The organism is Methanocaldococcus sp. FS406-22 (assembly GCF_000025525.1).
Classification (GTDB): domain Archaea; phylum AGJL01; class Methanococci; order Methanococcales; family Methanocaldococcaceae; genus Methanocaldococcus.
Genome location: NC_013887.1, coordinates 1550933 through 1608338 on the forward strand (window position 1 = coordinate 1550933; position 57406 = coordinate 1608338).

Consider the following 57406-nt stretch of genomic DNA (forward strand, 5'->3'; position numbering starts at 1 on the left):
TAATTAACTTCAACCTGAAGAAGTTCCCCCTGCAACTTTTAGAAAAAGTTGCATCAAAAATTATTTATAAGTTTTTATTATACTGCTTCTCCCTCTGCTTCCCTCTTTTCGATTCTGGACTTAATCAATTTCAATCTGAAGAAGTTCTCTCTCTCCATCTCGTCCAATCTCATGGAGATGTATTTCTTGAGAGATTTTAATCTTGGAATGATAACATATTCTAAAGCGTTGACTCTTCTCTTTGTGGTTATAATCTCTTCAGCTAAGAGTTTGATTGATGTCTCTATTTCTGCCAATTCAGTTATTAATTCCAAAGCTTCTTCAAACTTCTTAGCCGCTTCATCTAACTTTGAGCTAACTCCGTAAGGAGAGTAACCTCTTTCACCAACCTTTCTTCTAACGTTGTATATCTCAAAAGTAGGAACAGTAACACCCATAATATTCTTAGTATCCATATCTACCTCTAATTTGTCATTCTTTGCAGCTAAGGAAGCTTCTTTAACAGCTAAAGTTCCCATAACTGTTTGAGCCATTATTAAATCTTTGTATGCCTCAGCTAACTTTGCCTCAACTTTCTCTCTTAAATCTGAAGCTTGCTCTATAATTTGGAAGAATTCCATAATTAAAGCATCTCTTTTCTGCTTAAGTAATTTATGCCCCTTTTCTGCCAATTTAATTTTATTTTTTAATTTTAATAATTCCATTCTTGTTGGATTCACTCTCTGCATGTAAATCCCTCTCTACTTTATAGCTAAAAATTATTAGCAACCTAATAACATAAAAATTTAATGGTTGTAATTATTTAAACATTTCCTTAACTCTATCATCTGATGCATAAACTTTTTTCTTCATCTTTTCTCTATATTCCACTAATTTTTTTGCAATATTTTCATCTTTTAAACCTAAAATTTCCAAAGCTAATATGGCTGCATTTTCTCCTCTATCAATCCCAACAGTAGCAACAGGGATTCCAGGTGGCATCTGGACAGAGCTTAATAGGGCATCTAAACCATCTAACTTTGCATCAACAGGAACAGCAATGACTGGCTTTGTTGTTAAACTTGCTATAACTCCCGGTAGATGAGCGGCTAACCCGGCAATGGCTATAAATACATCTGCCTTTGAATTTTTAACAATTTCTTCAACCAATTCTGGAGTTCTGTGGGCTGATGCCACTCTAACCTCAAACTCTACACCAAACTCTTTTAAAACATTAACTGCCTTTTCAGCTATTTTTATATCACTTTCGCTACCCATTATTATACATATCATTTTTTCACCAAAAATGAGTTTCTGAATTTTGAGATATTTGTAGCCATATTTAATAAAAAAAGCGATGATTATAAATAAATTTTGGTTTAATTTTTTGTATTTTTATTAATTTAAATTTATAGATTTATATATAGGTTATCAATTACAATAATACTATATAAAAACCAGAATAAAAACCAGAAAAATAAAAAAACTATAAAAATAGTAAAAATTATTTATTCTTGAGCTTCAGCAGTTTCTTCAGCTTCTTTTACAAATCCTTCAGTTTCTTCTTTCTTAGCCAATGATAAAACTTCTGATTTGTAGATAATGACATTCTTAATTGGGAATATCTTTTTACATTCATTCTTTATCTTCTCAGCCATCTCTCCAAACAACATTGCCTGAACATACTGTGGGAATGTCTTCTCTTTAGCCATTGCTTTTATAATCTCTTCCATCTTCTTTCTAATGTCTGATTTTTGTTTTGTGTTTGCTCTATAAGCTGTTAAAACCATTGCTTTTGTTCTTATTTTATAGCCGTCTTGAGTTGTAACATCAAGGATAGCGTCAATTCTACTTCTTCTTCTTCTGATTTGTGATTTCATGAATTCTCTTGTTGTATCGTGCCCGTAGTATTGAGCTATTGCCTTATTTCCAGTAACTCCAAAGATTTTGAAGTAAACTCTGTGCATGTGTTTTGTTGGGTCTCCTGTTAAGTCTCTTAAGCTTGTCTCAGCAACTCTTCCTAAAACTAAGCTTGGGTCATTTGCTGGAGTGTAGCCAATAAATACTCCTCCAAATTCTGGTGTGGCATAGATTTCATACCATACTTTCTCTTTCCATTTATCTCTCACTTTTCTTACTTTTCTTCTTGATCTTGCAGTCCTTGCAGTAGCCATCTTTTCACCTTAAAAAATTTAGTTGTAGTTTTGGGAATTATTCACCTTTATAGAACTTAGATAGGTCGATATAGTTTCTTACAGGTTTTGTAACCTCTCCATACAATCTTTTTATATCTTTGGCTTTTGCTTTTTTAGCAGTTCCTTTTTCAGTTTTTATCTTTTTCAATCTAAAGAATCCATCATTTATCCTATAAACTCTATCTACTTCAAACTCAAAGTCATTTGGAATGTAGATGTATATTCCATAGGTTCTGCTTTTATCATTTATTGATATTCCTAATTTTTTTGGGATAGATAAGGATTTCCCCCAAATAACTTTAATATCTTTACCCAAAGCGGATTTAACTGGTTCAGGTGTTTCAATTTTTGTTATCTCAATTTTCTCTCCATCAACTTCAATTGTATCTCCAACTTTGTAGGTTTCATCTTCAGGGATATTGATTACCTTAGATTCTGAGATATCGTATCTGCTTATGATTAGCTTTGCCTGGCTTAACTTAACCTTCTCAACAATTTCTCTTACAGCTCCACAGTTTGGACATCTAACTAAGTAATATGCAGATTTGTTATAAATTTTTTTCTTTAATACTTCCTGCTCTTCAAACCCACAATTCTCGCATTCCATATAGATTTTTTCACTCATCTTTAAAAACCTCTAAGTATTTTGTTTATTTATTTTATTTTCTTCTTCTCCTTCTTCTTCTCTTGTCTTTTGGTTGAATGATTATTCTGTATTTTGGATTTGCCGCCTTTTCTAAAAACTCTTCGTATGTGAATGGTAAGTTTGTATCATCAGTTATAACTCCTCTGTTTTTGAGATACTCTCTTGTTAATAAGTAGTAGATTAAAGCAACTGCCTTCTTACCTTTGTTGTTTGTTGGTATAACTAAGTCGATGAATGATGTCAAGTGCTCTGTATCACATAAACTAATGATAGGGACTCCAATTTCTGTTGCCTCTTTCAATGCCTGTCTATCAACTCTTGGGTCACTTATGAATACAACTTCTGGCTCCATAAAGCCCTTATATGCAGGGTTTGTTAATGTTCCAGGGACAAATCTTCCTGGGATTGTTCTAATTCCTGTATATTTTCCAAACTCTTCTAATGGTCCCATTGTGTAGATTCTTCTTGAAACAGCTAATATATCTTCTGGTTCATATCTTGCTAAGAATTTGGCAGCAATTCTTAATCTCTCATCTGTTTTTCTGACATCTAAAACATACAATCCATCACTTCTTACTCTGTAGATGAACTTCTCCATGTCTTTTGTTTTCTGCTGAGTCCCTATGTGGATACCTGAAGCTAAGTATGTATCTAATGGCACTAACAGCTCTTTCTCACTCATATTTTCCACCTTTAAAAATAGTTGTTGTTTTTTCAAATATTGTCGGGGGTTTAAAAATTAGTGGTTGTTTCCCCTAAGAAGATAGAAATAATGTAAAGATATATATAAATTTTTCTTAACTTCCAATTTACTTACCTCTTCTTCCATGAGCTCTTATACTTGGTCTAACTTTCTCAGCTCCAATACCCTTGTTTCTTAATCCTCTACCTTTCTTACCAGCTGATGTTAAACCTCTAAATGCTCTTCCTCTGTGTTTTCCAGTGCATAACCAGTTGAGTTGTGGATCTGCTTTAATAGCTGGATGGTATGGGTCTACCAATATAACCTCATACCACTTGTGTTTTCCATCTTCTCCAACCCAGTAGCTGTTTAAAACTTCCATGTTTGGATATTTTCTTGCTGCTCTCTCTTCAGCAATTCTTTGAATTGATTTACCCATTGTAATTTTATTAACCCCAAGAGTAGCTGGTTTCTTTGAGTTCTTTGGTCTTGGTTTTCTTAAACCTCCTCTTCTAACCCTTACTCTAACGACAATAATCCCTTGTTTTGGTTTGTATCCTAAAGCTCTTGCTCTATCTAACCTTGTTGGTCTCTCAATTCTTACAACTGCTGGTTCTCTTCTCCACTGCTGTAATCTTTCCCATAATAGCTGTCTAACGTAACTTTCTTTTGGTCTTTTCCATGCTTCTCTTATATATTTGTAGATTCCCATTTTATCCCTCTTTTAAGGGTTCAGCCTTATAGCCACATCCCCTTTATGATAAAAGCTTTAGAGTAAATAACTATAGACAACTATTATATTAATTTAACGGTTAGTTGGATGTTATGAGGTATCAATAAAAAATCAAAAATAACTTTAAATTGCAAATTGTGAAGTTTAAAAATACCTAAATAAAAATTCTACTTATCTAATGAGGAAAAGCTTTTTATATTATAGATAGTTATTTTACTATCAGCAAGATAAAGCTTAACTTGAGGTGACTGTTATGGAATTACCTCCACAAATTCAAGCTCAATTGATGCAGTTACAACAATTACAGCAACAACTACAAATGATTTTAATGCAAAAGCAGAGTGTTGAGACAGAATTAAAAGAATGTAAAAAGGCTTTGGAAGAGTTAGAGAAATCTACAAGTGATGAAGTTTATAAATTAGTTGGAGGATTGTTTGTTAAAAGAAAAAAGGAAGATGTTAAAAAAGAACTTGAGGAGAAAGTAGAAACTTTAGAGTTGAGAGTAAAAACCTTGGAGAAGCAGGAAGAAAAATTACAGTCAAGATTAAAAGAATTGCAGGAAAAATTACAAAAAATGATACCTGCAGCACAATAAATTAATAACTAATTTTTTCTTTGTTTTCCTTTTATTTTTGTTTTTGGAATTTTAAGCTTTATTAAATTGTTATTTGCCAATTATTTTTATGGTGAGCAAAATGGAGTTATTGGAGTATTTAAAGAGAGATGAGATTCTTTTTTTATGTCATCACAATGCAGACCCAGATGCCGTTGGAAGTTGCGTAGCTTTAAAATATTTAGCATCTCAACTAAACCCGAAAGGAAAATTTAGAATTTCAGCTGATTCAGTTAGCAAACTCTCAAGGAACATTTTAAATGAGATAGGGGAGAGGGTTGATATAGAACTTTATCCCAAACTGCCAGATACAGTTTTTATAGTAGATACTGCTTCAATAAACCAATTAAAGGTTAATTTTGAGGAGTTAAAGGAGAAGGAGGTTATTTTAATAGACCATCATAAAAAGACTGATTTGGCAGATATATGTAAATACTATATAATTAAGGAGGATTACCCATCAACATCTGAGATTATAGCAGAGATTTTTAAAGAGCTAAATATCTTTCCACCAAAGAATGTTAGAATTGCCTTATTGTGTGGGATTGTCTATGATACAAAGCATTTAAAGTTGGCTAATCCAAAAACATTTGAGTTAATAAGCTATTTGATAAAGGATATAAGCTTTCAGAAGATTCTCTACCTTTTATCTCAAGAGAGTGATGTTAGCAAGAGAACTGCCCATTTAAAGGCATGTAGTAGAATGGAAATTAGAGAATTTGATAAGTTAAGAATAGCTTTATCTCATGTTAGTTCTCATGAGGCATCTTGTGCAAAGACCATTGTAAGTATTGGGGCTGATGTTGCCTTTGTGGTGGCAGTTAGAAAGAAAGAGGGGGAGATTAGGGTTAGTGCAAGATGTAGGAAGCATGTATCTAAGTATGTGCATCTTGGTAATTTAATGGAGAAGATTGGAAAAGAGCTTGGAGGAAGTGGAGGGGGGCATAGTGAGGCTGGTGGATTAAATGCGCCTTATGATAAGAGTAAAAGCAAGGAGAAAGTTATAAAAGAGGTTTTAAGCCTCTGTTATAAGATGTTTGTAGAGGAGTATAAAAAAGCAAAAACTCAAATTAATTAGAATGTAACAACATTATCACTCTCTTTAACAAAGGCAATTAAGTCATGCATTGTAGCCAACTTAGCCCCTTCAATTAAATCCTCCTCTTTTAAACCTCTTGCTTTACAGCAAGGGCCGCAAACTTTAACAACAGCCCCTAACTCAATGGCATTTTTCAATAACTCTAAGTAGTTTGGCACTTCTGAAGGATTCTGCTCCTTCTTAGCAACATAAACACCATTCTCAAGTAGGAAGATATTTACCTCAATCCCTTCCAATAAAGCTGTTAATGCAAATCTTAATGCTGAATAAGCCCTCTCCTTTCCATAGGGAGCTTCTGTAATGATTACAGTGAATTTCATCATTTCACCAGAAATTTATTTCTTTATGACTATTCTAAATCCATTATCTGTCTCTTCTGCTAAAACAACTGTATATCCGTTATTTTCAGCAAATCTTTTTATATTTTCCAAAGCTGGTTTGTAGTCACCAACAACCTCTAACTCTTCTCCTTCACTTAACTCCTCTAAAGCCTTTTTTGTCTTTAAAACTGGAACTGGGCAGATGTCTCCAGTAACATCAAGTTTTTTCATAACCTTCACCATGAAATTTTTAATAAAAGTAGGTTTAAAAAGTATAAAAAATTAATCTGAAAAAAGTTTAATTGCTTATAGGTTATTAGAGTTTTTAATATCTTTGAGAATATTTTTGTAATTATAAATCATGATAATTTTTTCTGTAAAAATAGTCCAAACTACTCTTTTTTTATTCTGTAAATTCTGCTAATTTAAAACAAAATAGGTGCAATTGCAGAGATTATAATTAATCCAGCTAATATGTATCCCATGATTTTTGTTAATTCACTGCCAGTGTATGACCTTGTTAAGTCCTTCTTTATGTTCTCTAATTCTTCAAACTCTTCATCATTCACGTGTAAGTGTTGTAGCTTTACCTCCATAGTCTCACCCCTCTGTCATTACTGTCTTCACTTATATCATTGAAAAAAGTCATATATATGCTTTTTTGCTCATGAACAATCATGATAAATGTTTTTCATGAAAAATAATGACAGATTGGTTTTAATCTATAATGATAAATCATGACAAATCTCAACTTATTATGGATAATAATTTAAAACTAAAATTTCAAATTTAAAGAAAGTATGAAGTAACAAACTTAGAAATCGTGGTTACCAAATTTGAGTTTGATAAGAATCTTAAATTAAATAGATTTTTGAGGATTTGGATTATATAAGACCAAGACCGAAAGTTATGTTTAGAAAACGTGAGAGAGGGGGTTAGATGAATCTAAAAGATTATTATCAAAATACTCCAGCATTGATAATAACCCACGATTACTTTGATACAAAAAATGCTAAAACCGCCCACGGTGTCATTCTGTACAGTGAGATTTTCGACGTTGTTGGAATTGTAGATGGAAAATTTGCTGGCAGTCGGGCTTGTGATGTAGTTCCGTTTATTAAGAAGGATATTCCAATATACTCCTCCGTAAAAGAAGCCCTAAACAACGTCAATGCCAAAGTTCTTATACTTGGTGTAGCACCTCCAGGTGGTAAATTACCAACAGACTGGCTCGACGAAATAAAAACTGCCATAAACGCAGGTCTTGATATAATTTCTGGTTTGCACGTGTTCTTAAGTGATATTCCTGAAATTGCAGAGCTTGCCAAAGCTAAAGGTGTTAAAATCATCGATTTGAGAAAACCACCTTCTGACCTCAACATAGGGCTTCAGAGGGTGCGTAAAACAGACGCTAAGGTAGTGCTCTGCATGGGTACTGATTGTGTAGTAGGTAAGAGGAGTGCCGCTACCCTTCTATGGAAGCTTGCAAGGCAGAAGGGTATTAACGCCGGATTTGTTGCTACCGGTCAGACTGGACTTATGATTGGTTGCGATGCTGGGGCGGTTATAGATAGGATTCCATCTGACTTCGTAGCTGGACAAGTTGAGAAGATGGTTCTTAAAGTGTTCAACAAGGGTAAGAACCCAATATTCGTTGAAGGGCAGGGTGCTCTATTACATCCAAGCTACTCAGGTGTAACCCTCTCCCTTCTGCACGGAGCAGACCCACAAGCTGTTATCCTTGTTCACGATCCACAGAGAAAGTATAGGGCAGGTTTTGATACTGAATTACCAATGCCAGACTGGAGGGATGAAAGAGAGTTAATAGAAAAACTCTCAAGAGCAAAAGTAGTAGCACTTTGCGTGTGGGGTAAGGAGAATAAAGCTTTAATTAAAGATTCGGACATTCCGGTGTTTGATTTAACTAACCAAAATGAAGCAGAAAAGCTCCTTGAATTGCTAATAAACTATTTGGAGGAGAAATAATGAAGATAAAGTCTGTAGAGGCAATCCCACTTAACATTCCACTAAAAGAGCCATTTGTAATTGCATTGGGAAAGTGTGATGTTGCAGAAAATGTCCTTATTAAAATTCATTTAGAGGATGGGACTGTTGGATATGGGGAGGTTTCATCCTCCGGAGTTATTACTGGAGACATTCAATCTACAATAATAGATGTTGTTAAATATCTGGCTCCAGCTTTGATTGGTGAAGATATTGAGAACTATAGATGTTTAATCAAAAAGCTTAGGAGCATAGTTAAATTCCATCCCGGTGTCTTTGCTGGGATAGAAAGTGCCTTACTTGACGCATACACCCAGTATATTGGCATTCCCCTTTACCAGTTTTTAGGTGGAGCACAGGATGAAATCGAATCTGATATAACGATTTCTATAACCTCACCTGAAAAAGCTGCCCAAACAGCACTGGAATATTCGAAAAAAGGATTTAAGGCATTTAAAATTAAGGTTGGTAAAAACTTTGAAGAAGATTTTGAGAGAGTTATAGCTGTAAGTGAGGCTGTAGATTGTGAGATAAGAATAGATGCAAATCAAGGATACAAGCCAAAGGAAGCAGTTAAATTTATAAACGCCGTGTGGGATGCGGGAGTTAATATTACACTTTTTGAACAGCCAGTGCATTGTCAGAACATTAAAGGTTTGAAGTATGTAACAGACAACTCCCCTGTTCCCGTGGCCGCTGACGAGACGGTTTTCACAGCTGGTGATGCATTTAACGTTGCAAGGGAGAGAGTTGTTGATGTCATAAACATCAAACTTGCCAAATGTGGTGGGGTGTTGGAGGCTTTAGATATAATAGCCGTAGCCAAAGCTTCAGGTTTAGACCTTATGATTGGGTGTATGCTGGAATCAAATGTCGGGTTAGCTCCAAGTGTTCATTTGGCATGTGGAACTGGAGAGTTTTCATACATTGACTTAGACTCATATATATTTTTAAATGAATTACCATTAAGTGGAGGATTTGAAGTTGACGGGCAAAAGCTTATTGTGAAGAACATTAAAAAAGGATTAGGAATCAAAGAAAGTGCCTAAGATTAGATATTTGTTCGAGTTTGAATTAGTTTCATCTACACTTCAATGGAAATTCTAACACTAAACTTTTTTGCTTACTTCAAGTTTCAAAAGTTAGTTAATATATTAAATAAAATTAAATCCTTCTATACTTATAAAATATCCTACAAGTCCCCTCATCCGAGACCATACAACTACCCACTGGATTTAGAGGAGTGCAAACCTTTCCAAATAATGGGCAATCTGTTGGTAACTTCTCTCCTCTCAAAATCTTATCACAGATGCAACCTTTAGGAATCTTTTCCTTAATCTCTGGAATGTCCTCATGCTCATAGATGTCAAATTTCTTATACTTTTCTCTCAAACCAAAACCACCATTTTTAACAACTGGGAAACCCCTCCAAGGAACATCTATACTTTCAAAAACTTCATTTATTATTTTTTGAGCTAAAACATTTCCTTCTGGTTTAACTGCCCTAATATATTCATTTTCAACCCTTGCCTCTCCATTGATAACTTGCCTTAAAATCATGATTATAGCCATTAAAACATCTATAGGTTCAAAGCCAGCAACAACCATTGGGGCATTGTATTTTTCACATAGGCTATAGTAAGGTTTTAATCCAGTAATTGTTGAAACATGTCCTGGACAGATAAAGGCGTCTAAATAAACCCCCTCATTTAACAAGAACTCCATAACTGGAGGAGTTTGCCTATGGCAATTTAAAATGAAAAAGTTATCTATATCCTTATCTTTTAAACTTATTAACTCAGCTCCAGTTGTTGGGGCTGTAGTTTCAAAACCTATTGCTACAAAGACAAATTTTTTATCTTTCTCTTTTTTAGCCATCTTTACTGCTTCACTTATACTATAAACAATTCTAACATCACAACCTTCAGACTGCTTCTCCATTAGAGATTTTTCGCTCCCTGGGACTCTGTACATGTCTCCAAGGGTTGTTATAACATAACCATTATCAGCTAAGTATATGGCTGTATCTATCTCTTTTTGTGTTGTTACACAAACAGGACATCCAGGGCCGGGAACAACGGTTATATTTTCTGGTAGAACATCCCTAATCCCATACTTGCAGATTGTATGCTCATGACTTCCACAAACATGCATAATCTTTAAGGTATCTATCCTCTCAGCGAGTTTATGTATTTTATCTATGGCTTTTTTTATTAAAGCTCTATCATTTACGTTAATCATGGCTATACATCTCCTTTAATTTTTTGATAACCTCTAAAATTCCTTCAATAGTATATACTTTAGGAATTAACGGTTTAAAACCAAATTTCTCAATAACTTTAGCTGTTATTGGGCCAATAGCAACTATGTAATTATCTTTTATAATATTGGAAAATTCATCATCCACATATTTAAAAAAGTTTTTGGCTGTTAATCCACTTGTAAATGTTAGAATAAATTTATCTTTTGCTATCAACTCTTTTAGTTTTTTAATATCTTTTTTTAAGTTTTCTGGCTCTACTGATTTATATACAAAGAGCAAATCGGCATTTAAATTATTCTTTAAAACATCTCTTGTTGATGGGGTTGTTGGGATTAAAAACCTATCTCCATTTTTAATAACTTTTTTAATCTCTTCTAAGAGGGATTCAGCTGTGTATTCTTTTGGTATTATATCAGGGTCTCTACCAAAATATTTTCTAAATGTTTCAGCAGTTTTTTCTCCAATAACAGCAATTTTTTTATTTTTTATTTCTTCTTTTTCATGTTCAGTTAGTATGTTGTGTAATCCAATAACCCCACTTGGTGAAGTAAAGGCTATCCAATTATAGTTATCTAAATCAACTTTTAAGTCTTTGTTATATACAATCTCCAATGTTGGAAATATTATTGGTTCAAATCCTTCTTTTTTTAATAAATTGGCAAAAATATCACTTCTTTCTTTAGGTCTCGTTATCACAACTTTCATGTTATCCCGTTATTTATTAAATTTAGATTTATCCTATTAAACTCCAAATAAACATAAACTTTATTTCCCATATCAATTACATTACAATCAACTGCGTTTGTTTTTTGTAGTAATTCATTTTTAAGTTTTTCAGTATCAATTTTCTGATTATCTGGTTTTCTGAATACATATACTAAATATGTTTTATTTGAATTTAAGTCATAATATATACCAATTATGTAGTTCTCTCTATATATAAAGACATCCTTATAATCCGGGGGGATTGTATTAATTAAATCGTTCATTTCAGCTTTCCCTAAATCATCTTCATTTAGATTTTTTATTAAAACTCCATTATAATACTTAAAATCGTCAATTGGAATGTATTTGATTAAAAATCCAAGTGGCACTTTGATACCAATACTTCCATGGTTTCCTATATAAATACCATTAATAAAAATTAGAGTTTCTTTATATATTGCTGGGAGATTTTGAAGATTAACATTATCTTTAAGCATCATAAGTGTCTTATGGTCGATATAAGTGAATTCTTTGAATGGCGAGTTTTCTATGACTTCTTTAACGTCTTCCGCTCCTCCCATATTCGTATATAAATATAAACCTAAGATAACTATGGGTAGTATATTTATTATCAACAGAAATATAGCTACCTTTTTCAATATAACCACCTCTATACTGTAATATAGGACTTCGCAGGAATATAGTTTTTTGCAGAATTATGCCTTTGCATCTGTAAGCTTTATTAAACATATAAACTGTGAAAAGTTCTATAAAATTAATATTATATTTTTGGTGAGAAAATGATTAACTTAGAAAAAATAGAAAAAATGTTAGAAGTTGGAGATTATGCAGATATTAGAATAAATTTTGGAGAGAGCAATACAATAACATTAAAAGATGGTAAAATAGAAGAGATTTCATCTGGCTTTGGGAATGGAGTTGCTGTTAGAGTTTTGTATAAAAATGGCTGGGGATTTGTTACATCAAACATAGTAAATGAAGAGGAAATTGAAAAGCTAATAAATAAAGCATATAAAATAGCTAAAATTTCCAATGAATATTCAGAAAAAGAGATTATATTAAAAGATTATAAAGCAATAATTGACAGTTATAAAATGATTGGAAAAATAAATCCAACTGACATTGATATTGAAGAAAAGAAAGAGATTATTATAGATACTTATAAAAATATGACAGATGAAAAGATTAAGAGCATTTCTGTTAGTTATTCAGATGTATTTGGGAAAAGAGTATTTATGAATAGCGAAGGCTCAAGAATTGAGGGAGAGATAACGAGATGCATAATGTATATGAACTGTGTTGCTAAGGAAAACGGAAATTTACAGTATGGAGCTGAAAGAACTGGTGGCTTTGGATTTGAGAAAATAAAAGATAATTATTTAAATTTAGCTTTGGAAGCAAAAAATAGAGCTTTAAGATTATTAAAAGCAAAGCCATGTCCAAAAGGTAAATTTAAAGTTATCTTAGACCCAGAGTTGGCTGGAGTGTTTATACATGAGGCAGTAGGGCATGCAGCAGAGGCAGATTTAGTTTTGCAGAATGATAGTGTATTTAAAGATAAGATAGGAGAGAGAGTTGGAAGCGAGTATGTTACAGTTATAGACGATGCTACAATTGATGGGGCTTTTGGTTCTTATAAATATGATGATGAGGGAGTTGAAGGTAAAAAAACCATTATAATTGAAAACGGGATTTTAAAAACCTATCTACATTCAAGAGAAACTTCTGGAAGGATGGATGCTGAGCTAACAGGAAATGGTAGAGCTGAGGGATTAAATAAGCCAATTGTAAGGATGAGTAACACCTTTATAAAACCTGGAGATTGGAGTTTTGAAGAGCTTTTAGAGGATACAAAAGAGGGAATATTTTTAAAGGGTTCGAGAGGAGGGCAGGTTGATACTGGTAAAGGATTATTCCAATTCAGTGCAGTTGAAGCTTATTTAATTGAAAATGGTGAGCTAACTCAAGTTTTAAAAGATGCTGGATTAAGTGGGGAGATTTTAGATATTTTATTTAAGGTCGATGCAGTTACAAAAGACTTTGAGCTGAGTGTTGGCTACTGTGGAAAGGACGGGCAGAGTGTTCCAGTTGGAGATGGTGGAGGGTGTGTTAGGACGATAGCAACTGTTTCCTAAGTTTTTAACTACTAATTTTTTATTTTTGAATTTTAATTAAATATTTAAATTTATAGATTTAAAGTAAAATAAAAAATAAAAATTTAAAAAGCTAAAAAGTTATTTATTCAGAGGAGGAGTTAAAATTCGTCACCTCCTCCCATGTCTCCTCCTTCTCCTCCCTTGTCTTCTTTAACTTTCTCAGCAGCTATGACGTCATCGATTCTTAAGAGCATGACTGATGCCTCTGTAGCTGAGTCAATTGCCTGTGTCTTGACTTTCAATGGTTCAACAACCCCTTTCTCCATCATATCAACTACTTCTCCTTCGAAGACGTCTAATCCGTAGACTTCTCCGCCTTCTTTCTCGTGAGCAGCTCTCAACTTAACGAGCATGTCAATTGGGTCTAATCCTGAGTTCTCAGCTAATGTTCTTGGTATTACTTCTAAAGCATCAGCGAATGCCTTAACTGCTAACTGCTCTCTTCCAGCAACTGTTTCAGCGAATTTTCTTAATCTCTTAGCTAATTCTATCTCAGTTGCTCCCCCACCAGCAACAATCTTACCTTCTTCTAATGCACACTTGACAACTCCAATTGCATCATCAATTGCTCTTGCAACTTCTTCAACAACGTGCTCTGTTGAACCTCTTGCTAAGATTGTTACAGCCTTTGGATGCTTGCACTCTTCAACGAATATCATTGCATCTCCAGCAACTTTTCTCTCTTCAACTAATCCAGCTTCTCCAAGGTCTTCTGGTGTTAAGTCATCAATTTTTGTTATTATTCTTGCTCCTGTAGCTTTAGCTAATTTCTCCATGTCTGACTTCTTAACTCTTCTTACTGCTAAGATTCCTTTCTTAGCTAAGTAGTGCTGAGCTAAGTCATCAATTCCTTTTTGACAGAAGACAACATTAGCTCCTGTAGCAGCTATTTTCTCAACCATGTCTTTAATCATCTTCTCTTCTTGCTCAATGAACTCCATTAACTTAGCTGGGTCAGTAATTCTTATCTCTGCATCAGTTTCTGTTTCTTTGACTTCAATTGGGCAGTTTAACAATGCAATCTTAGCGTTTTCAACTTTCTTTGGCATTTGTGGGTTGACTCTCTCTTTGTCAATAACAACTCCTCTAATTAAGGTTGTTTCTTCAATTGGAGCTCCTTCCTTCTTCTCAACTTTAATTAAGTCCTTATCAACTTTTCCAGTTTCTTCATCAACAACTGTTCTAACTGCCTCAACGACGATTTCAGCTAACTGCTCTCTTGCTTTCTCTGCTCCTTTACCAGTAATTGATGTCATTGCAATTTTCTTTAACATTTCAGTGTCATCTGGTTTAACTTCTTTAGCAACTGACTTTAACTCTTCAATTGCTTTATTTCTTGCCATCTCGTATCCATTGATGATGACTGATGGGTGGATGTTTTGGTCTAACAACTCTTCAGCTTTTCTTAACAACTCTCCAGCAATAACGACTGCTGTTGTTGTACCGTCTCCAACTTCTTTTTCTTGGGTTTTAGCAACTTCAATTAACATCTTAGCAGCTGGGTGCTCAACACTCATTTCTTTTAATATTGTAACCCCGTCGTTTGTAACAACTATATCTCCTAATTCATCAACTAACATTTTGTCCATTCCTTTTGGTCCTAATGTTGTTCTAACTGTCTCAGCGATAATTCTACCTGCTAAGATGTTCATTCTTTGAGCGTCTCTTCCAACATATCTTTTAACATTTTGTGGTAATACTACTATAGGTGCTCCTGCCATTGCCATTTTCATCACCTCAGGTTGTTACCTTGTTCGGTATATATATGTTGATGAGATTCTATATATACTTTTCGGTTGTGTTCATGGTTAGTTCACTATCAATCCTTATGAATATAAAAATATTTTTGCAAACCACGTTGTAAAACAAAGATTTTATAAATTGGCTTTGCTATTCTATTTTAACAAAAAACAAAAGTATTAAGGATGATAGGAATGTTCCAAAAACCAAGAGGAACAAGGGACTTTTTACCAGAAGAGATGAAAAAAAGAAGATTTATTGAAAACAAGTTGAGAGAAGTATTTGAGAGATATGGTTACAAAGAGATATTAACTCCAACCTTTGAAACTTTTGAGTTGATAGCAAAAAAAACAGGAGAAGAGATTAGAAAGCAGTTGTATGTGTTTAAAGACCATGGTGGAAGAGAAATGGCTTTAAGGCCAGAGATGACATCTCCAGTTGTTAGATTCTATTTAAATGAATTAAAGAATTTGCAAAAACCCTTAAGGCTTTATTACTTTGCCAATTGCTTTAGATATGAAAGACCACAGGCAGGGAGGTTTAGAGAGTTTTGGCAGATGGGTTGTGAGCTAATTGGATGTAAAGAGCCATTGGCAGATGCTGAAGTTTTAAATTTAGCAATGGATGGATTGATAAATATTGGTTTGGATTTTGATGTTCATATAGGACATCTGGGAGTTTTAAAAGGTGTGTTAGAGGAGTTTAATGTTAGTGAGGAAGAAGAGGTTAAAATAAGAAGGTTGATAGATAAGGAAGATTATGAAAATTTAGAAGTTTATTTAAATGAAATTTTGGGAGAGGAGAAGAAAGAGTTAATATTTGATATATTAAAATTTAAAGGAGGGAGAGAGATTTTAGATGAACTAAAAGAGATATTGAAAGATTTCCCAAAATCTATAGAGGCGATAAAAAACTTAGAAAAGATTTTAGAATTTGTTATTCATGATAAATACACAATAAACCTTGGAATTGCGAGGGGTTTAGATTACTACACTGGAATGGTATTTGAGATATATGGAAAGAAGGGAGCTAAGCAGATATGTGGTGGAGGGAGATATGATAATTTAATAGAGACGTTTGGAGGAGAACCAACACCAGCTGTTGGTTTTGCCTATGGATTTGATAGAATTATGATGAATATCGATGATTTAGATATTGAGGAAGAAGGCATCTTAATAATCCCAGTAAAAAAAGATAAGGAATTAATTAAAAAATCATTGATTATAGCTGATAAGTTAAGAAAGGCAGGAAAAATAGTGGAACTTGAAATTATGGGTAGAAAGTTGAGAAAGGCATTAGATTACGCAAATTCAAGAGGATTTAAGAAGGTAATTATTGTTGGAGAGAAAGAGCTTAATGAGGGGAAGGTAACTTTAAAGGACATGATTACAGGAGAGCAAAAATTAATTAGTATAGATGAATTGGTAAATATTTAATCTTAATTCTTAGTTTCTCTATAATTTTTATTTCTGGGATGTTTATGGTGAAGATAACAATTTTATCCCCAGAAGGAAAAAGTTGCAGTGTATGGAGCTTAAAAAATGAGATTGAAAAATTAGGGGCTGAGTGTGATATATTTTTATTATCACATCCTGAAACATTAATGAGTTATGATTTTAAATTAGAAACGGACTTAATTCATTCAAGATGCGGAATAGGAGATTATTTTGACCGGCTAACTTTGTATTCTTGGCAATTTATAAATGCATTGGAAGTTGAGGGCTGTAGATTTATAAATCCAATTAAAACTCTCTACCTTACATCAGATAAGTTTAAATGCATAAAGTTACTTGCAAAGAATAATATAAAGACACCAAAAACAGCATTAATTAGAGATTATGAGGATGCAGTTAAATTTATTGAGAAATATAATATTGAGTTTCCAGTAATTGTAAAAAATTCCTTCTCAAAGTGTGGTTTGAAAGTATTTATGGCAAAAAATTATAATGAGTTGAAGGAACTTACAAAGAATGCAATATGGGAAGGGAAGATTATACAGGAGTTTATTGATTTTAAGGAAAATGGCTTATATAAGGATATGAGAATATTAGTTGTTGATGGAGAAGTTGTTGGTGGCTATAGAAGAGTTAGCAGAGATTTTAGAACCAACCTATATTTAGGGAATATCGTCGAGAAACTAAATATTGATGAGGAACTTGAAGAATTGGCTTTAAAATGTGCCGAGTTATCTGAGGCTGTAATTTTAGGAGTAGATGTATTACCAACAAAAGACAGTTATTATGTTATTGAACTCAACTCTTCCCCAGGAACTAAGGGCTTTAGAGATATAGGAATAAATGCAGATAGAAAGATAGCTGAAGCTTTAATTAGGTATGCAAAATCTTAAAGAGACATTAAGGGGACGAAATCCCCTTTTAATGTATCCGTTTTGATAAAGCTTTTACTAAAAGGTGTATGTAGATAAAAAATAGCAGAGGCATTAGTTAGATACGCAAAGAGATAATTTGGTGTTTAAAAATGAATGTGGCAAAGTACATAATAAAGCATGGGTTGGAGTTGGCTTATGATATTAAGGCAGATGCGTTGATGATATTTACTGAAACTGGCAAATCTTATGAACTGCTAAAATCTCTTTTAAAAAGAGATGATTATCCAAAAATAAAGAAAGTACTCGATAAGATGACCCATAAAGATGTAAAAATAATTGTTGCCACACCAAATCAAGTAACTTATAAAAAAATTTCTTATGAAAATGAAAAGAATATTTATCCTATCTTTATTAAACATAGAGAGGATAATAGATGTATGATAATAAGTAGTGGGATAGTGCATGCCCTTAAAATGAAAATTTTAAAAGAAAATCACAAGATTGTTGCAGTTGTAGGGGAACCAAAAACTCCTGGGAAGTTGGATACAATAATGGTTGTTAATGTAAAAGAGCATGTAAAGACAATAACTTTGTATGAACTCTTTGAAACATTGGATGAAAAACAGAAAAAAACTTTAAAAGAGGTTATAAAATTAGCTATGGAAATTGGGAGAGAGGGGAGAGAAGGGGAGTATGTAGGAACGATTTTCGTTATTGGAGATACCTTAAACGTTATGAACATGTCAAAACCTTTAATATTAAATCCATTTGCTGGACACAATGCAAGTATATTTGATGAAAATGTAAAAGGGACTATAAAAGAGCTATCTTCTATTGATGGAGCATTTATAATTACTGATGAGGGTAAAGTAGTTTCAGCAGGTAGATTTTTAGAGACAAAAGGAGATGTTGATATACCAAAAGGTTTAGGAGCAAGACATGTAGCTGCTGCATGTATAACAAAAAATACAAATGCAATAGCTGTGACTGTCTCTCAGAGTGGAGGAGTGGTTAGAGTATTTAAAGATGGAAAGATTGTTTTTGAGACTGACCCAAGGGCAAATATAATATTCTTTGATTAGGTGGTAGTGTGGCATTGGTGGAGAAGATACTATCAAAAAAAGTTGGTTATGAGGTTTGTGCAGGAGATAGCATTGAAGTTGAAGTTGATTTGGCAATGACTCATGATGGGACTACACCTTTAGCTTACAAAGCTTTAAAAGAGATGAGTGATAGCGTTTGGAATCCAGATAAGATAGTTGTTGCATTCGACCACAACGTCCCAGCAAACACAGTTAAAGCTGCTGAGATGCAAAAATTGGCTTTAGAGTTTGTTAAAAGGTTTAATATTAAAAAGTTTCATAAGGGTGGAGAAGGGATATGCCATCAAATATTAGCTGAGAATTATGTTTTACCAAACATGTTCGTAGCTGGTGGAGACAGCCATACATGCACACATGGGGCTTTTGGAGCTTTTGCCACTGGGTTTGGAGCTACTGACATGGCTTACATCTATGCAACAGGAGAGACATGGATTAAAGTGCCTAAAACTATTAGGGTTGATATTGTTGGGAAAAATGAAAATATCTCTCCAAAAGATATTGTTTTAAGGGTTTGCAAAGAAATTGGAAGGAGAGGAGCGACATATATGGCTATTGAATATGGTGGAGAGGTTGTTAAAAACATGGATATGGATGGGAGGCTAACATTATGTAACATGGCAATAGAGATGGGAGGTAAGACTGGAGTTATAGAGGCTGATGATATAACCTATAATTATTTAAAGAAAGAAAGAAATCTGAGTGATGAGGAAATTGTAAAACTAAAAAAAGAAAGAATAACTGTAGATAGGGATGAAGCAAACTACTATAAAGAAATTGAGATTGATATAACAGATATGGAGGAGCAGATAGCAGTTCCTCATCATCCAGATAACGTAAAACCAGTTAGTGAGGTTGAAGGTACTGAAATAAATCAAGTTTTTATAGGTAGTTGTACAAATGGGAGATTGAGTGATTTAAGAGAGGCAGCTAAGTATTTAAAAGGCAGGGAGATTCATAAAGATGTTAAATTAATTGTCATTCCAGCATCAAAAAAGGTTTTTATGCAGGCTTTAAAAGAGGGGCTTATTGATATATTTGTCAAAGCTGGGGCTATGATTTGCACTCCTGGATGTGGCCCTTGCTTAGGAGCTCATCAAGGAGTTTTAGCTGAGGGAGAGGTTTGTTTATCAACGACAAATAGAAACTTCAGAGGGAGGATGGGGCATATAAACAGCTATATCTACTTGGCATCTCCAAAGATTGCCGCTATAAGTGCAGTTAAAGGGTATATAACCAATAGATTGGATTAATAGAATAGGTATTAAAATTTCTAAAGAGATAGAAATAAAAACATTAAGCCAAATAACATTATTTTATCATAAACATTTTCTTGTGATACTATGAAAGTTAGAGATTTGATGGATAAAAATTTTGCTAAGATATATGTGGATGAGACCGTTGAGGATGCAATAAACTTATTAAAAAAGAAGAAGAGATTCTCTGCACCTATTGTTGATAAGGAGGATAAATTAGTTGGTTGGGTAACTACATTAGAGTTGTTAGGCATATCAGAAAAAGATTTTAAAAAGCCAATAACAGAGTTTATGAGACCTGCTGAGGAGGTTATTACTGTATATGAAGATAATGAGGCAAGAGATGTGGTTTTAAAGTTCGTTAAGTATAAAGTTGTTAGCATCCCAGTTTTAACAAGGGATGGTAGAGTTGTAGGAATGGTTAGAAACTGTGATGTTGTTAAAACGTTAGCTAAGTTGTATGAAATCCCAGTGTATAAGATATTTAAGGAATTGCATAATCATATTGGAGATATAAGCTGGGAGGAGTTAATGGAAGCAGCAGCGGTTGTAACAAAGAGAATGACTGGAAAGGAAATAACCCCAAAAGAGTATGAAGAGAGAATTAAAAAAACAACATTTGGAAAGGCAATTTGGGCTTGTGGTGGTTTGGAAAAGTTCTTTGTTGGACTTATTGAGATAGGTATGGTTGCATTGGCAAGAAAATTGGCAAAAAGAAGGAAAGGGGGTTGAATGAGGATAGAGGATGAAATAAAAAACATGATTGAGAGGAAGGATTATGATTTCTGGGAGTTTTTAAAAAAGGCTTATGAGAATAATATAAAGTTAGATATTGGGCACTTCATCCTTTTAAATATTCTTATTGGAGTTGATGATTTATACCATAAACTATCAGAGAAGTTTGGAGAAGAAGAAGCAAGAAAAATATTGGAAAGGAATAAAATATTTGCAAAAAACTCTGATTTTATATCTGGAGAGTTTTTAAAAGATTATATTGATAGAAAGAGTAGAGTAGCAGTGCATAACAGAATAAAGGATTTAAAAACACTTGGCTTTAAAATAGAGAGTAAGTCGGGACCTTTTGGTGGATATAAAATAGTTGGTTATCCAGAATGGTTTAAGAAATAACGCTTTTTTATTATTTTTAGTAGTAAAGGTGAAGATTATGAAATTCTACAATAGAGAGAAAGAATTACATTATCTAAAAACCTACTGCCAATTAGAACCAAACTCTATTTTATTCGTTTATGGGCCTAAATCGTCAGGTAAAACAACTGTTATGTTAAGAGTTATTGAGGAGTTATCTAAGAGGGATGATTTGGTATTTTTCTATTATGATTTAAGAAGATATGCAACACCAACAAAAGAAGAGTTTTTAAAAATATTTTTTGAAAAATCGGATAAAAAGTATGTGTTAAATAGATTTGAGGTTAATCTAAAAATATGGAAGTTTGGAGTTGAAGAAAAGTTTAATTTTGATGAATCATCTCTAAATGATGTGTTTGATAAGATTTACGAAGGAATTGAAGCAGTTGTTAGAGATGGAAAAAAGCCAGTTTTAATTATAGATGAGCTGCAGAAATTAAAAAATATCTACTTTAATGGAAATGGTAAAGATAAATCTTTATTGAATGAGTTATTTAATCTCTTTGTGCATTTGACTAAAGTAAGACATCTATGCCATGTTATTTGTCTAACTTCTGATACCTTATTTATTGAAGAGATATATCAAAACTCTACTTTAGAAAATACTTCCGAATATTATCTAATTGATTGGTTAAGAAAAGGAACTATAAGAGAGATTTTAAAAGAAGAAGGTTTTAATGAGGAAGAGATTAATTATGCCTTAAATTATCTATCCTTACCTTATGAAATCTCCCAATTAATAAATAATAAAAAATTAGGTTTATCTGTTGAACAAACTATAAGACAGTGGATAAATATTGAGAGGGATAAAATCCTATATTTAATATCAACTCAAAAAGAATTTGAAATGGAAAGGTTATTTAATACTTTAAAATTATTTGAAAATAAAATAAAAGTTGATATTAGTGAAATTATAAAAAACAATCTCATAGATGAAATTAAATTTTTAATTAAAAATGAGATTCTATTTTATGATGTGATTAATGGTATTGTAAAACCAATTTCGATAAAGAAGTGGTATGCTATAAAGGAAGTAATTTTAGCAAATAAATAACTTTTTAATTAAATGTATGAATATATTGCAGAGTTATTTATTTAAACCTTAACTATTTTTATTAAATTAAAAACGCTCTAAAAGATTAATGGTGATTTACATGGAGATGCCAAAGGATTACAATATAGAGATTGAGAAACAAATACAAAAAAAGTGGGAAGAAAGTAAAATTTACAAATTTGATGAAGAGAGTAATAAGCCACCATATATTATTGACACTCCTCCACCATATCCAACTGGTAGATTACACTTAGGACATGCTTTAAACTGGACTTACATGGATATAATAGCAAGATACAAGAGAATGAAAGGATTTAATGTTTTATTCCCACAAGGTTGGGATTGCCATGGATTACCAACAGAGGTTAAGGTTGAAGAGATACACGGCATAACAAAGTCAGATATTGATAGACATAAATTTAGAGAGTTGTGTATTGAGCTAACAAAAGAAAACATTGAAAAAATGAGAAGACAGATAAAATCTTTAGGAATTTCTATTGATTGGGATAGGGAGTATATAACAATGACCCCGGAGTATATTAAAAAATCCCAAACTGCCTTTGTTAGGATGTATAAAGATGGATTAATTTACAGAGGAAAATTCCCAGTAAATTGGTGTCCAAGATGTCAAACAGCTATTGCATTTGCTGAAGTTGAGTATAAAGAGAGAGAAAGTAAGCTAAACTATATAAAATTCCCTGCTGCTGATGGAGATGGATATTTGTTGATAGCAACAACAAGACCTGAATTAATGGCTGCGTGTGTTGCTATCTTAGTTCATCCAGAAGATGAGAGATACAAGCATTTAATTGGAAAGGAGTTTATAGTTCCATTGTTTGGGCATAAGGTTAAGTTATTGGCTGATGAGGACGTAGAGAAGGAGTTTGGTACTGGAGCGGTTATGGTTTGTACATTTGGTGATAAGACAGACGTTTTATGGGTCAATAGGCATAAATTGGAAATTAAGAAGGCAATTGATGAGAAGGGAGAATTAACAGAAATAGCTGGAAAGTATAAAGGATTAAAGACAGAGGAAGCAAGAGAGAAGATTATTGAAGATTTAAAGAAAGAGGGTTATTTAGTTAAGCAAGAACCAATAAAACAGAATGTTGGTGTTTGTTGGAGATGTAAGACACCAATTGAAATTATCGTTACTGAACAGTGGTTTGTCAATGTTAGAAAGTTAATTCCAAAAATTAGAGAGGTTGCTGATGAGATTAAATGGGTTCCAGAGCACATGAAAATTAGACTGCTGAATTGGATTGAGGATATGGATTGGGACTGGGTTATAAGTAGGCAGAGGATTTTTGCTACACCAATACCCGTTTGGTATTGTCCAAAGTGTGGAAATGTAGTTGTTGCTAAAGAAGAAGATTTGCCAATAGACCCAACTAAAACAAGCTATGTTTGTGATAAGTGTGGAAACACTGATTTAATCCCAGAGACAGATGTTTTAGATACATGGATGGACTCTTCAATAACACCAATGGTTATAACAAAGTGGTTGGATGATGATGAATTCTTTGAGAAGCATTATCCTGTCCAACTAAGACCACAAGGACATGATATAATTAGGACGTGGGCTTTCTATACCATAGTTAAGTCAATAGCTTTAACTGGTAAGAAGCCATGGAATGAGATTGTTATAAATGGAATGGTGTTTGGAGAAGATGGGCATAAGATGAGTAAAAGTAGAGGAAATGTTGTAGAGCCAGATGAAATTATAACCAAGTATGGAGCTGATGCTTTAAGATTGTGGGCAAGTAACAGCGTTGTTGGAGACGATGTCCAATTCTTATGGAAAGAGGTTGATTACGGCTATAGATTCTTAAGGAAGTTCTGGAATGCCTGTAGATTTGCTAAAATGCACATAAGTGATGATATTATTGATGAATTAAAGAAACCAATGGAAATTAGCAACCCAATTGATTTATGGATTTTGAGTAAGTTGCAGAAGTTAATTGAAAGAGTTGATAGAGATTTAGAGAATTATAGGTTTAATACAATAGTAGAAATTTACAAATTCGTCTGGCATGAGTTCTGTGACAACTACATAGAGATGGTTAAATACAGACTGTATGGTGATGATGAAGAGGCAAAGAAAGAAGCAAGATGGACATTATACTATGTAATTGACAAATTAGTTAGATTACTTTGTCCATTCGCTCCACACTTCTCTGACTATATGGCAGAAATTTATAAAATAGATAATCTCCACTTCTCATTCCCAGAAATTGATGAGAGATTTATAAATGAAGAGGCAGAGAGATTTGGAGAGATAGCTAAAAATACAGTTATTTCAATTAGAAGATTTAAAGCAAATTCAGGGATGGCCTTAAATGCTCCATTAAAATACGTTGAGATTTATACAGAAGATGAAGAGACATACAATGCGTTAGTTAAAACAGCTGAGGACATTAAAGGAACATTAAAAATTGAAGAACTCAAAATAATTAAAGGCAAACCAGCCCTTGAATCAAAGATTGTTGAAATAATCCCTGATAAATCAAAGATAGGGCCTGAGTTTAAAAAGAATGCCAAGTATGTTATGGACTTAATTAAGAATGCAGATGAAGAGACACTTGAAAAGATAATTAACGAAGGAGGTTTAGAAACAGAATATGGAGTTATTAGGAAAGAACACATTAAAGATGTCAAGAGAGCTTTGTTCTGTGAAGGAGAGGAAGTAGATTCAGTTGATATTGAAGGAGTTTTAGCAATGGCAATAATTAGAAAATAAAAAATATATAATGAAATAAACTAAATTTTTTAACTTTTTTATTTTTTATTCATCATAAATTTTTATTCCCCATTTTGTTCTAATTTCTTTAAACTTTTCTTTTAATTTTTTGGTAATCTCTCCAACTTGTTTATTGTTTATAACTCTACCATCTATCTCAAAGACAGGCACTATCTCAGCAGCTGTTCCTGTGATAAAGAGTTCATCAGCAGTGTATAAATCATGTAAGGTTAATGGTTCTTCAACAACCTCAATGCCCTCTTCTTTAGCTAATTTTATAACGACATCTCTTGTAATTCCTTTTAAGATACTCTGATAAACTGGAGGGGTCTTTAAAATTCCATTTTTAACTATAAAAATATTATCTCCGGTTCCTTCAACAACAAATCCCTTATCATCCAATAAAAATGCCTCATCAACTCCAGCATAGTTTGCTTGAATCTTTGCTAAGACACTGTTTAAATAATTGAGTGATTTAACTGCTGGATTTAAAACATCTACTGGCAGTCTTCTAACTGAAACGGTTATAACTCTAATCCCCTCCTCTCCTAATAATGGAGGCATAGGAATTGCTATACAGAAAATAGTTGGTTCATTACATTTTCTTGGGTCTAACCCTAAGTCACCAACTCCTCTTGTAACAACCAATCTTATATAGGCATCTCTCAGATTATTAACTCTCAATGTTTCTAAAACAACATCAATCATCTCTTCTTTCGTCAATGGGATGTCTATGCAGAGAGATTTTGCTGAATCATACAATCTGTCTATATGCTCTTTCAACATAAAAACAACGCCATCATAAGCCCTAATCCCTTCAAAAACTCCATCTCCATATAATAAACCATGGTCAAAGACAGAAACCTTTGCATCTTTCTCATCAACAAACTTTCCGTTCAAATATATTTTCATAATCTCCACCTTTAACTGGCTATGCAAAATAAAAATAATTAGTAAAATAATATAAAATTTTTTTGTTGTGATTCTCTCATATTATAAAAAAGTTATTGATTCATTTTTTCTTCTAATTCCTCCTCTTTTATCCTTTCTCCAGTAATCATATAAACAACTCTATCCCCTATTGAAGCAACGATATTTCCACTCCTCTCTAAATATTTAGCGGCAAAAATTATCTCAGTAGCTAAAGTTAAATTTTTCGGGTCTTCGAGGATTTTGCTTATCATACTTCTATATAATTGCTCATACAAATCATCTAATCTTTTGTCCATTTCATAAACTTCTCTTGCTAACTTCTCATCCCTATTTTTAAAAGATATCATTGCATTTCTTAGCATATTAACTAAGTAATCTTTCATAACAATTAATAACTCATTCTTTCTCTTCCCCTCTAAATTGGATTTTAGCAGTATTTTACATATCTTTGATGCATTATCTCCAACTTTCTCCAACTTTGAAGATATTTTAATAGCTGTCATTAACTCCCTCAAATCTCCAGATACTGGATGATATAACGCAATTGCTTTGACACACTTATCTTCAATCTCAATCTCCATTAAATCTATCTCATTATCTCTCTTTCTCACCTGTTTTGCGAGCTCTATATCCCCCTCTGTAAATGCTTTTACAGCATCTTCTATCTGTTCAATACATAAATCACCCATCTTCATTAAATCCTCTTCTATCTCTTTTAATACTTCATCAAATTTTTTTACCATTGTAATTCACCTTATAAAGTAATTTTAACCAAATCTACCACTGATATAATCATCCGTCTCCTTCTTCTGTGGGTTTAAGAATATCTGCTCTGTCTCTCCAAACTCAATTAACTTCCCCATTAAGAAAAATGCTGTGTAATCTGAAACTCTACTTGCTTGCTGCATGTTATGGGTAACAACAACAATTGTATAATCCTTAGCTAATTCAACCATCAATTCCTCTATCTTTAGGGTAGAAATTGGGTCTAAGGCAGAGGTTGGCTCATCCATTAATAAAACCTCTGGTTTAACGGCTATGGCTCTTGCTATGCACAATCTCTGTTGTTGCCCCCCAGATAATGATAAAGCGTTTTTGTGCAATTCATCTTTAACTTCATCCCATAAAGCCGCTTTCTTTAACGCCCATTCAACTATCTTATCTAATTCTTTTTTATCTTTGATTCCGTGAATTCTTGGACCAAATGCAACATTATCGTATATGCTCATAGCAAAAGGATTTGGCTTTTGAAATACCATTCCTACTCTCTTTCTTAGCTCATAAACATCAACATCTTTATCATAAATGTTTTTTCCGTCCAATAAAACCTCTCCTTTTATCCTAACATTACTTATTAAATCATTTAGCCGATTTAAACATCTTAAGAATGTTGATTTACCACATCCACTTGGCCCAATCAAAGCAGTTATTTTATTCTCATAAATTGGGATGTTTATATCAAATAGTGCCTGTTTTTCTCCATACCACAAATTTAAGTTTTTTGTTTCCATCTTTACCTTTGCCATTTCCATCCCTTTCTATTTTTTATTTTATAGCTTTATATCATCCTTTAAAGCATATCTTATTGGGACAAATATCGCTAAAAATATTATGAGCATTACTAAAGCTGCTCCCCATGCCATTTGGTGGTCTTCTATCGAAGGGCTTTGAACTAACGTATAGATGAGGAGAGGAATTGCCCCAACTGGCTCTAATGGATTTGTTGGATAAACCTCATAAAGCCCTCCAGCGGTGAATAGCAGAGGAGCAGTTTCCCCTGCAACTTTAGCCATTCCTATTAAAATTCCTGTTAATATTCCTTTTTTAGCCATCTTTGTAACAACTTTAAATATAACCTGTGCCCTTGTGCATCCTAAAGCATAACCCCCCTCTTTATAAATTTTTGGGACTTCTGCCATTGCCTCCTCTGTATAAACTGCTACATAAGGAGTTAATATTAAAGCTAAAGCCAAAGCTCCGGCTAAAGCTGAAAATGTTCCCATTGGAACAACTAAAATTCCCATAACAAATGTCCCAACCAGTATAGTTGGGAACTCCAACATTATCTGCAAAAGCATCTTTGTAGCTCTTCCAATAAAGCTATTTGGGAATTCATAAGCATAAGCTCCAGCTAAGAAAGCTAAAGGTAATCCAATAAGTGTTGCTAAAAATGTTAGCATCAACGTCCCAACGATTGCCGGTCCTATTCCTCCCTCACTTAAAGTCCCAGTTATGAAAGTTAATCCCCTTTCCATTATTATTGGCATTCCTTTTAAGACAATTGAAATAATGATGTGGAATAATGGAAGTATTGCTAATAAAGTTAATGCACCAACAACAAATAGAAATATTTTATCTTTAATCATCCTAATAGCTTTATGTTTAATGGGAGACATGCTCTCTCCACCTCTTCAAATAATAAATTCCAATGATATTAATAACCAGCCCTATAACAAACAGCACCAATCCAGCGGCGTAAAGAACTGAAGTCATGTATTCATACAAAACTGCATTTCCTAACTGATTTGCTATCAATGATGAGATTGTATAGCCCGGAGCAAAGAGCTTGTAAGTTAGGTTGAAAGAGTTTCCAATAACCAGTGAAACAGCAACCGTCTCTCCCAGAGCCCTACCAAAAGCCAATATAAGCCCAGAAATTATAGCTGGTCTTATGTATTTTATCAAAACCTTGGTAGTTTCATACCTTGTAGCTCCTAAAGCCACCAATCCCTCTTTATAAACAGATGGAATCATTGCATAGGCCTCTCTAATAATAGCCGCGGCAAATGGAGTAACCATTATTCCCAACAAAATTCCTGCTGATAAATAACAATAACCGGATAATGGAGGGTAATTAAAGAGAGGGATGAATGAAAAGTGTTCATATAAAAACTTCATAACGTGGTCTCTCAACAAAGGAACTAATATAAAAGCTCCCCATATCCCATAGATTATTGTTGGCAATCCAGCCATAATATCTGAGATTACTATTAAAGGATACTTTAGTTTTTTTGGGGCATAGTCATTAACAAATATTGCATAAGCTAGGGATAAAGGTAAAGCTATCAAAACAGCAATCGTTGCAGTATAAATGCTACCCCAAATTGGTGCTGCTAATCCATAAACTTCTTTTGATGCTTCTTCTGCGGCCTGCCAAACATTTGTTATAAACAAATCAATTCCATACCTCTCAATAGCCGGGAGTGCGTTGAAGAAGTAAAACCCCAATATTAGCACAAACAGGATAAAAACGATAAATATTGCTGGCAATGTTATTATTTTAAATTCATCCACTTTTTTTAGCATCTTTTTCAAATCCATAGTTTCTACCTAAGTTAGTATTTTATTACACTAATTGTGAATTAATTGTTAATTAAAATAGGATTAAGGTAGTATTTATACCTTACTTAAATAGACTTTCGCATTTTATATTCTCAATAAGGAACTTAGACGTGTAAGGGAGTCAACATGCAATAGAACCTCTATTTTTGTGAAGTCTCATTAAAAATCAGATTGTAAGAATCTTTAATTTTTAAAGCTAAAAAATAAAAAAGACTGAATTAGATTTATTCTTTTATCATATTTACAGCATTTAGTCCAATCTTAGCAACATCTTCTGGTAATCCTACATACCCTGGAGCTAAGTGTTCTGGTTTTTGCCCTTCAGTTAATACCCATGTTAAGAAGTCTTTTATAGCCTTGGCTTTTTCTGGTGAGTAGTGCTTACCATTTTTGTTTTCCCAGACTAATAAGTGGGTGAATGCAACTATTGGATAGGCATTATCTCCAGGAGCATCCAACATCTGCTTTAAATCTTCCTTATAACCTTCTGTTGGGTTAGGAATATTTGCTTTAACTTCTGAAACTGCTGCTTTTATTGTCTCATCTGTTGGCTTAACATATTTACCATTTTTGTTTTCTAATGCCGCAACAGGTAATTTATTTTCAACTGCATAAGATAACTCTGTATATCCAATTGAATACGGTGTTGATTTTATTATTGCAACAACTCCTGGGTTACCCTTTCCAGCAACTCCCCTACCCATCTCATCAACAGGCCAATTTACGACTTTTCCAGCTCCAACTTTATCAGCCCACTCCTTACTAATTAAGCTTAAGTATGTTGTGAATATAGCTGTTGTTCCACTTGCATCACTTCTATGGACAACGATAATCTTTTTATGAGGTAACTTATCAGCAATATCTGGATTTATTTTTTTGATTCTTTCATCGTCCCAATATACAATTTTACCTAAGAATATGTCAGCTAATACATCCCTACTTAATTTTAAGGTTTTATCTCCAATTTCTGGGATATTGTAAGTTACAACAACTGCCCCAACAATCTCTGGGAATTGTAATGGCTGGTCTCCAGTTTTTAAAAATTTATTCCACATGCTTTCTTTAACTGGGGGGTCAGTCCTTCCAATGTCAGTTAGACCCTTTAAAAATGCCTCTTGTCCGTATCCTGAACCTCCTCCCTCATATTCAATCTTGACATTTGGATGGGTTTTTTGATAATCTTCAATCCATTTCTCGATTTGGTATTTTGGAAATGTTGCTCCTGTAGTTCTAATTATTATTTTGGAAGGCTTTTCATTGGTTGAGGGCTGATTTCCTCCTACACATCCTGCCATAGATATTATTGGGACTATTAAGCACAGCCCCAATATCACTGCCAATATTTTTTTCACGGCATCACCTTTTGTAGGTTGTAGCTAATTTACGATAGATATTAAGATACACAATGGTATATAAAGTTTTCTATTTTGAATTAAAGTTCATATTTTATGAACATTCAATTTTAATAATTAAAAACCGATATTTAAAAATAAACAACTCATGTGAAACCATGGAATTTTCAGAATGGACAAAAAATAAAAGAAAATTAAACAACCTATATGAATTAAAAAGAGATATTATAGAACAATTTAAAGAAAAACATGCTTTAGATGAAGGTATTGTAGTTATGGCAAGTGGTGGAAAGGATAGCTCAACAGCTATTGCCTTAGCTAAGGATTTGGGGTTAAATATAGAATATTTAATACACTTCTACCATAGATGGAGTTGGGATGTATCAAAAAAAATGGTTGAAAAACTCTCTAAAAAATTTAATATTCCAGTCATATATTACGATATTACAGATGAGCTTTTAAAAAGGACTAAAGGAGCTAAAGGGAGCAGTATCTGCAGAATATGTAAAAATATCATGAAGGATAAGGCAGTAGATATAGCCAAAGAGAAGGGCATTAGAATAATCATGACTGGAGATTCAGCCCTTGAAAAGGTTTCTGGAGCAGTTATGAACTATCTAAGAGATGTTTATGGAGAGGTAGTTTATAACAGAATGGAATTAACCCCAGTTCCACAAAAATACAGCAAAGGAAAGGATAAGGAGGTTTTATTCTTTAGACCTTTGATAAGACTGGCTTTTGAAGATGTTTTAAAGCTAATGGATTATTACAACTTAAAGATAGAGAGAGCTTGTGAAGTAGGGGATAAAATTGGATTTTGGAGGGAGGGATGTTGTTTGCAGTATGCTGATGAAAACTCTCAGTTAGATGAAAATTTATTTAACGAACTCTACAAATATAATAAAATAGCTACAGAGATAGCAAAGAAGCATGGTTTTAGGGCATCTATAAAACTACCCTCTAAGAAAATTATAGTTGTGCCTAAAAAAGAGGAATATATAAATTTAATTAAAAACGCTTTGAGGGATATGGATGAAAGTTAAAGTTTATAGAGTTAGTGGAGTTACGGGCATTTTTTTAATACTGCTGATTTTACTGCTATTGGTAGTTTTGGCTATAATTGCCTTGCCAATATTCTTAGCTTTAATGCTGATATTTGGAGGATACTTTTTATTGAAATATAGGATAAAATCATTTTTCAGGAAAATTTGGTATAAACTTAGAAGAAAAAAGATAAAGATTGAGGATGCATCAAAAAATGGTGAGGTAAAGATAAATTTTGCCAAAAGAATAGAGATAGAAGATGGCACAACTAAGATAGAGAATATAAATAGTTTATTAACTCATTTAGATGAAAATACAAAAGTTTTTACCTATTATTTAAAAAATATTGGAGCAGAGTTTAGAGATGATGGCATTTACTTTAGAGGGTATAAGATATATCCAATCTATAAAAAATCATATCCAATAAATGAGATTATAAGCCTAAAATATCCAGAAAACACTGATGCAGTGATTTTGGGATTAAAAGGTAGCCCAGATGAACCAAAGTTTTTATATCTAATTCCAAAAGAGTTTTTAAAAGATAGGATGAGCATCTCTGAACTAAAAAGATTTGAAATTAACTTATAGGTTTACAATAGCGATATCTTTAATGTTTGGAATCTTCTTTAGCTTTTCAACAACTTCATCTGGGACTGTATGGTCTAAGTTTATAAGCATTACACTATCTCCTCCCGGCTCTTTTCTACCTACCTGCATACCGGCAATGTTTATACCATAATCTCCTAAGGTTACGCCAACCCTACCAATTATGCCAGGTCTGTCGATATGTTTAACGATAGCTAAAACCCCCTCTGGGATGAAACTAACTTCATATCCATCAACTTCTAAGATAACCGGCTTATTATTTATTATTGCCCCAACTATTGAAAACTTCTTCTTATCACTCTCAGCAATTATTTTTATTGCATTTCCATACTTCTCCTCAGAAGTTGTGCTTTCAACTACATTGATATTTCTGTTTTTAGCTATAATTGGGGCGTTAACTAAATTAATTCCAGCTAATAATATTGGTGATAAAAGTCCTTTTAAGAATGCCCTCTTTATTAAATCAGTGTTTTCTTTGGCAAGTTCTCCAGAATATACAAGCTCAACCCTACTAACAGAGCCATCCAACACTTGCATAACAATGTTTCCAAGCATCTCTGCCAGCAACATATATGGCTTTAGCTTCCCTAACTTCTCTTGGGGAATGTTTGGCATGTTTACAACATTTTCAGCTAGCTCTCCTCTTAAAATCTTCTTTATCTGCTCTGCCACTATAGTTCCAGCTGCTTTCTGTGCCTCTTCAGTTGAAGCTCCTTGGTGTGGAGTTCCTATAACATTGTCTAATGTTAATAATGGGTTATCCTTAGGAGGTTCTTCCTCAAATACATCCAATGCTGCTGCTCTAATTTTGCCTTCTTTTAATGCCTCATATAGGGCTTTTTCATCTATAAGTCCCCCTCTAGCACAATTGACAATTATAGCATTCTTTTTCATTAGAGCTATTTGTTCTTTTCCAATCATATGTCTTGTCTTTGGTGTTAATGGGACATGCAAGGTTATAAAATCAGCTCTCTTGCAGAGTTCATTAATATCATCAACTAACTCAACCCCCATGCTTTCAGCAACTTCTTTTGGGATGTATGGGTCGTAACCAATAATATTCATGCCAAATGCCTTAGCTCTCTTAACAACTTGTTGCCCTATCCTTCCTAAACCAATAACTCCAAGTGTTTTTCCATACAACTCAATGCCTTTAAACCTCTTTCTATCCCATTCTCCTCTCTTCAATGATGCTGTTGCTTGAGGGATGTTTCTTGCAGCAGCGAGCATTAAACCCATTGTTAGCTCTGCAACTGAAATTGATGAAGCATCTGGGGCATTAACTACTATAATCCCCTTCTCTGTTGCTGCATCAACGTCTATGTTATCTACTCCAACCCCAGCCCTACCAATAACCTTTAATTTTTCAGCTTTCTCAATAACATCTCTTGTAACTTTCGTCCCACTCCTAACAACCAAAACATCTGCATCTTTAATTTTTTCCAATAACTCTTCCTTTGTTAAGCCCGTTGCTACCTCAACCTCTCCAACTTCTTCCAATATTTTTATTGCATCCTCATGTAACGGGTCTGTAACTAATATCTTAACCATAACTATCCACCAAACATTTTTACTATCAATCACTATCAATAACCATAAGTTATAAAATAGATGTTGTCTTTAGCAATACCATAGATGATTATCCAATCACATATATATAAAATTCTCTTATAATCTATAGTGTTTTTCAAAATTCTTTAGAATAACCTTTTAGTAAAAAGCTTAACCAAAACCTAACACCTCCTCGCTTACGCTCGGAGGTGTAAATTAGAAAATTTTGGGGTATACCCACAGGACTTTCACAGTTTTTTAGATTATTAAGGAATTTAGATGCTAATGGCATCAATATTCAATAAAAAAATTATTCCTGTGAAAGTCCTGTGCCAATTAGGGGCATAGCCCCTATGGCTTCTAGAATAACTAAGGCACTTATGAACGCCTTCCTTTGGAAGGCGTTCAAATATTCCTAATTAATTTTATATAACCTTTTTGAAAAACACTATTTTGGTGGAATTATGGAGGCAGTGTTAATCTTAGAAGATGGAACAATTTTAAAAGGAAAAGGTTTTGGAGCAGAGAAGGAAGTTTTTGGAGAGTTGGTTTTTACAACAGTTATGACTGGCTATGTTGAAGTTTTGACCGACCCCTCATATAAAGGGCAGATAGTGATGATGACTTACCCATTGGAAGGGAATTATGGGGTTAAAAAGGATTGGTTTGAATCTGATGGTATAAAGGCAGAGGGTTTTGTTGTTAGAGAGGTTACAAGTAAAGCATTAGATGATTTTTTAAAAGAGTATGACATCCCCGGAATTCAAGATATTGATACAAGGTTTTTAACAAGAAAAATTAGAGATAAAGGGGTTGTTAAGAGCTGTTTAAAGGTTGCTGAGGAGATAACTGATGATGAAATATCTGAGTTGTTAGAGAAGGTTAAAAAGTATAGCGATATATCAGATATTGATTTAGTTCCATTGGTTTCAACAAAAGAACCAAAGATTTATAGAGCAGAAAACAAAAAAGCAAGATGTGTTTTAATTGATTGTGGAGTTAAGATGAATATTATAAGAAGCTTAGTTAAAAGGAACTGTGAAGTTGTTCAAGTCCCTTATAACACAAAATATGATGAAATCTTAGATTATAAGCCAGATTTTGTTTTAATCTCTAACGGACCAGGAGACCCAGCAAGGCTGAAAGAAGTTATTGAAAATATTAAAAACTTAATCGGTGTTGTCCCAATAACTGGAATTTGTTTAGGTAATCAGCTTTTAGCTTTAGCATTTGGTGGAGAAACATACAAGATGAAATTTGGACATAGAGGAGGAAACCAGCCAGTTAAAAACTTAGAGACACAAAAAGTTTATATAACATCCCAAAACCATGGATTTGCTGTTAAAGAAGAAAGTTTGCCAGATGATGTAGAGGTGAGCTTTATAAACCTAAATGATATGACTGTTGAGGGTATTAGGCATAAAGATTTGCCAATCTTCTCAATTCAATTTCACCCAGAGGCAAGACCGGGACCTCATGATACCATGTTTTTGTTTGATGAGATGATAAAGCTGAAAGATAGGAAATAACTCCTAAAAAATATTTTATTTTTATTATTTAATTTAATTAAATTTAATTTAAAAACAATTTTTATCTAAATGGGGAGAACCATGGATTATGATGAGTTAAAATCCTTAGAAGGTATTCCAAAGATGATTTATGATGAACTAAGTAAAAACAAAAAAGTCAATACTCTATTAAAAATGTCAAATATCATGGCTGTTGGTAGATTAGGCTATAACGACCACGGAAAAACACATGCTAAAATAGTGGCGAACAATGCAATAAAGATGTTAAAAATTTTGTATAAAAAAGGAATAGAACCAAGCTTTATGAGAGATTGCAAGGGTAGCTTTGAAGATTCCCTTGTTATAACTCTTTTGGGAGCTTATCTCCATGATATTGGAAATGCCGTGCATAGGGATATACACCATTTACATTCGGCATATTTGGCTTTGGATATCGTTGAGAGCATATTAAAAAAATACTATAAGGAGGAGAAAGCTTATCAGATGACTACTGAGGTTTTACATGCCATTTATTCTCACAGTGAAGGTATTATGGGCTTAACAATAGAAGCGGGAGTTATAGCTGTTGCAGATGGAACGGATATGACTAAAGGTAGATCGAGAGTCCCAATATGCAAAAAATGCTATGATATACATTCAGTTTCAGCGGCTTCTATTGAAAAAGTTGAGATAAAAGAAGGGAATGAAAAGCCGATACAAATTGAGGTAATATTATCAAATGAAGCAGGGATATTCCAAATCCAGGAGGTTTTAGGGGAAAAAATAAAATGGAGTGGAATAAAAGATTATGTCTCTGTATATGCGAGAGTTGAAAAAGAAAAACCGGTATTTGAGGAAATCATGATTTAAAAATTTTAATTACATACTTTTTCTTTTTGCTCTTTGCCCTTATATTCTAAATTTTCTAAGTATTTTGAAAACTCTTTTAAATCTGAAGTTCCTATTTTCGATATTGATTCGTTTATTATTATAGCCCTTAACTCATTCTCAACTGTTTTAAGTTTATCATTCAGCTCCTCTATCTCCTTATTTATATTCCATCTCACAGTTTCAAGTTCTTCTGTATTTATTTTCTCTACAGCATCTAACATTTTAACAATTCTCATGAAAACTGGGATGTTTGTAAATTTACTTAATCTTGGCAATATTGATTTTATAATATCAGCATCTCTTTTAAGATGCTTTAAATTTATATCTAAGTTTTCAAAATCTTCAAGGATATTTTCTAAATAGCTAATTTCATCTTTTGTCTTTATATATTCCCTTAATAAATCCCTCAATCTTTCTTTCTCTTTAAAGTTTTTGTCCTTTAATAGCAATAGCTCAGCTACCCTTTCAATCTCCATTAACTATTCACCTTTTAACGTTTCTTATATTTACTAAAGCTCCATGCTTTGCCTTTTTCATTTCAAAGCCACTCATCAAAGCTCTTCCAATTCCTAAGAATATGTTATCTTTAATTAAGACAACTTCGTCATTATAGGAGATGTTTTTATTGCAATCAACAAATCCAGGAGGGAAGAGAGAACCTTTTTTAATTTCATAATTTACTTCAACATAGTTAATATCCCTCCCCCCAGCATTCCACAGCAGTTCTCCCCCAGCTAAGGTTAAGATGAGCAAACCATTTTTTGGATTTATTGATGCTATTTGCTGATTTTTATTATTAATTTTTGTGAATATCTGTCCCTTATGATTTATAAATATTTCGTTAGGAATGAAATTTACTCCAAACTGAAACTTTGATAGCTGTTGAATATTATGAATCCTTTGCCCTTTTTTATTTATATTTTTATTTTTTGTTAGTTCTTTGTAATTTTTTAGCGTATCTGTTAAATTTTTTAAAGCTTCTTCTGATGTTGGATTTCCTTCAGAAGTTATAACAATATCCTCTAACTCCAAAATATCGAGGTAGTGTTCTGGTAAATGAGCTATAACAACATAATCATCAAATTTTTCTTCAACTTTCTTTAGGAAGTTTTTTAAGCAGCTATTTATTAGCTCTATCTCTTCAAAACACCACTCTCCAGTTACTGGGATGTCATAATTAACAACTCCTTCTAAAGCTCTCGGCACTAAGCCGTAAGGAGATGTTAAGATGACTTCTTCAACAACAACTTTTGCAGATTTTATTGCCTTTATAAACTTTTGGTGAGATTGAGATGTTGAGTAGGGCTTTTTTGATGAGCATGGCAATAGGACAATAATATTTGAATACGGTTCATATCTATCTAATCTCTCTAAGTATTTTTTAACTTCTGGAATGTTGATATTTGTAGTTACGATAATTTTATTCTCTTTTGATAACGGGATGTTTCTTAAATCTGGCTCATACCTTCTATAATTAGCCCACAAGTATGGATGAGATATAGATGTTTCTTCAACAACATTTCTTAAAAATCCATTTTTTATGGCAAATCTGATTTCTTCCAATATTTCTTCATAAATTTTTTTGTTGTGATTATATAGCTCCTCAAAGTTGTAGTTATCTACCTTTATAGCCCTATTTTTTGTAAATTTGTAGCCCATTGATGCATATAACTTAGCTAATGAGTCATCAAAGTAATCAACACCCATATAAACCAATAATGGCATTTCCCAAGGAAACACTGCTGGGAAGTAGATAGCTGAGTTTGGAGATATTTCCTCCCTAATTTTTGGTATTATCTGCAGTTCTTTTCTCTCTATTAATCTTCTTCCATCTGCTATAATATATAAATCGACATCCTCCAATTCAATTAAATCAACGTACTTACCAAAGTTTAGTATTTGATATTTAAATACATTACCTTTATATTCAACAGTTCCAATAAAGGATTTTTTAAATATTGGAGTTAGTTCTCTAAATGTATCAAAGGGCATCTTTATTCCATCAGCTTTAACATCAATTTCGATTAGCTTTGGAGTTAGCTCTTTATCATTCTCTTTGCACAATCTTCCGATATCGTAAGCTATAGGTTCAAGCATTTTATCACATTTAATGTTTTAATGTTTTAATTTTAAAATTCTGAAATAATTTTAAGTAAATTTTTATAACTACCTTTATTATAAAATTAATGATTGTGGGATTATGAAATCAAAGATTAAGGTAGAGAACTTAACAAAATACTTTGGAGATAAAAAGGTTTTAGACAATATCTCCTTTGAAGTTTATGAAGGGGAGATTTTTGGATTATTAGGGCATAATGGGGCTGGAAAGACAACAACTTTAAGGATATTGGCTGGAATTATTGAGGATTATGAGGGCTATGTGGAAGTTAATGGAAGAATTGGTTATTTGCCAGAGGAGAGGGGGCTTTATAGAGATGAGAAAGTTGTAGATGTATTAAAATTTTTTGGTGAGTTGGCTGGAATGAAGAAAGATGAGATTATTAAAAGCATAGATTATTGGCTGAATAAACTAAAGATTAGCAATTACAAAAACTCAAAAATTAAAGAGTTATCTAAAGGGAATCAACAGAAAGTTCAATTTATTGTTTCGGTTATTCATAATCCAGATATTGTTATTTTGGATGAGCCATTTTCTGGGTTAGATGTTGTTAATGTTAAGCTATTGAGGGATATAATATTTGAGCTAAAGGAAGGGGGAAAAACAGTCATATTATCAACTCACCAATTAGAGAAGGTAGAGAGGCTGTGTGATAGAGTTTTAATCTTAAAGAAAGGAAAGGCAATTCATTACGGAAAGATTGAAGATATTTGCAGAAAAATGGCATACATTGAGTATTTAGATAACGGAAAGTTAATAAAAAAGGAAATGCCTTATGAAGAAGCAATAAAAATTTTGAAAGAGAAATCTGAAGATGTTATTAAATTTGAGGTTAGATATTCATTGGAAGAGCTGTTTTTGGTGGAACAATGAAATTAGATGTCAAAAAAATTTTAACTATTGGGAAGAGAGAAGTCTTTAGCAATATAAAAAGAAAACAGTTTTTAATAGCTACTATTATAGGGCCTTTAATTATAATTGCATTAGCAATAATTGGAAGTTTTATGATGTTTGATATTAAAGAGATAAAGGTTGGATATGTTGATGAGTTTGGTTTAGATATTCCAAATAAAGTTGTAGAAAACAACTTTGGAAAAAACACTACCCTATATTTTATAAAATATGTAGATATTGAGAAAGGTAAAGAGGATGTTTTAAATAAAAGCATAGATGCTTTAATAATTATTCCAAAGGATTACTTAGATTCTGGGAAGATAATAATTTATTCCACAACAAAATCTCCGAATCCAATAATTACAGATGCTTTAAATAAATTTCTATTAAAAAAGCTTTTAAAAGGAAAGGTTGATAATAAAACATACAATAGGGTTATAAATCCAATGAATCTTGAAATTTATTCCATCTCTAAAAAAGGATTTGAAAAAGAGACGTTTTTATCTCAATTATTACCAATTGGATTTGTATTTTTGTTATATATGGCAATTTCTTCATTATCTGGGATTATTGTTTCATCAATTATTGAAGAGAAACAAAATAGAATAATGGAGCTTTTGCTGTGTTATGCATCAGCTGAAAATCTTATGTTTGGTAAGATATTAGGGATTTCAGCTGTTGGTTTATTGCAAATAGGTATTTGGCTGTTATTTGCTTTACCAATAGTTTTAGTATATGCTGTTAAGATATCTTTATCTTTGACAATTTTTGCCTTAGTTTATTTTATACTTGGGTATTTATTCTATTCTTCTCTACTCTGCGGTTTCTCATCTTTATTTTCCCATCCAAAAGATGCATCTCAACTAATGTCTCCAATAATAATCATCCAACTACTTCCAATAATGTTTATGAACACGATAATGGTTAATCCAAACCATTATATGGCTAAAATACTTTCCTATATTCCATTCACAGCCCCTTATGCAGTTGTTTTGAGAGCGAGTGTAACTCAACTGCCTTTAACAGAGGTTGCGTTATCAACAGCTATTATGCTTGTTAGTATAGTGATATCCTTTGTCTTATCAATAAAGCTGTTTAAAATTGGTGTATTGTTGTATGAAGAGAATTTAACATTAAAAAGAGTTATAAAAATTATCTTTAAAAAATAATTATTAATTATTTTTTTGTTTTAAAATTTAAAGATTTAATTTTTTAAACTACTTTATTTATTGGAAACTTTAATAACTTTCTTTTTACATTTTACTATGTTGTTAAAGGTTGTTACAAAAAACGCAACTACTTAGTGATGTTTAAATATTAAAAATCTAAAATAAAATTATCAAATGATATATGTAAAAAGTAATTAAAACCTTTTTATTTTTATTTAAATTTAATTTTTTTGTTATTTTAATATTTTATAAATATTGGGGAGGAACTATGGGCATAACATTTGGAATTATGTTTTTAGATATAAATCGACTAAGTTGGAAGTATAAATTAGGGATTGGAATTTTAATATTAATTGTAATAATTTTGGGAATTATTTGGATTAGAAATATTTATTTAAATAAGTGCAAAAAATAGTACTTAATTGACTCTGCTATGCATTGTAGGAAGTGCCTATGCCACATCAACAAATTTGTCGGGAATAACTACCTCTAAATTATCAGACAATAAAAAATTGCCCTGCAATGAAGTTGGTATAAAAATTTTATTTATTTTATTATTGGTGAAATTAATGTTAAATGAAATAAAGGAGAACTTAAAATACGTAAAATCAACTTTAAAATTTATTGGAAGCATTGTTTTACTCATTGGTGTGGTATATTATGCCTGTGGTTATGATTCTTCTTATTACAATGGAATTTATTCCATATTGTATAAAGTTGTTGGTGTGTTATTTGGATGGTTGATATTATTGTTATTTATAAGTATTGGAACTTATTTTAAAAATAAAGGAAGAAAAAAAGATTTTATGAACTTTTTAATAATGGTGTCGTTGTTTGCGATAATTCCACTCATTATTATAACATTATCTACCGCTCTTTTAATAATTGGTGATTATTTAATGGGAAAAATTAATCCATTAGTTGTATTATTCATAAAAATAACTGCTATATTTTTGATATTATTATCATATACGATGACATTGTGTATGAATCTTAAAAAAAAATGAGATTTTAGATTTGAAATAGCGATAATGTGGATATTTACATAATATGTTATGTAAATATAGACAAAATCGTGAATAATGATAAAAGCATTTGAATAAGGATATTTTATTTCATTTAAAAATTATTTTTTGGTGGAATAAATGTTAAAAAATCTCAATATAAAGATACTCACTATATTTATATTGCCGTTTATTGTTTATTTGGTCTTAAAAATTATGTTAAAATATGAGGATTTTAGTATGCTATTTTTAATGTGGTATATTGGCTATATTATGCTTATATTTGGTAGAGATTTAAAAATAAAGCCATATAATGTAGTGGGGACGATTTTATATCTATCATTTATAACATTATGGATTATCGTCTCATTAATTACACAACAAAATTTAGTATGTGGATTTTTTGGGGAATATATTAATTACTGGATATTTTTAACCGCATGGATTACAATTGGATATTATATAGCTTGGAGGGAGGAAATGATAAATAATGAGAGAAAAAATCTTAGATATGCCACATTGTTTTCAATAGTGTATTTGATATTTTTGATATTGTTTGATATTAATAACATTTATGCTTTTTTATTTGGAGCACTAATACTAATGTTAATATTAGTATTTAAGAGGGGATATAATGGATAAAAAGCTGTTGGGGATTAGAAATATTGGAGTTTTTTCTATAGTTGGAATGATTTTTGGAGGTTTGTTTGGGTATTTGTGTATGGTTTATTACCTCATATTTATAGACTCTTATTTGAGAATACCTCATAAATTCTACCCAATAAAGTCATTTTTATTATTAGTTTTTATATTTGTAATGATGATTTTATTTGGTTACCTCGGGAACTGTTTAGATGACGAATCAAGGGCTGTTAAAGAATTTAAAAATTTTAAAATAATGACTATCTCCATAATAGTTGGAACAATAATATATTCTGCAATGTTGCTAATTATTGTGTTAGTGAGTGGCGATGTAATTTTAACATACAATCCCAATACAATCAATGGCATAACATGGATAGGCGGAATGATTATAATCCTCTGCACTTATCTCTTTATCAAAAAAAGATTCTATTCAACACAAAATCAATAATCTTTTTACATTCTAAGAACTCAATATCAGAGCTTTAATCATGCATTATTGGAACTCACAAAGCATCTACAAGAGAAAAGTTTAAACTCCCAATAATTGGAAAAATAATAGCTGAAAAAATAGCAAAACCTTTATAAAAAATAATTATTTTTTGTTTTCAATATTTTTATTATCTCATCATCTACTGGCTTCATTGCCTTTGCAATCCTTCCAATATTTTCTATGCACTCTTTAAAGTCCTTTCCAACAATTCCGTTAGTGTAAGGAACTTTAGAGAATAAAGATAGATATATTGCAAATACACCAGAAGCTATCTTTAAAGCACAGCCAATTTTTCCACCGTCACAAACAATACCTGGAAGATTTGCTGTAAAGCTCTTAATGCTTTCTTCAATCTTATCAGCTCCAAATATATAGTATGATAAACCAGAAACTGCCCCAATTCCCCCTCTGTTTACACATCCACACATTGCTGAGATGTAGGATGAATAATAAGCTGAATATATAGTTGTTAAGGCAGATAGAGTTATAGATTTAATTAATCTCTCTTCATCATTTCCTTTTATCTCATCATAAGCAATTATTGGTAAAGTAGCTGTTAATCCCATATTTCCACTACCAGCAATAGCCATGGCTGGTTTATTAACTCCAATCATTCTATTATAAACTGCTGAAACTGTTTTTTTAAGCATATGATTTAAAATATCGTCATCCAACTCTAAGCTAATAAAATCTTCTGGCACTTCTGGTGTTGAAAGGTTTTTGTTGGTTTCTATTGTTTCTTTTATAATATTAACAATATCTTCTGGAATGTTCTCAATATAATCAATGAAATCTTTGAGAGTTAATTTTTTGTAAGCATTTTTTAACTCATCAGATAGAGCTTTTCCAGAATGACTGCCTTTAGTTTCAGCTTCATAAGTTTTATCAGCTTTTATAATTGCTTTACAATAAACATCTGAATCAATCACTTCAATTTTTAATTTATTTTCTATGAATTTTTCTAATTCCCCGTCATATTTTATATCTTTAAATATCTCAAGCTTATTATCTTTATTACCCAACAAACCACCAACAACTGCTGGTAGTATTCCAAATTTGTTTGTATTTGGAACACCAACTGAAAAGGCATTTTTAAAAGTCCCTTTATCTAAGATTAACCTAATCTCTTTTATTGAATACAAATCCTCTGGCTTTGCTTTCGCAACAGTATAACCAATTAACCCAACCTCTGTGCATCCTAATGCCTTAACTACCTCATTTTTTAAAACTTCTGTTATTAGCTCATTTTTGTCCATAAAAGACACCTAAAATTATTTTAAGAACTTTATTAACTTGAAATTTTTAGTTATTAGACATTCAAAGGATATAATAATATTATTAGTTCCTAAGAAGTTAGTCATAATAATAATATTTTATCTCTTTCCCAACTCTTCAACCATTAACAAAGCACAGTAATCTCCACAAATTGAACATGCTTTCTTTTCCTTTGAAGGTATCTCCTCCCTCATCTTTTTTGCTTTCTCTTTATCTATTGCTAATTCAAACTGTTTTTCCCAATCATGGTTTTTCCTTGCATAAGCCATCTCTATCTCTTTTTCCCATGCTAATTTATTTCCTTTAGCAACATCAGCAGCTTGAGCAGCTATTTTAGCGGCTATAACTCCTTCTTTGACGTCCTCTATTGTTGGTAACCTTAAATGCTCACTTGGGGTTACATAGCAGAGGAAATCAGCTCCATAGTAACCAGCTAATGCCCCTCCTATTGCAGATGTTATGTGGTCATAACCAGGAGCTATATCTGTAACTATTGGCCCTAAAACATAGAATGGGGCATTTTTACATAAACTTTTTTGCAATCTTATGTTTGTCTCTATGTAGTTTATAGGGATGTGTCCAGGTCCTTCTACCATACATTGAACCCCTTTCTCCCTACATCTTTCAACTAACTCTCCTAAGGTAATGAGTTCTTCAATTTGAGCTCTGTCTGTGTTATCTGCTAAACATCCTGGTCTCATTCCATCTCCTAAGCTTATGGTTACATCATATTCTTTAAGAATTTCCAATAAATAATCAAAGTTTTTGTATAAGGGATTTTCTTCGTTGTGATATAGGATATAGGCAGTTAAAAATGCTCCCCCTCTACTTACAACACCCATTATTCTTCCACTTTTCCTTAATCTCTCAACGGATTGCTTTGTAACTCCACAGTGTAAAGTCATGAAATCTACTCCTTCCTTTGCCTGTTTTTCAATAACCTTAAACATTAAATCTTCATTCATATCAATAACTCTTCCATACTTCTCTCTCGCTAATTTTCCAACTTCGTAGATTGGAACTGTTCCAATAGGGATTTTAACAGCATCCATTATTGCTTTTCTTATCTCTTCCAAATTACCCCCAGTACTTAAATCCATTACTGCATCTGCCCCATACTTTTCAGCAATTTTTGCCTTTTTTATCTCTAACTCTATATCAACACAATCTGGGGAAGTTCCAATGTTTGCATTTACCTTAGTTCTCAAATACTGTCCAATTCCTATGGGTTCAGTATCCCTATTAACATTTTTTGGGATAACAACATAACCTTTAGCTATAAGCTTTCTAAGTTTTTCAGTATCAATTTTTTCTTTTTCAGCGACAATTTTCATCTCTTCAGTGATAATTCCATTCTTTGCATCATCCATTTGAGTCATAACAATCACCAGATTTGTAATAATAGAGTATCTCGATAAATTTATTAAAACAAAACTATATAAAAGGTTAGGTAAATTATCATTATTAATTATGATAAATTATCTACCCATACCTTATGAGTCATATACTTACTTATCATGTTTATAGTTATTGGGTGTTGTTCATGAAGTATGAGGGAGAGATAGCTATAGGTCCAGTTCATCCTACAATGCTTGAACCACACAGATTAAGATTATTTATTGAAGATGAAATCATAAAAGAGGCTGAATTAACTATTGGTGTCAATTATAGAGGTATAGAGCTTATCATGGAAGGTCTTCCTCCAGAAAAAATAAGCATTTTATCAGAAAAGATTTGTGGAATCTGCTCTCACATTCATGTATGGTGTAATGTTACAGTTACTGAAAGAGGATGTGATATAGAAGTCCCAGAGAGAGCAGAATACATAAGAGCAATAGTTGAAGAATTGGAGAGATTACATTCCCACATGTTACTGTTTGGGCATGCATTTGAAGTTTTAGGTTTTGAGACAATGGCTTTTAGGGCATTTATGATTAGAGAACCAATAATGCAAATTTTAGGAGAGATTACTGGAGGAAGAGCCCAATATTCTTGCCCAATAATAGGAGGAATTAGGCCAAGATGTAATATAAATGAGAGTAAAATCCCTGCATTATTAGAAAGGTTGGAAAAGTTTGAAGAAAACTTAAAGAAGTTGTTGGAGAGAACTGTTAATGACCCAATGATTATGGCAAGGATTAAGGATGTTGGTGTCTTGGATAAAAAAACTGCTAAAAAGTTGCATGCTGTTGGACCTACAGCGAGGGGTTCTGGGATACATAGCGATATGAGAAAGATGGGGCAAGTTCCTGTTTATGATAACTTTGAGTTTGAAGAGATTTTGTTTGACGATGGAGATGTGTTTAGCAGATTGGCGGTTAGGTTCTATGAGTGCTTTGAAAGCGTTAAAATCATTAAGCAGGGTTTAAAGATATTGCCAGAGTTAGATAAAAAGATATACAACCCAAACTATGAATTAAAGCCTTTTAAACCAATAAATATCTATAACGAAGCTCAAAGAGGGCAAGTTTATTATTCCTATGGCTTAGATGAACATGGAAGGGTTAGGCAGGTAAAGATTAGGACTCCAACAGCAACAAACTTGGCTTGTATGGAAGCTATACTGCCGGGGCATCATGTTTCAGATGCTGAATTAATTATAGCAAGCTGTGACCCATGCTTTACATGCACAGATAGGATGATTGTTGTTAAAGAAAAGAAAGTTTAAGAATTAATATAATTAAATTATTAATTAAATTAATAATCCTATCTTGTCTCTATTTTTTGATTTTTCGATTAATATATAGACATAGATGATTTTAAATTTTATATATTAATTTTAACATAAGAAATTAATTTGCAAAATAACTTTAATGGTGGGATATATGAGTGAAGCTTTATTTAAAGAATTTAAAGAACATTCAGTTGCTGAATTTTTCAGAAAAAACAAACACATGCTTGGATACAGTGGAAAAATTAGAAGTTTAACAACTATAATACATGAATTGGTTACAAATAGCTTAGATGCGTGTGAAGAAGCTGGCATTTTACCAGATATAAAAGTTGAAATTGAAAAATTGGGAGCTGACCACTACAAAGTAGCGGTTGAAGATAACGGTCCAGGAATTCCTTTAGAATTCATTCCAAAAGTATTTGGGAAAATGTTGGCTGGTTCTAAAATGCATAGATTTATTCAATCAAGAGGACAGCAAGGGATAGGGGCTGCTGGTGTCTTATTATTTTCACAAATAACCACAGGAAAGCCGTTAAAGATTACTACTTCAACTGGAGATGGCAATATCTATGAAGTTGAAGTAAAGATGAATGTTGAAAAAAATGAAGGAGAGATTGTATCAAAAAAAGTAAGGAAAGGAAAGTGGAGAGGGACAAGGGTAGAGGGAGAGTTTAAAGAAGTTAGCTACAACAGAGGAGAGTTTGGACCTTTTGAATATTTGAGAAGGATAAGTTTAGCAACACCACACGCAAAAATTGTATTAAAAGATCCTTATGGAGAGGTTGTATTTGATAGAGTTGTTGATGAACTGCCTAAAAAACCAGAGGAAATGAAACCCCACCCTTATGGTTTAACCACTGATGAACTTTTATACATTGCGAGAAAGACAAAATCAAAGAAAGTTTCTTCAATGCTTGTTTCTGAGCTTTCAAGAGTTACAACAAAGAGGATTAAAGAGCTTTCAAATTACATGCTTAGAGACTTGATATTAAAGAAATTTAAAGATAGCGTATTTTGGAACATGGTTGTTTCCTGTTATTTAGATATAGATATTGAGAGCTATTTAAATAGATTTAAAGATTATATTAGCGATGATGAGATAGAAACCGTTAGAATGTTAATTAAAAACCTTCCAGAGAGCTTAGATGAGTTAAAGAGATACGCTTTAAAGTATGTAACAATGGAATATTTATTTAATAAGCTAAGTGAAGAGGAGATAAACAAAATAAAAAACCACTTTAAGAAGATACCTGAAAACTTTATGGAATGGGCTGAAAAGAACTATTTATCAGCTACAGCTGTTGATGAACTAAATAAAAAAGTTAAAAATATTGTAAAAAATCCAGAAGACTTTATTGCTGAAATAAAAAATAAAGGGCTAATATCTGATGAAGAACTAAAAAAATTTGAAGATGAAGTTAAAAATATCTTAAATAAAAACCCTAAGGAATTAACTTGGGATGAGGCAGAGATGATTGTTAATTGTCTCCAAAGCATGGAATTTATGGCTCCACCAACTACTGGATTAAGACCTATTGGGGCAGAAAATATAGAAAAATCATTAAAAGAGCTTTTACAGCCAGATTTTGTTAAAGCAATTACAAGAAATCCAAAAACTTATAGAGGGGGAATTCCATTCGCTGTTGAGGTTGGTATAGCTTACGGAGGAAATGCAGGAAGGCAGGGTGATGAAGGAAGAAGAATGGAGATTATGAGATTTGCTAACCACGTTCCTTTGCTATATGATGCATCAGCCTGTGGTTTGACTAAGGCAGTGAAAAGTATAAATTGGAAGAGGTATGGGTTGAGAGGGGAAGATGCTCCAATAACAGTGTTTGTTAATTTAATATCTACATTTATTCCTTACACTTCAGCAGGAAAGCAGGCAGTTGCTTGCAGTGAAAATGAGAATGAAGAGATTTATAATGAGATTAGACATGCGTTGATGATTTGTGGTAGAGAATTGGAGAAGTATTTATCAAGAATTAGAAGAGAGGCAGAGGAAGAAAAGAAGAGGAAGTATGTTATGAAGTATGCAAGAATCTTTGCTGAGGCTTTAGCTAATATATTAAATAAGCCAGTTGATGAAATTGAGGAGAAAGTTGTTAAGTTGTTGGAGTAGATTTTCTATTTTAAACTAATATACAATTTTATGTAATCCCAATTTAAAGAGTGGAAACAATGTTCAAACCAAAGAAGAAATTGGGGCAATGTTTTCTAATAGATAAAAATTTTGTAAAAAAAGCTGTTGAGTCAGCAGAAATAACAAAGGATGATATAGTTTTAGAAATTGGATTAGGAAAAGGAATTTTAACAGAAGAATTAGCTAAAAATGCTAAAAAAGTCTATGTTATTGAGATAGATAAGAGCTTAGAGCCTTACGCCAATAAATTAAAAGAAAATTATAATAACATAGAAATCATCTGGGGAGATGCATTAAAAGTTAATTTAGATGAGTTAGATTTTAATAAGGTTGTTGCCAATCTACCCTATCAAATATCATCACCAATAACATTTAAACTAATAAAGAAAGGCTTTGATTTGGCTGTTTTGATGTATCAGTATGAATTTGCCAGGAGAATGGTGGCTAAGGAAGGAACAAAGGATTATGGCAGATTAAGTGTAGCAGTGCAATCAAGAGCAGATGTTGAGATAGTAGCCAAAGTTCCACCAACTGCCTTTTCTCCAAGACCTAAGGTTTATTCTGCAATAGTTAAAATAAAACCCAACAAAAATAAATATCATATAGAGAATGAAGATTTCTTTGATGATTTTTTGAGAACCATATTTCAACACAGAAATAAATCAGTTAGGAAGGCGTTGATTAACTCCTCAAAAGAATTAAACTATAGCAAAGATGAAATGAAAAAAATATTGGAAGAATTTTCTAACACTAACTTAGAAGTAAAAAATTTAATAAACGAGAAGGTCTTTAAACTCTCTGTTAAAGATATTGTTAATCTCTCAAATGAGTTTTACAGATTTTTAAAGAGAGATAAAAATTAAGGTTATAGCCATGAAGGTTGTAGTAGGAGGGACATTTGATATTTTACATAAGGGGCATAGGGAGTTGTTAAAATTTGCATCTTCTTTGGGGAAATTAACTGTTGGAATAACAAGTGATGAATTTGCCAAAAAATATAAAACACATAAAATAAATGATTTAAAAACAAGAATAGAAAATTTAAAAAAATTTTTAGATAGCATAAAAGCAAATTACGAGATTAAAGTTATAGATGATTCCTATGGAGATGCAATTGTAGAGGATTATGATATTATAGTTGTCACTCAAGAAACACTAAAAAATGCTGAGAAAATAAATGAAATCAGAAAATCTAAAGGACTAAAACCATTAAAAATTGTTGTTTTTAAACCAATATTAGCAGAGGATGGAAAGCCAATATCTACAACAAGAATCAGAAAAGGAGAGATAGATGAGGAAGGGAGACTAATAAAATAACCAATATAAAACTATGTGATATTATGGATGTTGTTTTAATTGTTTTAATTTTAGTTTTAGTCGGGTATTTCTCAAAAATCTTTGAAATTTTAAAGGAAGAGCATGCAAAAATTCTAAACAACATTGTTATTTACATTGCTATGCCCTCAACTATATTTTTAACCATATTAAAAAATGTCTCTTCATCTCAGATATTAGAATTTTTAAAGCTTCCATTGGTTATTTTTCTATCTTGCTTGTTTGTTGGAATATTGGCTTATTTACTTGGAAAGCACATTTTTAAATTAAAAGATGGGAAACTTGGTGGGTTAATATTAGTTTCAATGCTTGGAAATACTGGATTTTTAGGATATCCAGTAGCTTTAGGAATGTTTGGTGAGGAGGGATTAGCGAGAGCTATTTTTTGTGATTTAGGAGGAGTCTTTGCCACAATGCTATTAGGAACTTATGTTGGGATAAAGTTTGGAAAAGGAAGGGGTAAAAATATCTTAAAAGAGATGGCTAAATTTCCCCCTTTAATAACAGGAATTTTTACAATAATATTGGTATTTTTTGGTTTTAAGTTAGAGTATCTGCCAAATTTTATCTTAAAATCTTTAAATTATCTGTCTTCAGCAACTGTTCCTTTAATTATGATGTCTTTGGGCTTATCTCTCTCACCAAAAGCTTTAAAGTTTGGAGTTTTTTGGGGGATAATTGTTTCAATGTTTAGATTTATTGTATCTCCAGCAACTGCTTTTACACTCTCTGAACTAATCAATATAAAAGGCTTAGATAAACAGGTGTTGTTAGTTGAAAGTTCAATGCCCTCAGCAATGATGACGCTTGTTTTGGGAACTTTATATGATTTAGATGTTAAGTTAATAGCATCATCTATATTTATTACAACAACATTTTCTTTATTGGTTATTGCTATTTGGGGATGGATTTTTCATTAACAGGATTAAAGATATATATAAGATAGACTAACCTATCTATTGTTTGTTCTTAATGTTTATTATTTTATCAATGTTATTACCTTTGTTATTACCTTTATCTGCCTATTAAGAGGGAGTAAAGATGGAAGGGAATGGAGTAAAAAATTATCTTGTTCTTGTTGTTGATATTGATGATGATATTGGAAGAAAAGCTGGTTTAAACACACCAATTTTAGGGAGGGAAGAAAATATAAAGGCACTGATAAAATTAGGTTTGGCAGACCCTGGAGATAGTGACGTTAATGCAATTCTTGGAGGGGTTAAGATTTATGATGAGTTAAAAGCAAGTGGAAAAGATGTTGAAATAGCAACAATTTCTGGAGATGTTAATGTTGAATCAGAGAAATGTGCATTAAGAATAAAGGAGCAGATTGACTTTTTATTGTATTTGTATAATCCAGATTTTATTTATTTGGTCTCTGACGGAAAAGAGGATGAGATGATTTTGAAATACTTAGAGTCAAAAAATGTTTTTGTGTGGAAGAAGAGGGTTGTTGTTAAACAGAGTGAAACCTTAGAATCCACTTACTATTTAATTCAGGAGTTTATTAAAAAGACTATGGAGGAATATATCCCATTAATTCTAACGTTTATTGGTTTTTCTTTGATATTGTATGCAATATTTGCAGACATAGGTTGGAGGATTGTTGTTGGAATTATTGGTTTGTACATATTGGCAGAGGGAGTGGGTGTTAGAAAGTTATTAATGGAGAAAATTAAAAAGAAAGAAGAGTTTGAAATTGGGAGAGTTTTTCCTATTTCAGCAACCATCTCTCTGTTTATATTGATTATTGGTCTTACATACTCAATAAGTTCATCGCACTCAACGATACTAAATGAATTTATAGGCAAATTTTTGTTACACTTTGTGGATTCTTTAGTATTAGCTTCATTAATCTTAATGGTTGGGAAGTTTGTAGATAACGTTATACACTCTGAACAAAAGCTTTTAGAAATCTTTAAAAAGTATTTCTTCTATTTGATATGTATATTTATTTCAAGAGAATTAATCATTACTGGTGGAAATTATTTGCTGGGAAAAATTGGGTTTATAACGTTTGTTATGTATGTGATAATTTATATATCCATTACAATCATTCTTTCCGTCATTCTATTTACTAAGAGTCCAAATGAAGATTAAATTAATCAAACATTACAAAGGGCTAATATGATTACGGTAATCGCTATAACTAAAGATGGTAGCATTGTTGAATCAAAACTTGATGAAATTAGCTTTGAAGATTATAAACTTATTTGGATTGATTGCTATGACCCAAAAGATGAAGAGTTATATAAACTTTCCAAAAAAATTGGCATTCCTGTCTCTGATTTGCAGATTGGTTTAGATGAGCAGGAAATTCCAAGGGTAGAGGAAGACGAAGACTTTTACCTAATTATTTACAAAGCTCCACTATTTGAGGAGGATATTATAACAACATCTCTTGGTATCTATATTAAAAATAATATACTATTGACGATTCACTCAGACAAAATAAAGGCAATTGGAAGATTACATAAATTAATATCAACAAAAAAACCAAGAATTGTATTTGAAAGAGGAATCGGCTTTCTATTGTATCACATATTAAATGAGATTACAAGGAGTTATTCGAGAATTTTAATGAACTTAGAAGATGAGTTAGAGGAATTAGAGGATAAATTATTGATTGGTTATGATAGAGAGGTTATGGAAAGCATTTTAAGCTTAAGGAAAACCTTAGTTTATTTTCATAAATCTTTAATAGCCAATAGGGATGTTTTAGTTCTATTAAAGAGGAAATATCTTCCAATAACTACAAGAGAGGACAGGGAGAACTTTGAAGACCTCTACTACGACACTTTGCAGTTGATTGATATGTCAGCAACCTATAGGGAGGTTTTAACATCAATGATGGATATTACTTTATCATTAGAAAATATAAAGATGAACCAAATTATGAAAATTTTGACAATGGTTACAACAATTTTCGCTGTTCCCATGTGGATTACTGGAATATATGGAATGAACTTCTCCTATTTGCCTTTAGCAAATAATCCTCAAGGTTTTTGGCTTGTAATGGCTTTGATGGTTGTAATAATTATGATATTTGTCTATATATTTAGAAGGTCAGGATGGATTTAGAGGGAGAAAATGATTATCTGGCCAGCATATATTGACAAAAAGAAAAGTAGGAAAGAAGGCAGAAGAGTTCCAGAAGATTTGGCTATAGAAAATGTAAAATTGAAAGATATCGAAAAGGCATTAAAAAAGCTTGGCTTAGAACCAAAGGTTTATAGGGATAAAAGATATCCAAGGCAACATTGGGAGATATGTGGATGCATAGAGGTTGATTACAAAGGAAATAAATTGCAATTGCTAAAAGAGATTTGTAAAACAATCAAAAGAAAGGAATAAAAATGATTTATTGTGGTTTCTCCATTAATGCTTTTTTACTCAATATTTTACCTTCTGGGTGGTGTGGTTTTCTACTAACTGTGTCCATTGCTTTTTCTAACTCTCTTGCTTCATCTACCAATTTGGCAGCATATCTAATCATTTCATGAGCTGAGGCAACAATTGGGATGTATTTCTCAGCCTCTTTTGTCATGAAGCATCCTTTAACATCAACGTCTCCAACCTTCTCAGCTATAACAAAGGCTGCCATTGCCTTTGCCTTTGCGTAAGGGTTGGTGAATTCCATAGCTTCAACTGCCTTCTGCTCGGTGATAACAATTTTTGGTAATTCTGGCTTTTTTCCTTCTTTAACTGCATCAATCATCTTATCAATTGCTTCTTGAACAATTCTTAAAGCTCCAGTTCCAGCCAAAACTCTTATAACGTCTGAGTTAAATAAAGCCATTTCAACAGGGTCTAAAAACTCTCTTCTTGCGCCAATCATTGGGTCGCACTTTATAATTATGTAGCCAAGCCCTTGCTGTTCCATTTCATCCTTAACTCTTAAACCTGGAGCATCTCCAATAATCACTGCAGGAATTCCGCTTTGGCTTAAAATTTCTCTTGCTTTTTTTGGCCCTGGAGCTGCTGGGTTAGGGCCTATATAAATAATGAAATCAGGTTTAACTTCTTCAACCATCTTTTTTGTAACTTCTTCAACTGATTCTGGGTCCATCTTTGCCCCACTACCTAAAACTCTAACTGCTATATCTTTTCTATCTGCTCTCTCATCTAATGCCAAATCAACAACTGGGGACATTCCAATGTTACCACACTTTATTATTCCTATTTTTACTACCAAATTATCACCCTTTATTACTTAATGTGGATATTAGTATTATCCAAGCTTGTTCAATAAATATCTTACTACTTATCTGGAGTATTCATTTGATATATAATATCTTTAGAATTTGATATTAAAAAATAATAACTATTCATTTAACTAATATCTAATATTAGGAATACTAATAACCCCAAATTACTAAGCTTAAATATAGTTTTTTGCAAAACTTATTAACATCAATATGGAAGATTTGAACGCCTTCCTTTGAGAAGGCGTTCGTTATGTGCCTTATTCATTCCAAGATATTTTGCAAAAAACTATAAAATGAAAATAGAAATAATAACAATAAAAGTAAAGATAATTTACTTGGTGGCTGCCATGAATGAAATTCCAATATTTATTGCAATTTTAAGTTTCATTATTATGTGCATTGGGGAAATTTTGGCATATTATTCCGTATCTTTAAAATATAAATATGAATTCGAGGCTATTTCTTTTGGATTTATATTTGGAGTTGCAACTTTAATACTGATTCCAAAATCTTTCTCTAAAGCATTTGCAGTATTTGTAATTTTAGGAATGGTTACTGTTTATCTTATTGAGACATATCTTGCATACTGCCCATTATCAAAAAAATACTGCATAGAGTGTAATGGATTAGAAAAAGAGCTTAAAATTAAGTTTATTTACCCAATATCATTCTTTATCCACACATTTATAGATGGACTTATTATAGCTGTCTCGTATATTAGTAATATTGGCCTTCCTCTATATCTTGCCATATTAATGCATAAACTACCAGCTGGATTTGTTCTAATGTCTCCACTGAAGGGAGTTTATAAAAATCCATTCTATATAGGGGTTGCTGTATCTTTAGGCACTGTTATAGGGACTGTCGTTGGATTAATAACATTGAAAAATATCTCTCCAAAAATACTCTTGGCATTTTCTGGAGGTGTGTTTTTAGGGGCATTCCTTATGCTTGTCCCTCACATCTATGAACATAAAAAAGAAAAATCTTTTTTATATATTCTTTTAGGCTATATATTGGTTGGTGTTTTAACACTTCACTAAGTTTAATAAATCTTTTTGCAGTTTATATATTAAAAACAGAATATTTATTCCTGTAAAAGCCCTATATTCAAAATGTATAAGTATGCATTATTATAATTATTTCAGAAATCTAATTACATTTCTTGAGGTGTTCATCTTGAAGAAATACAAAGACATGTATCCAGATGAAAATGGAAAATTTGGTATTTATGGAGGTAAATTTGTTCCAGAAACATTGATGCCAGCTATAGCTGAATTGGAAGAGGCATTTAAAAGATTTTGGATAAACAATGAAGGGAACTTTAGAGAAGAGTTCTATGCTTTATTAAGAGACTACGTTGGGAGACCTACTCCTCTATACTATGCTGAGAGATTGAGTGAAGAATTGGGATGTAAAGTTTATTTAAAGAGAGAGGATTTAGCCCACTTAGGAGCTCATAAAATAAACAATGCCTTAGGGCAAGCTTTATTAGCTAAAAAGATGGGTAAGAAGAGGGTTATAGCTGAAACTGGAGCTGGACAGCATGGAGTAGCAACAGCAGCAGCATGTGCAAAGCTTGGTTTGGAATGCGTTATCTATATGGGAGCTAAGGACGTTGAGAGGCAAAAGCTAAACGTCTTTAGGATGGAGTTGATGGGAGCTAAGGTTATTCCAGTATTTGGTGGCTCACAGACATTAAAAGATGCTGTAAATGAGGCGTTGAGGGATTGGACAACCAACGTTAGAACTACCTACTACTTGCTTGGCTCTGCTCTCGGCCCTCATCCATATCCAATGATGGTTAGAGAGTTTCAGAGAGTTATTGGTAAGGAGATTAGAGAGCAGATATTAGAGAAAGAAGGAAGGCTGCCAGATGTTATCGTTGCATGCGTTGGAGGAGGAAGTAATGCAATAGGGGCATTTTATGAGTTTTTGGATGATGATGTTGAGCTTTATGCTGTTGAGGCAGGAGGTAAAGGGATAGAAACAGGTATGCATGGAGCATCACTCTGTGCTGGAGAAGTTGGAGTTTTGCATGGAGCTAAGATTTACGTTAAAGAGGATGAATTTGGACAGATAGAAGAGAGTTACAGCATCTCAGCTGGTTTGGACTACCCAGGAGTAGGGCCTGAGTTATCATTTTTAAAGGATGAGGGAAGGATTAAGGCAGTTTGTGTAACTGATGATGAAGCTTTAGAGGCTTTCCAATTACTATGTAGATTAGAGGGTATTTTGCCAGCATTGGAAAGCTCTCATGCCTTAGCTTATGCTGTTAAATTAGCAGATAAGTTGGATAAAGATGACATAATGGTTATTAATTTGTCTGGAAGAGGAGATAAAGACGTTCATACAGTTGCTAAGGCTTTAGGGAGAGAGATTTAAAATTATTTTATCAAACATTTTGGGGGATATTATGAAAATATCAGAAAAATTTGAAGAACTAAAAAAGAAGGGAGAAAAGGCATTTGTTGCGTTTTATGTTGGAGGAGACCCAGATTTAGAGATTTCAGAAAAGGCTTTGGAGGTTATCTGCAAACATGCTGATATTGTTGAGATAGGTATTCCGTTTTCAGACCCAGTTGCAGATGGGATTACCATACAAAAGGCAGATGTTAGGGCTTTAAACAGTGGTATGAATCCATTAAAAGCATTTGAGTTGGCTAAAAGATTGAATGAAAAAGCTCCAAATGTCCCAAAGGTTTTCTTAACCTACTATAACATAATATTTAAAATGGGTGAGGAAGAGTTTGTTAAAAAATGTAAGGAAGTTGGTATAGCTGGAATTATAGTCCCAGACTTACCAATTGAAGAGGCAGACAGCCTATATAACTGCTGTAAGAAGTATGGAGTTGATTTGATATTTTTGGTAGCCCCTACAACACCGGATGATAGGCTTAAAAAAATTTTGGAGAAGTGCAGTGGGTTTGTTTATGTTGTCTCTGTAACTGGGATTACTGGAGCAAGAGAGAAAGTAGCTGAAGAGACAAAAGAGCTTATAAAGAGGGTTAAAAAGTTTTCAAAAGTCCCAGCATGTGTTGGTTTTGGAATCTCAAAGAGGGAACATGTTGAGGAAATAACTGATATAGCTGATGGTGCTATCGTTGGAAGTGCAATTGTTAAGATTGTCGAAAAATATGTTGATGAGAATGGGAAGATAAAAGATGAGGAAAAATTTTTAAAAGAGTTAGAGGAGTTTGTTAAAAATTTAAAGGAGGGAACTAAAAAGAAAGCTAAGATAGCTGTGAAGAATTAACAATAAATTTAAATGAAAAAATATCTTTATAGAGCAATAAAAGTAAAAAATAAATATGAGAAAAAAATATTTTTAAGGATGCATCACATTTATCCATCATTATCTCAAATCTCTTTTAACTTAATTTTATCATTAATTATATTTAAACAAAATGGTAGGGAGGAGTAACCTTGAAGGTCACAGACC

At 32.4% G+C, this 57406-nt stretch carries 60 protein-coding genes (1 of these 60 only partly in view); 35 read left to right on the plus strand and 25 right to left on the minus strand.

What is annotated here, in order from left to right:
- Nucleotides 1-77 precede the first annotated feature (77 nt).
- The 6 genes from MFS40622_RS08025 to MFS40622_RS08050 form a co-directional block, all read right to left on the minus strand.
- Nucleotides 78-728: a V-type ATP synthase subunit D gene (locus tag MFS40622_RS08025; protein ID WP_012981172.1), complete on the minus strand. Its 651-nt coding sequence runs from the start codon at nucleotides 726-728 to the stop codon at nucleotides 78-80.
- A 70-nt stretch (nucleotides 729-798) separates the two neighbouring features.
- Nucleotides 799-1272 (minus strand): 5-(carboxyamino)imidazole ribonucleotide mutase, encoded by a 474-nt coding sequence (gene purE / locus MFS40622_RS08030; protein WP_048197516.1) that lies wholly within the window; start codon nucleotides 1270-1272, stop codon nucleotides 799-801.
- 215 nt (nucleotides 1273-1487) lie between these two features.
- Nucleotides 1488-2153, minus strand: a complete 666-nt coding sequence (locus MFS40622_RS08035) for a 30S ribosomal protein S3ae (RefSeq protein WP_012981174.1) — start codon at nucleotides 2151-2153, stop codon at nucleotides 1488-1490.
- A 37-nt stretch (nucleotides 2154-2190) separates the two neighbouring features.
- Nucleotides 2191-2799 (minus strand): HVO_0476 family zinc finger protein, encoded by a 609-nt coding sequence (locus MFS40622_RS08040; protein WP_012981175.1) that lies wholly within the window; start codon nucleotides 2797-2799, stop codon nucleotides 2191-2193.
- A 34-nt stretch (nucleotides 2800-2833) separates the two neighbouring features.
- Nucleotides 2834-3502 (minus strand): 30S ribosomal protein S2, encoded by a 669-nt coding sequence (gene rpsB, locus MFS40622_RS08045; protein ID WP_012981176.1) that lies wholly within the window; start codon nucleotides 3500-3502, stop codon nucleotides 2834-2836.
- Nucleotides 3503-3629: 127 nt separating this feature from the next.
- On the minus strand, nucleotides 3630-4214 hold the full coding sequence (locus MFS40622_RS08050; protein WP_010870497.1) for a 50S ribosomal protein L15e: 585 nt from the start codon (nucleotides 4212-4214) through the stop codon (nucleotides 3630-3632).
- Nucleotides 4215-4488: 274 nt separating this feature from the next.
- Between MFS40622_RS08050 and MFS40622_RS08055 the strand changes: the two genes are divergently transcribed.
- Both MFS40622_RS08055 and MFS40622_RS08060 read left to right on the plus strand, forming a co-directional pair.
- On the plus strand, nucleotides 4489-4830 hold the full coding sequence (locus tag MFS40622_RS08055; RefSeq protein WP_012981177.1) for a prefoldin subunit beta: 342 nt from the start codon (nucleotides 4489-4491) through the stop codon (nucleotides 4828-4830).
- Between the two features lie 100 nt (nucleotides 4831-4930).
- Nucleotides 4931-5926 (plus strand): bifunctional oligoribonuclease/PAP phosphatase NrnA, encoded by a 996-nt coding sequence (locus tag MFS40622_RS08060; protein ID WP_012981178.1) that lies wholly within the window; start codon nucleotides 4931-4933, stop codon nucleotides 5924-5926.
- On the opposite strand, the gene MFS40622_RS08065 is transcribed toward MFS40622_RS08060, so the two are convergent.
- The 3 genes from MFS40622_RS08065 to MFS40622_RS09630 all read right to left on the minus strand — a co-directional run bounded on the left by MFS40622_RS08065 (nucleotide 5923) and on the right by MFS40622_RS09630 (nucleotide 6863).
- Complete coding sequence (locus MFS40622_RS08065; protein WP_010870503.1) at nucleotides 5923-6267, minus strand: DsrE/DsrF/TusD sulfur relay family protein; 345 nt, start codon at nucleotides 6265-6267, stop codon at nucleotides 5923-5925. The two genes, MFS40622_RS08060 and MFS40622_RS08065, sit on opposite strands and share 4 nt — an antisense overlap.
- Nucleotides 6268-6282: 15 nt before the next feature.
- On the minus strand, nucleotides 6283-6498 hold the full coding sequence (locus MFS40622_RS08070; protein ID WP_048197517.1) for a sulfurtransferase TusA family protein: 216 nt from the start codon (nucleotides 6496-6498) through the stop codon (nucleotides 6283-6285).
- A 194-nt stretch (nucleotides 6499-6692) separates the two neighbouring features.
- A complete protein-coding gene (locus MFS40622_RS09630; RefSeq protein WP_012981180.1) occupies nucleotides 6693-6863 on the minus strand; it encodes a hypothetical protein in 171 nt (56 codons plus the stop codon).
- Nucleotides 6864-7206: 343 nt separating this feature from the next.
- Between MFS40622_RS09630 and MFS40622_RS08075 the strand changes: the two genes are divergently transcribed.
- Together MFS40622_RS08075 and MFS40622_RS08080 are read left to right on the plus strand one after the other, a co-directional pair.
- Nucleotides 7207-8253: a DUF1611 domain-containing protein gene (locus MFS40622_RS08075; protein ID WP_012981181.1), complete on the plus strand. Its 1047-nt coding sequence runs from the start codon at nucleotides 7207-7209 to the stop codon at nucleotides 8251-8253.
- Nucleotides 8253-9320, plus strand: a complete 1068-nt coding sequence (locus tag MFS40622_RS08080) for a dipeptide epimerase (RefSeq protein ID WP_012981182.1) — start codon at nucleotides 8253-8255, stop codon at nucleotides 9318-9320. Before MFS40622_RS08075 ends, MFS40622_RS08080 begins: the two co-directional genes overlap by 1 nt.
- A 115-nt stretch (nucleotides 9321-9435) precedes the next feature.
- On the opposite strand, the gene hypD is transcribed toward MFS40622_RS08080, so the two are convergent.
- The 3 genes from hypD to MFS40622_RS08095 are packed head-to-tail and all read right to left on the minus strand — an operon-like array spanning nucleotide 9436 to nucleotide 11898.
- Nucleotides 9436-10512 (minus strand): hydrogenase formation protein HypD, encoded by a 1077-nt coding sequence (gene hypD / locus MFS40622_RS08085; protein ID WP_012981183.1) that lies wholly within the window; start codon nucleotides 10510-10512, stop codon nucleotides 9436-9438.
- Nucleotides 10505-11239, minus strand: coding sequence for a uroporphyrinogen-III synthase (locus MFS40622_RS08090; RefSeq protein ID WP_012981184.1), 735 nt, complete (start codon nucleotides 11237-11239; stop codon nucleotides 10505-10507). Before MFS40622_RS08090 ends, hypD begins: the two co-directional genes overlap by 8 nt.
- A complete protein-coding gene (locus MFS40622_RS08095; RefSeq protein WP_012981185.1) occupies nucleotides 11236-11898 on the minus strand; it encodes a hypothetical protein in 663 nt (220 codons plus the stop codon). Before MFS40622_RS08095 ends, MFS40622_RS08090 begins: the two co-directional genes overlap by 4 nt.
- A 141-nt stretch (nucleotides 11899-12039) precedes the next feature.
- On the opposite strand from MFS40622_RS08095, the gene MFS40622_RS08100 reads away from it, so the two are divergent.
- Nucleotides 12040-13395: a TldD/PmbA family protein gene (locus MFS40622_RS08100; protein ID WP_012981186.1), complete on the plus strand. Its 1356-nt coding sequence runs from the start codon at nucleotides 12040-12042 to the stop codon at nucleotides 13393-13395.
- A 119-nt stretch (nucleotides 13396-13514) separates the two neighbouring features.
- Here MFS40622_RS08100 and thsB read toward each other — a convergent pair whose 3' ends face one another.
- The gene (thsB, locus tag MFS40622_RS08105) at nucleotides 13515-15143 is read right to left on the minus strand and encodes a thermosome subunit beta (protein ID WP_012981187.1); all 1629 of its coding nucleotides are present in this window, start codon (nucleotides 15141-15143) and stop codon (nucleotides 13515-13517) included.
- 207 nt (nucleotides 15144-15350) lie between these two features.
- Between thsB and hisS the strand changes: the two genes are divergently transcribed.
- The 8 genes from hisS to valS all read left to right on the plus strand — a co-directional run bounded on the left by hisS (nucleotide 15351) and on the right by valS (nucleotide 24781).
- Nucleotides 15351-16592 carry a histidine--tRNA ligase gene (hisS, locus tag MFS40622_RS08110; protein WP_012981188.1) on the plus strand — a complete coding sequence of 414 codons (1242 nt, stop codon included), beginning with the start codon at nucleotides 15351-15353 and terminating at the stop codon, nucleotides 16590-16592.
- Between the two features lie 44 nt (nucleotides 16593-16636).
- Nucleotides 16637-17503: a coenzyme gamma-F420-2:alpha-L-glutamate ligase gene (cofF, locus tag MFS40622_RS08115; RefSeq protein ID WP_012981189.1), complete on the plus strand. Its 867-nt coding sequence runs from the start codon at nucleotides 16637-16639 to the stop codon at nucleotides 17501-17503.
- A 131-nt stretch (nucleotides 17504-17634) separates the two neighbouring features.
- Nucleotides 17635-18567, plus strand: coding sequence for a diadenylate cyclase (gene dacZ, locus MFS40622_RS08120; protein ID WP_012981190.1), 933 nt, complete (start codon nucleotides 17635-17637; stop codon nucleotides 18565-18567).
- An 8-nt stretch (nucleotides 18568-18575) separates the two neighbouring features.
- Nucleotides 18576-19838 (plus strand): homoaconitase large subunit, encoded by a 1263-nt coding sequence (hacA, locus tag MFS40622_RS08125; RefSeq protein ID WP_012981191.1) that lies wholly within the window; start codon nucleotides 18576-18578, stop codon nucleotides 19836-19838.
- Nucleotides 19839-19928: 90 nt separating this feature from the next.
- Entirely contained in the window at nucleotides 19929-20573 is a 645-nt protein-coding gene (locus tag MFS40622_RS08130; protein WP_012981192.1) for an HPP family protein, read from the plus strand.
- Nucleotides 20574-20969, plus strand: a complete 396-nt coding sequence (locus MFS40622_RS08135; RefSeq protein ID WP_012981193.1) for a helix-turn-helix domain-containing protein — start codon at nucleotides 20574-20576, stop codon at nucleotides 20967-20969. It begins immediately after the preceding gene.
- Nucleotides 20970-21006: 37 nt separating this feature from the next.
- Entirely contained in the window at nucleotides 21007-22041 is a 1035-nt protein-coding gene (locus tag MFS40622_RS08140) for an ATP-binding protein (RefSeq protein ID WP_012981194.1), read from the plus strand.
- A gap of 100 nt (nucleotides 22042-22141) precedes the next feature.
- Nucleotides 22142-24781, plus strand: coding sequence for a valine--tRNA ligase (gene valS, locus MFS40622_RS08145; RefSeq protein ID WP_048197519.1), 2640 nt, complete (start codon nucleotides 22142-22144; stop codon nucleotides 24779-24781).
- A 45-nt stretch (nucleotides 24782-24826) separates the two neighbouring features.
- Here valS and ilvE read toward each other — a convergent pair whose 3' ends face one another.
- The 6 genes from ilvE to pstS form a co-directional block, all read right to left on the minus strand.
- Nucleotides 24827-25693, minus strand: coding sequence for a branched-chain-amino-acid transaminase (ilvE, locus tag MFS40622_RS08150; RefSeq protein ID WP_012981196.1), 867 nt, complete (start codon nucleotides 25691-25693; stop codon nucleotides 24827-24829).
- 92 nt (nucleotides 25694-25785) lie between these two features.
- Nucleotides 25786-26457: a phosphate signaling complex protein PhoU gene (gene phoU, locus MFS40622_RS08155; protein ID WP_012981197.1), complete on the minus strand. Its 672-nt coding sequence runs from the start codon at nucleotides 26455-26457 to the stop codon at nucleotides 25786-25788.
- Between the two features lie 24 nt (nucleotides 26458-26481).
- The gene (gene pstB, locus MFS40622_RS08160; protein ID WP_012981198.1) at nucleotides 26482-27240 is read right to left on the minus strand and encodes a phosphate ABC transporter ATP-binding protein PstB; all 759 of its coding nucleotides are present in this window, start codon (nucleotides 27238-27240) and stop codon (nucleotides 26482-26484) included.
- 24 nt (nucleotides 27241-27264) lie between these two features.
- Nucleotides 27265-28110, minus strand: coding sequence for a phosphate ABC transporter permease PstA (gene pstA / locus MFS40622_RS08165; protein ID WP_012981199.1), 846 nt, complete (start codon nucleotides 28108-28110; stop codon nucleotides 27265-27267).
- Nucleotides 28097-29035, minus strand: a complete 939-nt coding sequence (gene pstC, locus MFS40622_RS08170) for a phosphate ABC transporter permease subunit PstC (protein WP_012981200.1) — start codon at nucleotides 29033-29035, stop codon at nucleotides 28097-28099. The genes pstA and pstC overlap by 14 nt, the downstream gene beginning before the upstream one ends.
- A gap of 245 nt (nucleotides 29036-29280) precedes the next feature.
- Nucleotides 29281-30408, minus strand: coding sequence for a phosphate ABC transporter substrate-binding protein PstS (gene pstS, locus MFS40622_RS08175; RefSeq protein ID WP_012981201.1), 1128 nt, complete (start codon nucleotides 30406-30408; stop codon nucleotides 29281-29283).
- A 158-nt stretch (nucleotides 30409-30566) separates the two neighbouring features.
- On the opposite strand from pstS, the gene MFS40622_RS08180 reads away from it, so the two are divergent.
- Nucleotides 30567-31451 carry a 7-cyano-7-deazaguanine synthase gene (locus MFS40622_RS08180; protein ID WP_012981202.1) on the plus strand — a complete coding sequence of 295 codons (885 nt, stop codon included), beginning with the start codon at nucleotides 30567-30569 and terminating at the stop codon, nucleotides 31449-31451.
- The gene (locus MFS40622_RS08185; RefSeq protein WP_012981203.1) at nucleotides 31441-32040 is read left to right on the plus strand and encodes a hypothetical protein; all 600 of its coding nucleotides are present in this window, start codon (nucleotides 31441-31443) and stop codon (nucleotides 32038-32040) included. Before MFS40622_RS08180 ends, MFS40622_RS08185 begins: the two co-directional genes overlap by 11 nt.
- Here MFS40622_RS08185 and serA read toward each other — a convergent pair.
- A complete protein-coding gene (gene serA, locus MFS40622_RS08190; protein ID WP_012981204.1) occupies nucleotides 32035-33609 on the minus strand; it encodes a phosphoglycerate dehydrogenase in 1575 nt (524 codons plus the stop codon). The genes MFS40622_RS08185 and serA overlap by 6 nt on opposite strands.
- Before the next feature lie 464 nt (nucleotides 33610-34073).
- On the opposite strand from serA, the gene carA reads away from it, so the two are divergent.
- Nucleotides 34074-35138 (plus strand): glutamine-hydrolyzing carbamoyl-phosphate synthase small subunit, encoded by a 1065-nt coding sequence (gene carA / locus MFS40622_RS08195; protein WP_012981205.1) that lies wholly within the window; start codon nucleotides 34074-34076, stop codon nucleotides 35136-35138.
- Between the two features lie 81 nt (nucleotides 35139-35219).
- A complete protein-coding gene (locus MFS40622_RS08200; protein ID WP_012981206.1) occupies nucleotides 35220-35987 on the plus strand; it encodes an HD domain-containing protein in 768 nt (255 codons plus the stop codon).
- Nucleotides 35988-35992: 5 nt separating this feature from the next.
- On the opposite strand, the gene MFS40622_RS08205 is transcribed toward MFS40622_RS08200, so the two are convergent.
- Both MFS40622_RS08205 and arcS read right to left on the minus strand, forming a co-directional pair.
- Entirely contained in the window at nucleotides 35993-36484 is a 492-nt protein-coding gene (locus MFS40622_RS08205) for a hypothetical protein (RefSeq protein WP_012981207.1), read from the minus strand.
- Between the two features lie 7 nt (nucleotides 36485-36491).
- The gene (gene arcS / locus MFS40622_RS08210) at nucleotides 36492-38105 is read right to left on the minus strand and encodes an archaeosine synthase subunit alpha (protein ID WP_012981208.1); all 1614 of its coding nucleotides are present in this window, start codon (nucleotides 38103-38105) and stop codon (nucleotides 36492-36494) included.
- A gap of 103 nt (nucleotides 38106-38208) precedes the next feature.
- Here arcS and MFS40622_RS08215 point away from each other — a divergent pair, with 103 nt between their 5' ends.
- The 6 genes from MFS40622_RS08215 (at nucleotide 38209) to MFS40622_RS08235 (ending at nucleotide 42287) form a co-directional block, all read left to right on the plus strand.
- Nucleotides 38209-39000 (plus strand): ABC transporter ATP-binding protein, encoded by a 792-nt coding sequence (locus tag MFS40622_RS08215; protein ID WP_012981209.1) that lies wholly within the window; start codon nucleotides 38209-38211, stop codon nucleotides 38998-39000.
- Nucleotides 38997-40190 carry an ABC transporter permease gene (locus MFS40622_RS08220; protein WP_012981210.1) on the plus strand — a complete coding sequence of 398 codons (1194 nt, stop codon included), beginning with the start codon at nucleotides 38997-38999 and terminating at the stop codon, nucleotides 40188-40190. The genes MFS40622_RS08215 and MFS40622_RS08220 overlap by 4 nt, the downstream gene beginning before the upstream one ends.
- 268 nt (nucleotides 40191-40458) lie before the next feature.
- The gene (locus MFS40622_RS09535) at nucleotides 40459-40605 is read left to right on the plus strand and encodes a hypothetical protein (protein WP_012981211.1); all 147 of its coding nucleotides are present in this window, start codon (nucleotides 40459-40461) and stop codon (nucleotides 40603-40605) included.
- A gap of 154 nt (nucleotides 40606-40759) precedes the next feature.
- Nucleotides 40760-41197: a hypothetical protein gene (locus MFS40622_RS08225; RefSeq protein WP_156770010.1), complete on the plus strand. Its 438-nt coding sequence runs from the start codon at nucleotides 40760-40762 to the stop codon at nucleotides 41195-41197.
- Between the two features lie 138 nt (nucleotides 41198-41335).
- Complete coding sequence (locus MFS40622_RS08230; protein WP_012981213.1) at nucleotides 41336-41836, plus strand: hypothetical protein; 501 nt, start codon at nucleotides 41336-41338, stop codon at nucleotides 41834-41836.
- On the plus strand, nucleotides 41829-42287 hold the full coding sequence (locus tag MFS40622_RS08235) for a hypothetical protein (RefSeq protein ID WP_012981214.1): 459 nt from the start codon (nucleotides 41829-41831) through the stop codon (nucleotides 42285-42287). Before MFS40622_RS08230 ends, MFS40622_RS08235 begins: the two co-directional genes overlap by 8 nt.
- A gap of 131 nt (nucleotides 42288-42418) precedes the next feature.
- On the opposite strand, the gene MFS40622_RS08240 is transcribed toward MFS40622_RS08235, so the two are convergent.
- Both MFS40622_RS08240 and thiC read right to left on the minus strand, forming a co-directional pair.
- Nucleotides 42419-43585: an L-serine ammonia-lyase, iron-sulfur-dependent, subunit alpha gene (locus MFS40622_RS08240; protein WP_012981215.1), complete on the minus strand. Its 1167-nt coding sequence runs from the start codon at nucleotides 43583-43585 to the stop codon at nucleotides 42419-42421.
- Between the two features lie 117 nt (nucleotides 43586-43702).
- The gene (gene thiC, locus MFS40622_RS08245; RefSeq protein WP_012981216.1) at nucleotides 43703-44983 is read right to left on the minus strand and encodes a phosphomethylpyrimidine synthase; all 1281 of its coding nucleotides are present in this window, start codon (nucleotides 44981-44983) and stop codon (nucleotides 43703-43705) included.
- A gap of 164 nt (nucleotides 44984-45147) precedes the next feature.
- Here thiC and MFS40622_RS08250 point away from each other — a divergent pair, with 164 nt between their 5' ends.
- The 8 genes from MFS40622_RS08250 to MFS40622_RS08285 all read left to right on the plus strand — a co-directional run bounded on the left by MFS40622_RS08250 (nucleotide 45148) and on the right by MFS40622_RS08285 (nucleotide 53110).
- On the plus strand, nucleotides 45148-46272 hold the full coding sequence (locus tag MFS40622_RS08250; protein WP_012981217.1) for a nickel-dependent hydrogenase large subunit: 1125 nt from the start codon (nucleotides 45148-45150) through the stop codon (nucleotides 46270-46272).
- Between the two features lie 157 nt (nucleotides 46273-46429).
- Nucleotides 46430-48400, plus strand: a complete 1971-nt coding sequence (locus MFS40622_RS08255) for a DNA topoisomerase VI subunit B (protein ID WP_012981218.1) — start codon at nucleotides 46430-46432, stop codon at nucleotides 48398-48400.
- 59 nt (nucleotides 48401-48459) lie between these two features.
- Nucleotides 48460-49284, plus strand: coding sequence for a 16S rRNA (adenine(1518)-N(6)/adenine(1519)-N(6))-dimethyltransferase RsmA (gene rsmA / locus MFS40622_RS08260; protein WP_012981219.1), 825 nt, complete (start codon nucleotides 48460-48462; stop codon nucleotides 49282-49284).
- 10 nt (nucleotides 49285-49294) lie between these two features.
- The gene (locus MFS40622_RS08265) at nucleotides 49295-49738 is read left to right on the plus strand and encodes a phosphopantetheine adenylyltransferase (protein ID WP_012981220.1); all 444 of its coding nucleotides are present in this window, start codon (nucleotides 49295-49297) and stop codon (nucleotides 49736-49738) included.
- A 23-nt stretch (nucleotides 49739-49761) separates the two neighbouring features.
- Nucleotides 49762-50676 (plus strand): AEC family transporter, encoded by a 915-nt coding sequence (locus tag MFS40622_RS08270; protein ID WP_012981221.1) that lies wholly within the window; start codon nucleotides 49762-49764, stop codon nucleotides 50674-50676.
- 121 nt (nucleotides 50677-50797) lie between these two features.
- The gene (locus MFS40622_RS08275) at nucleotides 50798-51856 is read left to right on the plus strand and encodes a DUF373 family protein (RefSeq protein WP_012981222.1); all 1059 of its coding nucleotides are present in this window, start codon (nucleotides 50798-50800) and stop codon (nucleotides 51854-51856) included.
- 27 nt (nucleotides 51857-51883) lie between these two features.
- Nucleotides 51884-52837, plus strand: coding sequence for a magnesium/cobalt transporter CorA (gene corA, locus MFS40622_RS08280; RefSeq protein ID WP_012981223.1), 954 nt, complete (start codon nucleotides 51884-51886; stop codon nucleotides 52835-52837).
- Nucleotides 52838-52846: 9 nt separating this feature from the next.
- Nucleotides 52847-53110: a signal recognition particle subunit SRP19/SEC65 family protein gene (locus MFS40622_RS08285; RefSeq protein WP_012981224.1), complete on the plus strand. Its 264-nt coding sequence runs from the start codon at nucleotides 52847-52849 to the stop codon at nucleotides 53108-53110.
- Nucleotides 53111-53117: 7 nt separating this feature from the next.
- Here the strand turns inward: MFS40622_RS08285 and MFS40622_RS08290 are convergent, their stop codons facing one another.
- On the minus strand, nucleotides 53118-53951 hold the full coding sequence (locus MFS40622_RS08290) for a F420-dependent methylenetetrahydromethanopterin dehydrogenase (protein WP_012981225.1): 834 nt from the start codon (nucleotides 53949-53951) through the stop codon (nucleotides 53118-53120).
- Nucleotides 53952-54311: 360 nt separating this feature from the next.
- Between MFS40622_RS08290 and MFS40622_RS08295 the strand changes: the two genes are divergently transcribed.
- The 4 genes from MFS40622_RS08295 to MFS40622_RS08310 form a co-directional block, all read left to right on the plus strand.
- The gene (locus tag MFS40622_RS08295) at nucleotides 54312-55007 is read left to right on the plus strand and encodes a ZIP family metal transporter (RefSeq protein ID WP_012981226.1); all 696 of its coding nucleotides are present in this window, start codon (nucleotides 54312-54314) and stop codon (nucleotides 55005-55007) included.
- Between the two features lie 136 nt (nucleotides 55008-55143).
- On the plus strand, nucleotides 55144-56349 hold the full coding sequence (trpB, locus tag MFS40622_RS08300; RefSeq protein ID WP_012981227.1) for a tryptophan synthase subunit beta: 1206 nt from the start codon (nucleotides 55144-55146) through the stop codon (nucleotides 56347-56349).
- 31 nt (nucleotides 56350-56380) lie between these two features.
- Nucleotides 56381-57220, plus strand: a complete 840-nt coding sequence (gene trpA, locus MFS40622_RS08305) for a tryptophan synthase subunit alpha (protein ID WP_012981228.1) — start codon at nucleotides 56381-56383, stop codon at nucleotides 57218-57220.
- A gap of 170 nt (nucleotides 57221-57390) precedes the next feature.
- Nucleotides 57391-57406 carry the start of a DNA-directed RNA polymerase subunit H gene (locus MFS40622_RS08310; protein ID WP_012981229.1) on the plus strand. Its footprint extends 221 nt past the window's final position, so only the first 16 of its 237 coding nucleotides appear in the window; it begins with the start codon at nucleotides 57391-57393; its stop codon lies off the right edge, out of view.

Bases quoted from the DNA above. Each gene is read 5' to 3' on its own strand.
- MFS40622_RS08025 (WP_012981172.1), bottom strand. From the start codon at position 728: ATGCAGAGAGTGAATCCAACAAGAATGGAATTATTAAAATTAAAAAAT.
- purE (WP_048197516.1), bottom strand. From the start codon at position 1,272: ATGATATGTATAATAATGGGTAGCGAAAGTGATATAAAAATAGCTGAA.
- MFS40622_RS08035 (WP_012981174.1), bottom strand. From the start codon at position 2,153: ATGGCTACTGCAAGGACTGCAAGATCAAGAAGAAAAGTAAGAAAAGTG.
- MFS40622_RS08040 (WP_012981175.1), bottom strand. From the start codon at position 2,799: ATGAGTGAAAAAATCTATATGGAATGCGAGAATTGTGGGTTTGAAGAG.
- rpsB (WP_012981176.1), bottom strand. From the start codon at position 3,502: ATGAGTGAGAAAGAGCTGTTAGTGCCATTAGATACATACTTAGCTTCA.
- MFS40622_RS08050 (WP_010870497.1), bottom strand. From the start codon at position 4,214: ATGGGAATCTACAAATATATAAGAGAAGCATGGAAAAGACCAAAAGAA.
- MFS40622_RS08055 (WP_012981177.1), top strand. From the start codon at position 4,489: ATGGAATTACCTCCACAAATTCAAGCTCAATTGATGCAGTTACAACAA.
- MFS40622_RS08060 (WP_012981178.1), top strand. From the start codon at position 4,931: ATGGAGTTATTGGAGTATTTAAAGAGAGATGAGATTCTTTTTTTATGT.
- MFS40622_RS08065 (WP_010870503.1), bottom strand. From the start codon at position 6,267: ATGAAATTCACTGTAATCATTACAGAAGCTCCCTATGGAAAGGAGAGG.
- MFS40622_RS08070 (WP_048197517.1), bottom strand. From the start codon at position 6,498: ATGAAAAAACTTGATGTTACTGGAGACATCTGCCCAGTTCCAGTTTTA.
- MFS40622_RS09630 (WP_012981180.1), bottom strand. From the start codon at position 6,863: ATGGAGGTAAAGCTACAACACTTACACGTGAATGATGAAGAGTTTGAA.
- MFS40622_RS08075 (WP_012981181.1), top strand. From the start codon at position 7,207: ATGAATCTAAAAGATTATTATCAAAATACTCCAGCATTGATAATAACC.
- MFS40622_RS08080 (WP_012981182.1), top strand. From the start codon at position 8,253: ATGAAGATAAAGTCTGTAGAGGCAATCCCACTTAACATTCCACTAAAA.
- hypD (WP_012981183.1), bottom strand. From the start codon at position 10,512: ATGATTAACGTAAATGATAGAGCTTTAATAAAAAAAGCCATAGATAAA.
- MFS40622_RS08090 (WP_012981184.1), bottom strand. From the start codon at position 11,239: ATGAAAGTTGTGATAACGAGACCTAAAGAAAGAAGTGATATTTTTGCC.
- MFS40622_RS08100 (WP_012981186.1), top strand. From the start codon at position 12,040: ATGATTAACTTAGAAAAAATAGAAAAAATGTTAGAAGTTGGAGATTAT.
- thsB (WP_012981187.1), bottom strand. From the start codon at position 15,143: ATGGCAATGGCAGGAGCACCTATAGTAGTATTACCACAAAATGTTAAA.
- hisS (WP_012981188.1), top strand. From the start codon at position 15,351: ATGTTCCAAAAACCAAGAGGAACAAGGGACTTTTTACCAGAAGAGATG.
- cofF (WP_012981189.1), top strand. From the start codon at position 16,637: ATGGTGAAGATAACAATTTTATCCCCAGAAGGAAAAAGTTGCAGTGTA.
- dacZ (WP_012981190.1), top strand. From the start codon at position 17,635: ATGAATGTGGCAAAGTACATAATAAAGCATGGGTTGGAGTTGGCTTAT.
- MFS40622_RS08130 (WP_012981192.1), top strand. From the start codon at position 19,929: ATGAAAGTTAGAGATTTGATGGATAAAAATTTTGCTAAGATATATGTG.
- MFS40622_RS08135 (WP_012981193.1), top strand. From the start codon at position 20,574: ATGAGGATAGAGGATGAAATAAAAAACATGATTGAGAGGAAGGATTAT.
- MFS40622_RS08140 (WP_012981194.1), top strand. From the start codon at position 21,007: ATGAAATTCTACAATAGAGAGAAAGAATTACATTATCTAAAAACCTAC.
- valS (WP_048197519.1), top strand. From the start codon at position 22,142: ATGGAGATGCCAAAGGATTACAATATAGAGATTGAGAAACAAATACAA.
- ilvE (WP_012981196.1), bottom strand. From the start codon at position 25,693: ATGAAAATATATTTGAACGGAAAGTTTGTTGATGAGAAAGATGCAAAG.
- phoU (WP_012981197.1), bottom strand. From the start codon at position 26,457: ATGGTAAAAAAATTTGATGAAGTATTAAAAGAGATAGAAGAGGATTTA.
- pstB (WP_012981198.1), bottom strand. From the start codon at position 27,240: ATGGCAAAGGTAAAGATGGAAACAAAAAACTTAAATTTGTGGTATGGA.
- pstA (WP_012981199.1), bottom strand. From the start codon at position 28,110: ATGTCTCCCATTAAACATAAAGCTATTAGGATGATTAAAGATAAAATA.
- pstC (WP_012981200.1), bottom strand. From the start codon at position 29,035: ATGGATTTGAAAAAGATGCTAAAAAAAGTGGATGAATTTAAAATAATA.
- MFS40622_RS08180 (WP_012981202.1), top strand. From the start codon at position 30,567: ATGGAATTTTCAGAATGGACAAAAAATAAAAGAAAATTAAACAACCTA.
- MFS40622_RS08185 (WP_012981203.1), top strand. From the start codon at position 31,441: ATGAAAGTTAAAGTTTATAGAGTTAGTGGAGTTACGGGCATTTTTTTA.
- serA (WP_012981204.1), bottom strand. From the start codon at position 33,609: ATGGTTAAGATATTAGTTACAGACCCGTTACATGAGGATGCAATAAAA.
- carA (WP_012981205.1), top strand. From the start codon at position 34,074: ATGGAGGCAGTGTTAATCTTAGAAGATGGAACAATTTTAAAAGGAAAA.
- MFS40622_RS08200 (WP_012981206.1), top strand. From the start codon at position 35,220: ATGGATTATGATGAGTTAAAATCCTTAGAAGGTATTCCAAAGATGATT.
- MFS40622_RS08205 (WP_012981207.1), bottom strand. From the start codon at position 36,484: ATGGAGATTGAAAGGGTAGCTGAGCTATTGCTATTAAAGGACAAAAAC.
- arcS (WP_012981208.1), bottom strand. From the start codon at position 38,105: ATGCTTGAACCTATAGCTTACGATATCGGAAGATTGTGCAAAGAGAAT.
- MFS40622_RS08215 (WP_012981209.1), top strand. From the start codon at position 38,209: ATGAAATCAAAGATTAAGGTAGAGAACTTAACAAAATACTTTGGAGAT.
- MFS40622_RS08220 (WP_012981210.1), top strand. From the start codon at position 38,997: ATGAAATTAGATGTCAAAAAAATTTTAACTATTGGGAAGAGAGAAGTC.
- MFS40622_RS09535 (WP_012981211.1), top strand. From the start codon at position 40,459: ATGGGCATAACATTTGGAATTATGTTTTTAGATATAAATCGACTAAGT.
- MFS40622_RS08225 (WP_156770010.1), top strand. From the start codon at position 40,760: ATGTTAAATGAAATAAAGGAGAACTTAAAATACGTAAAATCAACTTTA.
- MFS40622_RS08230 (WP_012981213.1), top strand. From the start codon at position 41,336: ATGTTAAAAAATCTCAATATAAAGATACTCACTATATTTATATTGCCG.
- MFS40622_RS08235 (WP_012981214.1), top strand. From the start codon at position 41,829: ATGGATAAAAAGCTGTTGGGGATTAGAAATATTGGAGTTTTTTCTATA.
- MFS40622_RS08240 (WP_012981215.1), bottom strand. From the start codon at position 43,585: ATGGACAAAAATGAGCTAATAACAGAAGTTTTAAAAAATGAGGTAGTT.
- thiC (WP_012981216.1), bottom strand. From the start codon at position 44,983: ATGACTCAAATGGATGATGCAAAGAATGGAATTATCACTGAAGAGATG.
- MFS40622_RS08250 (WP_012981217.1), top strand. From the start codon at position 45,148: ATGAAGTATGAGGGAGAGATAGCTATAGGTCCAGTTCATCCTACAATG.
- MFS40622_RS08255 (WP_012981218.1), top strand. From the start codon at position 46,430: ATGAGTGAAGCTTTATTTAAAGAATTTAAAGAACATTCAGTTGCTGAA.
- rsmA (WP_012981219.1), top strand. From the start codon at position 48,460: ATGTTCAAACCAAAGAAGAAATTGGGGCAATGTTTTCTAATAGATAAA.
- MFS40622_RS08265 (WP_012981220.1), top strand. From the start codon at position 49,295: ATGAAGGTTGTAGTAGGAGGGACATTTGATATTTTACATAAGGGGCAT.
- MFS40622_RS08270 (WP_012981221.1), top strand. From the start codon at position 49,762: ATGGATGTTGTTTTAATTGTTTTAATTTTAGTTTTAGTCGGGTATTTC.
- MFS40622_RS08275 (WP_012981222.1), top strand. From the start codon at position 50,798: ATGGAAGGGAATGGAGTAAAAAATTATCTTGTTCTTGTTGTTGATATT.
- corA (WP_012981223.1), top strand. From the start codon at position 51,884: ATGATTACGGTAATCGCTATAACTAAAGATGGTAGCATTGTTGAATCA.
- MFS40622_RS08285 (WP_012981224.1), top strand. From the start codon at position 52,847: ATGATTATCTGGCCAGCATATATTGACAAAAAGAAAAGTAGGAAAGAA.
- MFS40622_RS08295 (WP_012981226.1), top strand. From the start codon at position 54,312: ATGAATGAAATTCCAATATTTATTGCAATTTTAAGTTTCATTATTATG.
- trpA (WP_012981228.1), top strand. From the start codon at position 56,381: ATGAAAATATCAGAAAAATTTGAAGAACTAAAAAAGAAGGGAGAAAAG.